The 57,135-nt window shown below is 64.2% G+C and carries 52 protein-coding genes and 1 pseudogene (1 of these 53 only partly in view); 21 read left to right on the plus strand and 32 right to left on the minus strand.

What is annotated here, in order from left to right:
• From SO139_RS22260 to SO139_RS22270, 3 genes and pseudogenes are all read right to left on the minus strand, one after another.
• Positions 1-123 (minus strand): annotated as a pseudogene (locus tag SO139_RS22260) (GNAT family N-acetyltransferase); the annotation flags it as partial.
• A 1-nt stretch (position 124) separates the two neighbouring features.
• On the minus strand, positions 125-2,482 hold the full coding sequence (locus tag SO139_RS22265) for an Orn/Lys/Arg family decarboxylase (protein ID WP_449378309.1): 2,358 nt from the start codon (positions 2,480-2,482) through the stop codon (positions 125-127).
• Positions 2,483-2,547: 65 nt separating this feature from the next.
• Positions 2,548-3,027, minus strand: a complete 480-nt coding sequence (locus SO139_RS22270) for an Lrp/AsnC family transcriptional regulator (protein WP_254096171.1) — start codon at positions 3,025-3,027, stop codon at positions 2,548-2,550.
• A gap of 143 nt (positions 3,028-3,170) precedes the next feature.
• Here SO139_RS22270 and ald point away from each other — a divergent pair, with 143 nt between their 5' ends.
• On the plus strand, positions 3,171-4,286 hold the full coding sequence (ald, locus tag SO139_RS22275) for an alanine dehydrogenase (protein WP_449378310.1): 1,116 nt from the start codon (positions 3,171-3,173) through the stop codon (positions 4,284-4,286).
• 249 nt (positions 4,287-4,535) lie between these two features.
• Positions 4,536-4,838, plus strand: coding sequence for a hypothetical protein (locus SO139_RS22280; RefSeq protein ID WP_449378311.1), 303 nt, complete (start codon positions 4,536-4,538; stop codon positions 4,836-4,838).
• On the opposite strand, the gene SO139_RS22285 is transcribed toward SO139_RS22280, so the two are convergent.
• Complete coding sequence (locus SO139_RS22285; protein ID WP_449378312.1) at positions 4,817-6,727, minus strand: flavin-containing monooxygenase; 1,911 nt, start codon at positions 6,725-6,727, stop codon at positions 4,817-4,819. The genes SO139_RS22280 and SO139_RS22285 overlap by 22 nt on opposite strands.
• A 223-nt stretch (positions 6,728-6,950) precedes the next feature.
• Between SO139_RS22285 and SO139_RS22290 the strand changes: the two genes are divergently transcribed.
• Positions 6,951-7,169 carry a hypothetical protein gene (locus SO139_RS22290; protein ID WP_449378313.1) on the plus strand — a complete coding sequence of 73 codons (219 nt, stop codon included), beginning with the start codon at positions 6,951-6,953 and terminating at the stop codon, positions 7,167-7,169.
• 186 nt (positions 7,170-7,355) lie between these two features.
• Complete coding sequence (locus SO139_RS22295) at positions 7,356-8,414, plus strand: YeiH family protein (RefSeq protein ID WP_449378314.1); 1,059 nt, start codon at positions 7,356-7,358, stop codon at positions 8,412-8,414.
• A 139-nt stretch (positions 8,415-8,553) separates the two neighbouring features.
• Here the strand turns inward: SO139_RS22295 and SO139_RS22300 are convergent, their stop codons facing one another.
• The 5 genes from SO139_RS22300 to SO139_RS22320 form a co-directional block, all read right to left on the minus strand.
• On the minus strand, positions 8,554-9,426 hold the full coding sequence (locus tag SO139_RS22300) for an ABC transporter ATP-binding protein (RefSeq protein WP_449378315.1): 873 nt from the start codon (positions 9,424-9,426) through the stop codon (positions 8,554-8,556).
• Positions 9,423-10,289, minus strand: a complete 867-nt coding sequence (locus SO139_RS22305) for an ABC transporter permease (RefSeq protein WP_449378396.1) — start codon at positions 10,287-10,289, stop codon at positions 9,423-9,425. Before SO139_RS22305 ends, SO139_RS22300 begins: the two co-directional genes overlap by 4 nt.
• Before the next feature lie 38 nt (positions 10,290-10,327).
• The gene (locus tag SO139_RS22310) at positions 10,328-11,749 is read right to left on the minus strand and encodes an ABC transporter substrate-binding protein (RefSeq protein ID WP_449378316.1); all 1,422 of its coding nucleotides are present in this window, start codon (positions 11,747-11,749) and stop codon (positions 10,328-10,330) included.
• A 165-nt stretch (positions 11,750-11,914) separates the two neighbouring features.
• Positions 11,915-12,688, minus strand: coding sequence for a Crp/Fnr family transcriptional regulator (locus tag SO139_RS22315; protein WP_449378317.1), 774 nt, complete (start codon positions 12,686-12,688; stop codon positions 11,915-11,917).
• Between the two features lie 296 nt (positions 12,689-12,984).
• Positions 12,985-13,290, minus strand: a complete 306-nt coding sequence (locus SO139_RS22320; protein ID WP_449378318.1) for a gamma-butyrobetaine hydroxylase-like domain-containing protein — start codon at positions 13,288-13,290, stop codon at positions 12,985-12,987.
• A gap of 219 nt (positions 13,291-13,509) precedes the next feature.
• Here SO139_RS22320 and SO139_RS22325 point away from each other — a divergent pair, with 219 nt between their 5' ends.
• The 4 genes from SO139_RS22325 to SO139_RS22340 all read left to right on the plus strand — a co-directional run bounded on the left by SO139_RS22325 (position 13,510) and on the right by SO139_RS22340 (position 17,378).
• Positions 13,510-14,283 (plus strand): ferredoxin--NADP reductase, encoded by a 774-nt coding sequence (locus tag SO139_RS22325; protein WP_449378319.1) that lies wholly within the window; start codon positions 13,510-13,512, stop codon positions 14,281-14,283.
• A gap of 104 nt (positions 14,284-14,387) precedes the next feature.
• Positions 14,388-16,130 (plus strand): fumarate reductase/succinate dehydrogenase flavoprotein subunit, encoded by a 1,743-nt coding sequence (locus SO139_RS22330; RefSeq protein WP_449378320.1) that lies wholly within the window; start codon positions 14,388-14,390, stop codon positions 16,128-16,130.
• 34 nt (positions 16,131-16,164) lie between these two features.
• Positions 16,165-16,398 (plus strand): 4Fe-4S dicluster domain-containing protein, encoded by a 234-nt coding sequence (locus tag SO139_RS22335; RefSeq protein WP_008141081.1) that lies wholly within the window; start codon positions 16,165-16,167, stop codon positions 16,396-16,398.
• A 2-nt stretch (positions 16,399-16,400) separates the two neighbouring features.
• Positions 16,401-17,378 (plus strand): HEAT repeat domain-containing protein, encoded by a 978-nt coding sequence (locus SO139_RS22340; protein WP_449378321.1) that lies wholly within the window; start codon positions 16,401-16,403, stop codon positions 17,376-17,378.
• 94 nt (positions 17,379-17,472) lie between these two features.
• On the opposite strand, the gene SO139_RS22345 is transcribed toward SO139_RS22340, so the two are convergent.
• The 20 genes from SO139_RS22345 to SO139_RS22440 form a co-directional block, all read right to left on the minus strand.
• Entirely contained in the window at positions 17,473-18,099 is a 627-nt protein-coding gene (locus SO139_RS22345) for an FMN-dependent NADH-azoreductase (RefSeq protein WP_449378322.1), read from the minus strand.
• Between the two features lie 3 nt (positions 18,100-18,102).
• Complete coding sequence (locus tag SO139_RS22350; RefSeq protein ID WP_498540562.1) at positions 18,103-19,671, minus strand: isochorismatase family protein; 1,569 nt, start codon at positions 19,669-19,671, stop codon at positions 18,103-18,105.
• A 73-nt stretch (positions 19,672-19,744) separates the two neighbouring features.
• Entirely contained in the window at positions 19,745-20,593 is an 849-nt protein-coding gene (locus tag SO139_RS22355) for an MBL fold metallo-hydrolase (protein WP_449378324.1), read from the minus strand.
• A 40-nt stretch (positions 20,594-20,633) separates the two neighbouring features.
• On the minus strand, positions 20,634-21,518 hold the full coding sequence (locus SO139_RS22360) for an amidohydrolase family protein (protein ID WP_498540563.1): 885 nt from the start codon (positions 21,516-21,518) through the stop codon (positions 20,634-20,636).
• Complete coding sequence (locus tag SO139_RS22365; protein ID WP_449378326.1) at positions 21,515-22,636, minus strand: vWA domain-containing protein; 1,122 nt, start codon at positions 22,634-22,636, stop codon at positions 21,515-21,517. The genes SO139_RS22360 and SO139_RS22365 overlap by 4 nt, the downstream gene beginning before the upstream one ends.
• Entirely contained in the window at positions 22,633-23,514 is an 882-nt protein-coding gene (locus SO139_RS22370; protein WP_449378327.1) for an AAA family ATPase, read from the minus strand. The genes SO139_RS22365 and SO139_RS22370 overlap by 4 nt, the downstream gene beginning before the upstream one ends.
• An 8-nt stretch (positions 23,515-23,522) precedes the next feature.
• A complete protein-coding gene (locus SO139_RS22375; RefSeq protein ID WP_449378328.1) occupies positions 23,523-24,545 on the minus strand; it encodes a xanthine dehydrogenase family protein molybdopterin-binding subunit in 1,023 nt (340 codons plus the stop codon).
• Entirely contained in the window at positions 24,546-26,135 is a 1,590-nt protein-coding gene (locus SO139_RS22380) for a xanthine dehydrogenase family protein molybdopterin-binding subunit (protein ID WP_449378329.1), read from the minus strand.
• 11 nt (positions 26,136-26,146) lie between these two features.
• On the minus strand, positions 26,147-26,623 hold the full coding sequence (locus tag SO139_RS22385; protein WP_449378330.1) for a (2Fe-2S)-binding protein: 477 nt from the start codon (positions 26,621-26,623) through the stop codon (positions 26,147-26,149).
• Between the two features lie 6 nt (positions 26,624-26,629).
• The gene (locus SO139_RS22390; protein WP_449378331.1) at positions 26,630-27,448 is read right to left on the minus strand and encodes an FAD binding domain-containing protein; all 819 of its coding nucleotides are present in this window, start codon (positions 27,446-27,448) and stop codon (positions 26,630-26,632) included.
• 2 nt (positions 27,449-27,450) lie between these two features.
• The gene (locus tag SO139_RS22395) at positions 27,451-27,894 is read right to left on the minus strand and encodes an SRPBCC family protein (RefSeq protein ID WP_449378332.1); all 444 of its coding nucleotides are present in this window, start codon (positions 27,892-27,894) and stop codon (positions 27,451-27,453) included.
• 5 nt (positions 27,895-27,899) lie between these two features.
• Positions 27,900-28,337: an SRPBCC family protein gene (locus tag SO139_RS22400; RefSeq protein ID WP_449378333.1), complete on the minus strand. Its 438-nt coding sequence runs from the start codon at positions 28,335-28,337 to the stop codon at positions 27,900-27,902.
• A gap of 9 nt (positions 28,338-28,346) precedes the next feature.
• The gene (locus SO139_RS22405) at positions 28,347-31,256 is read right to left on the minus strand and encodes a flotillin family protein (protein WP_449378334.1); all 2,910 of its coding nucleotides are present in this window, start codon (positions 31,254-31,256) and stop codon (positions 28,347-28,349) included.
• Between the two features lie 26 nt (positions 31,257-31,282).
• Entirely contained in the window at positions 31,283-32,116 is an 834-nt protein-coding gene (locus tag SO139_RS22410; RefSeq protein WP_449378335.1) for a phosphoenolpyruvate hydrolase family protein, read from the minus strand.
• A gap of 3 nt (positions 32,117-32,119) precedes the next feature.
• Positions 32,120-34,336, minus strand: coding sequence for an ABC transporter permease (locus SO139_RS22415; protein ID WP_449378336.1), 2,217 nt, complete (start codon positions 34,334-34,336; stop codon positions 32,120-32,122).
• Complete coding sequence (locus tag SO139_RS22420) at positions 34,329-35,111, minus strand: ABC transporter ATP-binding protein (protein WP_449378337.1); 783 nt, start codon at positions 35,109-35,111, stop codon at positions 34,329-34,331. The genes SO139_RS22415 and SO139_RS22420 overlap by 8 nt, the downstream gene beginning before the upstream one ends.
• Positions 35,104-36,207 (minus strand): branched-chain amino acid ABC transporter permease, encoded by a 1,104-nt coding sequence (locus SO139_RS22425; protein ID WP_449378338.1) that lies wholly within the window; start codon positions 36,205-36,207, stop codon positions 35,104-35,106. Before SO139_RS22425 ends, SO139_RS22420 begins: the two co-directional genes overlap by 8 nt.
• Before the next feature lies 1 nt (position 36,208).
• The gene (locus SO139_RS22430; protein ID WP_449378339.1) at positions 36,209-37,219 is read right to left on the minus strand and encodes a branched-chain amino acid ABC transporter permease; all 1,011 of its coding nucleotides are present in this window, start codon (positions 37,217-37,219) and stop codon (positions 36,209-36,211) included.
• A 195-nt stretch (positions 37,220-37,414) separates the two neighbouring features.
• Complete coding sequence (locus tag SO139_RS22435) at positions 37,415-38,242, minus strand: helix-turn-helix domain-containing protein (protein ID WP_449378340.1); 828 nt, start codon at positions 38,240-38,242, stop codon at positions 37,415-37,417.
• Between the two features lie 127 nt (positions 38,243-38,369).
• Positions 38,370-39,620: an ABC transporter substrate-binding protein gene (locus SO139_RS22440; protein ID WP_449378341.1), complete on the minus strand. Its 1,251-nt coding sequence runs from the start codon at positions 39,618-39,620 to the stop codon at positions 38,370-38,372.
• Between the two features lie 340 nt (positions 39,621-39,960).
• Here SO139_RS22440 and SO139_RS22445 point away from each other — a divergent pair, with 340 nt between their 5' ends.
• Positions 39,961-41,130, plus strand: coding sequence for a fumarylacetoacetate hydrolase family protein (locus tag SO139_RS22445; protein ID WP_449378342.1), 1,170 nt, complete (start codon positions 39,961-39,963; stop codon positions 41,128-41,130).
• 120 nt (positions 41,131-41,250) lie between these two features.
• On the opposite strand, the gene SO139_RS22450 is transcribed toward SO139_RS22445, so the two are convergent.
• On the minus strand, positions 41,251-42,390 hold the full coding sequence (locus SO139_RS22450) for an FAD-dependent oxidoreductase (protein WP_449378343.1): 1,140 nt from the start codon (positions 42,388-42,390) through the stop codon (positions 41,251-41,253).
• Between the two features lie 294 nt (positions 42,391-42,684).
• Here SO139_RS22450 and ytfQ point away from each other — a divergent pair, with 294 nt between their 5' ends.
• The 11 genes from ytfQ (at position 42,685) to mmsB (ending at position 55,117) form a co-directional block, all read left to right on the plus strand.
• A complete protein-coding gene (gene ytfQ, locus SO139_RS22455) occupies positions 42,685-43,650 on the plus strand; it encodes a galactofuranose ABC transporter, galactofuranose-binding protein YtfQ (RefSeq protein WP_449378344.1) in 966 nt (321 codons plus the stop codon).
• Between the two features lie 182 nt (positions 43,651-43,832).
• The gene (locus SO139_RS22460) at positions 43,833-45,377 is read left to right on the plus strand and encodes a sugar ABC transporter ATP-binding protein (protein WP_449378345.1); all 1,545 of its coding nucleotides are present in this window, start codon (positions 43,833-43,835) and stop codon (positions 45,375-45,377) included.
• Complete coding sequence (locus SO139_RS22465) at positions 45,374-46,366, plus strand: ABC transporter permease (protein ID WP_498540564.1); 993 nt, start codon at positions 45,374-45,376, stop codon at positions 46,364-46,366. Before SO139_RS22460 ends, SO139_RS22465 begins: the two co-directional genes overlap by 4 nt.
• A complete protein-coding gene (gene yjfF / locus SO139_RS22470) occupies positions 46,363-47,343 on the plus strand; it encodes a galactofuranose ABC transporter, permease protein YjfF (RefSeq protein ID WP_449378347.1) in 981 nt (326 codons plus the stop codon). Before SO139_RS22465 ends, yjfF begins: the two co-directional genes overlap by 4 nt.
• Positions 47,340-48,110 (plus strand): FadR/GntR family transcriptional regulator, encoded by a 771-nt coding sequence (locus SO139_RS22475; protein ID WP_449378348.1) that lies wholly within the window; start codon positions 47,340-47,342, stop codon positions 48,108-48,110. The genes yjfF and SO139_RS22475 overlap by 4 nt, the downstream gene beginning before the upstream one ends.
• A gap of 2 nt (positions 48,111-48,112) precedes the next feature.
• A complete protein-coding gene (locus SO139_RS22480; protein ID WP_449378349.1) occupies positions 48,113-49,039 on the plus strand; it encodes a Gfo/Idh/MocA family protein in 927 nt (308 codons plus the stop codon).
• A gap of 2 nt (positions 49,040-49,041) precedes the next feature.
• The gene (locus SO139_RS22485; RefSeq protein WP_449378350.1) at positions 49,042-50,118 is read left to right on the plus strand and encodes an aldose epimerase family protein; all 1,077 of its coding nucleotides are present in this window, start codon (positions 49,042-49,044) and stop codon (positions 50,116-50,118) included.
• On the plus strand, positions 50,115-50,996 hold the full coding sequence (locus SO139_RS22490) for an SMP-30/gluconolactonase/LRE family protein (RefSeq protein WP_449378351.1): 882 nt from the start codon (positions 50,115-50,117) through the stop codon (positions 50,994-50,996). Before SO139_RS22485 ends, SO139_RS22490 begins: the two co-directional genes overlap by 4 nt.
• A 73-nt stretch (positions 50,997-51,069) precedes the next feature.
• Positions 51,070-52,143 (plus strand): multiple monosaccharide ABC transporter substrate-binding protein, encoded by a 1,074-nt coding sequence (gene chvE / locus SO139_RS22495; RefSeq protein ID WP_449378352.1) that lies wholly within the window; start codon positions 51,070-51,072, stop codon positions 52,141-52,143.
• Positions 52,144-52,352: 209 nt separating this feature from the next.
• Positions 52,353-53,930, plus strand: a complete 1,578-nt coding sequence (gene mmsA / locus SO139_RS22500) for a multiple monosaccharide ABC transporter ATP-binding protein (protein ID WP_449378353.1) — start codon at positions 52,353-52,355, stop codon at positions 53,928-53,930.
• Entirely contained in the window at positions 53,927-55,117 is a 1,191-nt protein-coding gene (gene mmsB, locus SO139_RS22505) for a multiple monosaccharide ABC transporter permease (protein ID WP_498540565.1), read from the plus strand. The genes mmsA and mmsB overlap by 4 nt, the downstream gene beginning before the upstream one ends.
• Before the next feature lie 206 nt (positions 55,118-55,323).
• On the opposite strand, the gene SO139_RS22510 is transcribed toward mmsB, so the two are convergent.
• Together SO139_RS22510 and SO139_RS22515 are read right to left on the minus strand one after the other, a co-directional pair.
• The gene (locus tag SO139_RS22510) at positions 55,324-56,136 is read right to left on the minus strand and encodes a Crp/Fnr family transcriptional regulator (RefSeq protein WP_449378355.1); all 813 of its coding nucleotides are present in this window, start codon (positions 56,134-56,136) and stop codon (positions 55,324-55,326) included.
• A 462-nt stretch (positions 56,137-56,598) separates the two neighbouring features.
• Positions 56,599-56,754, minus strand: coding sequence for a hypothetical protein (locus SO139_RS22515; protein WP_449378356.1), 156 nt, complete (start codon positions 56,752-56,754; stop codon positions 56,599-56,601).
• Between the two features lie 172 nt (positions 56,755-56,926).
• On the opposite strand from SO139_RS22515, the gene SO139_RS22520 reads away from it, so the two are divergent.
• On the plus strand, positions 56,927-57,135 hold the 5' end (the start) of the coding sequence (locus SO139_RS22520) for a cytochrome c oxidase subunit 3 family protein (protein WP_449378357.1). Its footprint extends 367 nt past the window's final position; only the first 209 of its 576 coding nucleotides appear in the window; it begins with the start codon at positions 56,927-56,929; its stop codon lies off the right edge, out of view.

Consider the following 57,135-nt stretch of genomic DNA (forward strand, 5'->3'; position numbering starts at 1 on the left):
CTTCGCCACGCCGTGGCGGACATGATGGCGATAGATCGCCAGCATCGCCTCGACGTCGCTGTCGCGCGAGGGCCGGACCAGGACCGGCTCATCGTCCGCGCACATTGCGCTTGTTTCGTTCATGCTACTCGGCCACCACGTAAGTATAGAGCCCGATCCGGCCGGCGGCGTCGACCTCCTTGTAGACGCCCTGGATCTCGACGTCGAAGCCCGGAAACGTGTTGAAGCAGGTCTCGAACATCTTGAGATAATCGATCATGGGTTTCGCGCGTTCCGTGAGCCGCTCGCCAGGCACGATGGTGGCGATGCCGGGCGGATAGACCACGAAAGGCGTAGTGGCGACCCGGCCAGCGATGGCCTCGATCGGCAGATAGTCGACGTCGTTGCGGATCAGGCAGCGTGCGGCTTCACGCGGCGACAGCGCGATCTCCGGAAGGTGCTCAGGCAGGAATTGACGCGCCTGGAGCGCGCTGACCTCGGCCTTGCGGAAGAACCGGTGCATGTCCGCGCAGAGATCGCGCAGTCGCACGCCGGCATAGCGCGCCTGCCGGCGCTGGTAGAATTCGGGGATGGCGTCCGCCAGCAGCGCATTGTCGTCGTGCAGCTTCTTGAACGCGACCAGCCCCGAGATCAGCGTGCCGGCCTTGCTCGCCTCGACGCCCGGCGTCAGCAGGAAGAGCAGCGAGTTGAGGTCGTTCTTCTCGGCAACGATGCGGTTCTCACGCAAGTACTGGGCGACGACGGGGGCGGGGATTCCATGCTCGGCATAGGTGCCGGTGGCACGGTCGAAGCCCGGCGTCAGCAGCGTCAGCTTGTTCGGATCGGTCATGGCAAAGCCCTCGGTCATGCCGGGGAAACCATGCCAGGCGCTGTCGGCGCCGAGCTGCCAAAGCGCGGGATTGGTTGCAAGCTCGTCGGTCGACAGCGTCTCCCATGCGACGTTGTGCGCCGCACCAGGCCGGCTCACGTCGGCAATGGCGACGCGGTCGGGAACGAACGGCTCGAAGAACCAGCGCCGCTCGGCGTTCTGTTCCTTCTCCTCGAACTCGCGGCGCATGGCGCGGATCTTCTTGCGCAGCTCGATGCCGAGGCGGATCGTGTCGTCCCACAGCACTTCGCCCGAGCGGCCCTTCATCATCTGCGCGCCGACGTCGAGGGAAGCGAACAGCGGATAGAATGGCGAGGTCGATGCGTGCTGCATAAAGCTCTCGTTGAAGCGGCGGTGCTCGACGCGCCGCTTCTGGCCCCGGATATGGCGGTCCCTGATGTGGATCTGCGACGCCTGCGAGAAGCTCGCGAGCTGCTTGTGGGTGGACTGCGTCGCGATGATTCCGGGTGCGTCCGGTGTCAGCTCCGACAAGCCCATGGCGAAGCGTCCGGCATAAAGTGGGTGGAATTTCATGAAGCCGGCCCAGGCCTCGTCGAACAGGATGTAGTCGCAGAGGTGGCCGATGCGCTTCAAAATCATCTCGGCGCTGTGGATGGTGCCGTCATAGGTGCACTGCTCGACGACCGCGACGCGGAACGGACGCTCCTTGCGCCAGGCGTCGCGATCCGTGACCAGCGGATGGTTGCGGATCGCCTCGCGCAGCGCCTTCTCGTCGAGCGCCTCCCAGCGCATCGGTCCGATCAGGCCCCATGCATTGCGAATGGTCGGCACGTAGACCGGTATGCCGCCATTGATCATCAGTGCGCCGTGATGCGCGGCCTTGTGATTGTTGCGGTCGAACAGCACGAGATCGCCGTCGGTGACGAGCGCGCCGAGCGCAACCTTGTTGGAGGTCGAGGTGCCGTTAAGCACGAAATAGGTCTTTTCCGCGCCGAAGATCTGGGCTGCTTCCTTCTGCGCTCTCAGCGCCGGTCCTTCGTGGGTAAGGAGATCGCCGAGATCGAGCACGGAATTGTCGAGGTCGTCGCGGAATACGGACTCGCCGAGATGCTCGACGAAGACGCGGCCGATCGGACTGCGGCTGTAGAACATGCCGCCATTGTGGCCGGGGCAGGTCCAGAGCTGATTGCCTTCCTCGGCGTAGTCGACCAGCGCTCCGAAGAACGGCGTCTTCAGCGTCTCGGCATATTGCTTGAGCCGGCTGATCAGGTTTTTTGCGATGAAGGGCGGCGTCTCCTCGGAAAGGAAAACGTAGCCGTCGATGAAGTCGAGTACCTCGACCGGCAGATCCTCGAACCGCTTCCGACGGATCAGGAGGATGATCGGGAAGTCGAGGCCGCGCCGCCGCATCAGGTTGATCAGGGCAGCGGTCTTACCCTCCAGCCCCTTCTTGCCCCAGTCGACCACCATGCAGCCGATGGCAGCGTCTGTCTGTACCGCGATCTCGGCGTCCTCCAGCTTGCGGGCCCTCACGACCTCGAAGCCGGAGCGCTGGATCTCCTCAATGATCTGGTTGAAACGGATGCCCTCGAGGTCGTCGGCATCGAACACTGGGGCGGCAAACAGGAAGTTGAAGCGCTTGAAATAGTCCATGGTGGGTCCCGAAGATGCGAAGCCAACAGCTCTCGGCACATTCGATGACAGTTCGATGACAGCGCTCAGCGCTTCATCTCGCCGAACACAACCGTCGGCACGGCCCGGTTGACGACTTCGCGCAGTGCGAAGCTCGATTGCACCCGGGCGACGCGAGGCAGGCGCGACAGCTCGGTGCGGTGAATGCGCTCGAAATCCTGGATGTCGCGCGCGAGCACGATCAGGATGTAGTCGTCGGTGCCCGACATCAGGAAGCAGCGCACGACGGAGGGGCATTTCACCACCTCGGCCTCGAAGGCCTTCAGCGCCTCCTCGCTCTGGCTCTCCAGCGCGATCCGTACCAACACCGTCGTGGTGAGGCCGAATTGCCCGAGATCGAGCGCGGCCTGGTAGCCGTGGATATAGCCGTCATCCTCCAGCGCCTTCTGCCGTCGCGCCAGCGCAGTGCTCGAGAGGCCAACCTTGTTGGCGAGCTCGGTGTGACTGGCTCGCGCATTGGTAGTGAGTTCCGCCAGGATGGCGAGATCTTTTCGGTCGAGGGCCAAGGTTTCGTTTCCAGCGTGGAAGGGGCGATCGACGCCGGAAACCGGCGTCCAGATGCCGAAACTAGCTGATATTTGCACGAAACCAAACCGGCACGGCCGCTAACATGAGGTGGAGAATCAAGACGTTAGGTAAGGAGCTCGCTATGCGCGTTGGTGTTCCCAGGGAGATCAAGGTGCAGGAATATCGCGTCGGGCTCACCCCGGGCGCAGTTCGCGAATATGTCGCGGCCGGCCATGAGGTCTGGGTTGAGGCCGGTGCGGGCGAGGGCATAGGTGCGTCCGACGACGTCTATCGCAAGGCGGGCGCCGCGATTGCGGACAGCGCGCGGGAGATCTTCGCCAAGTCCGAGATGATCGTGAAGGTGAAGGAGCCGCAGCAGAGCGAGTGGACACAACTTCGCGAGAACCAGATCCTCTTCACTTATCTTCACCTCGCGCCGGATCCCGCACAGACCAAGGGTCTGCTCGCCTCCGGCTGCACGGCCATTGCCTATGAAACCGTCACTGACGCGGGTGGCCACCTCCCTCTGCTCGCGCCGATGAGCGAAGTCGCCGGGCGTCTCGCGATCGAGGCGGCCGGCGCCGCGCTCAAGCGTTCGGCGGGCGGACGCGGCGTGCTGCTCGGCGGTGTGCCCGGCGTGCAGCCGGCGCGGGTCGTCGTGCTGGGCGGCGGGGTCGTGGGAACTCAGGCGGCACGCATGGCCGCGGGCCTCGGGGCGGAGGTCACCGTCATCGATCGTTCCATCCCGCGCCTGCGTGAGTTGGACGACATGTTCCTCGGGCGCGTGCGCACGCGCTTCTCCACGATCGAGTCCGTCGAGGACGAGGTGTTTTCCACCGATGTCGTGATCGGCGCGGTGCTGGTGCCGGGTGCGAGCGCCCCGAAACTGGTTACGCGTGCGATGCTCAAGTCGATGCGGCCGGGGGCCGTGCTGGTCGACGTTGCGATCGACCAGGGCGGCTGCTTCGAGACCTCGCGTCCGACGACCCATGCCGAGCCGACCTACGAGGTCGACGGCGTCGTGCATTACTGTGTCGCGAACATGCCGGGCGCAGTGCCAGTAACGTCGAGCCAGGCGCTGAACAATGCCACGCTGCCGTTCGGGCTGATGCTCGCGGCCAAGGGCTTTGCCGCCGTGCTCGAGAATCCGCATTTGCGCAACGGCCTCAACGTCTACCGCGGCCGCATCACCAACGAGGCGGTGGCGGAGAGTCTCGGTCTGCCATTCTCGCCGGTCGAGAGCAGCCTGGCGGCGTGAACGGTGCCGTCATATCGGGCTCGATGATCGCGCATTGGACAATGCGCCTTCTAAACAGTCACTCGATGTTAGTAGATCTCACAATGCGCTCGCTTCGTGTCCCGCGCAAATGTTCCTCGCGCGCGAGAAAAAAAACATGCGATCACGGATTAGTTCACGTCGTCTCTAAATTTCCTCGAAATGGTCACCTCGGGGTTAGCTTGCTGGCATTGGTAGGCGGGATCCGAATCCTCGTACGGAACAGCCCGAATGCTTGGCATTCTCATCCTCGTCCTGGTTGCCGCGATCTCGTTTGCGGCGGGGTATGTCACCCGCGATCGCATTTCGCGAAAGCGCCGCGTCAGGTATCTGAAATGGGAACCTTACGTTCGACCGAGCCAACGGCCGGCGCAGCCGCCTGCGTTTCTGGTTCGCGCGCCGAAGACTCAGGCACCGCGCATCAGCGCGGTCGACGGCGCCGGTTCGGCGCCGCCTCCCATCTCGCAAGCCCCCGTCGCGCGGCCGCGAGCCGACGCCGAGCGCCGTCAGGTTCATGCTTTCGTCAGGCGGTAGTCGCCGAGATCGGGGTCGTGCGTCATCCGCCAGTAGTCCACGAACCGCCACGGCATCGCAGAGAACACCCGGCCACTTGTGTTGCGGTAGTAGGTGGTCATGCCCGGGTGGGTCCAGATCATCGCCTCGTGCTCGGCATCGACCTTCCGGATGTAATCGTCGTGCACATCCTGGCGGACGTCGATGGCGGCGACACCGTTCTCCATCATCTCGACGAGACAGGCCGAGATGTAGCGGCTCTGGCATTCCGACTGGAAGATCACGCTGCCGCCATGCGCGGGGCCTGAGTTCGGGCCCAGCATGCAGAAGAAGTTCGGGAAGCCGGGGACGGCGAGGCCGAGAAACGCGGTTGGATTGTCGCCTGCCCAGGCGTCGCGGAGATTCCTGCCGTCGCGGCCGGTGATGTCCAGGCGGGCCGCCATCTCCGTGACCTTGAAGCCGGTCGCGACCACCATGATGTCGGCCGGGCGGCTCTCGCCGTCGGATGTCACGATGCCATCGCGATCGACATGATCGATTGCGTCGGTGACCAGCTCGACATTGCCGCGCGTGAGCGTCTTGAACCAGTCGTTGTCGAGCAGGATGCGCTTGCCGTAAGGCGGGTAGGTCGGCACGCATTTGGCGATCAGGTCAGGGCGGTCCTTCAGCTCGGAGAGGATGAAGTCGGTCAATTCCTGACGATGCCGGTCATTGCCCTTGTTGACCGCGCGCTCCGGATGCGGCCAGACGGGATCCTTGCGCAGGAACGGCAACAGCCCGTCGCCATAGCGCCAGAACATGTTGAAGCGGTACCACTGCACATAGAACGGCAGGTGCGCGAGCAGCCAGCGCGCGCCCGATGTGATTGGATCGGAATAGCCCTTCACCGGGCGTGCCCATTGCGCGGAGCGCTGATAGACGGTGACGGAGGCGACGCGGGGCGCGATCGACGGCACGAGCTGCATCGCGGTCGCGCCGGTGCCGATCACCGCGACATGCTTGCGGTCGATATTGATGTCGTTCGACCACAACGCGGAATGGAGGATCCGGCCCTTGAAATCCTCCTCGCCTTTGAAGGAGGCGCGGGAGGGATCGTTGAGCTGGCCTATTGCGCTGACGAGTGCCGTGGACTCTAACGTTTCTTCGCCGCTGCTCGTTCTCAGCGTCGAGATCCAGCGGCGCTTGCTCTCGTCCCATCGCGACGAGGTCAGTTGCGTGTTCAGCCGCAGATGCTTGCGCAGGCCAAATTCGTCCGCGACCTTCTTGAGGTAATCGAGCAACTCCTCGCGCTGGCAGAAATAGCGCGTCCATTCATTACGCGCGCCGAAGGAGTACGAATAGGAATGGTTGGGCGTATCGACGCCGCAGCCGGGATAGCGGTTGATCCACCAGGTGCCGCCGAGCTCGGCGTTCTTCTCAACGATGGTGTAGGGGATGCCGAGATGGCCGAGCGCCACGCCAAGCGCAATGGCGCAGACGCCGGCGCCGACGATCAACACGTGCTGCTGCGCCAATTGCGCGTCGGACGGACGTCTGCTCCAGCGCGCCTCGCGCGGCACAAACCCCATCTCCTCGCGCATCAGCGGCGCATATTCCGGCGCGACATTCTCGCCGAGGCAGGCACGCATCATCTTCAGAAGCAGCTCCTCGCCGGGATCGGTGATCACTGGCGTTGGATGGCCATCGGCAAAGAGTTGGACCACGGCCGCGCGGATTTCGTCCTGCACGTCCCTCGGCACGCCGGCCTCGGGATCCGGGATGAGACGGATGTCGCGCTTCGGCAAATAGGGAGGGGCGAGCCAGCGCTCGTCGCCGGTCGCGTGAACGAGCACCATCAGGAGGCAGCGAATGTCGCCCTCGGCGATTGCCGAAGCGAGGTCGAGGTGCTGCCCCGGCAGTTCGATGTTCATGAATAGTCCCAAGTCCGGCATAGCGACCAATGCGATCGTCGCACTTTACCGTCGAACCGGGCAGGGGGCTTGGGCCCAGACGCCGCAAAGAAGAAAGCTATCGCCGTAGTCTGCCTTGACGGAAGGAATTTCCCGCACGAGGCCTAAAAAAGCCAATCAGTTCCATTGCCGAAAGAGGCGGAAACGACGATATTTCGTGAGAATTCAGTGGATTGGCCTCGCGATGGAACGCGCAAATTACGAGCCTTTTGGCGAGCGACTGGGCCCGGGAAGGGACGACCGGCCGCAGTCGCGCGCCTCCAAATATCTGCTGTGGGCCGGCACCGGCGTGTTCTGGTCGCTGGTCGGGGCTATCGTGCTCGCCCGCGCGGCCTTCTTCGAGCCGGGCGTTTTTGACGGCTTTAGCCGCGTCGCCTCCCTCGCCAAGGGCCTGATTTTCTAGTCCATCCGAGCAACCGCTCCCTTCTGCCTGCAAGGTGCTCGAACGCCGTCCTTTGGGCCGCAGCTTAACTGCGCGCGCAGGAGAATCGTCTTTAAGGACATTACTTGCTTCCGCTCGCCGGAATCGAAAATGTATTGCCCTCTTGCGCCCTCTCGCGCATAAAATCTTCTCCTTCGGGAGATTTGAGTGGCCCAGAACAAAGCATCCTCTCCAGCCGGCGCAAGACCGGTAACCACTGCCGGCCGCATTGTGGCGCTGATTCCAGGCATTCTCCTTTGCATTGGCATTGCCGGCATCTCGGCTGCTCTTGAAGTCACGGAACGGCACGCCTTCGCACATCCCTATGTGGAGGCGCTGGTGATGGCGATCCTGCTCGGCATGGCCGTACGCAGCTTCTGGAAACCTTCCGAGCGCTGGCAGGCGGGTGTCGCGTTCAGCGCCAAGCAGCTCCTCGAAGTCGCGGTGATGCTGCTCGGGGCCTCCATCAGCTTTGCCGCGATCGCCGCGTCCGGCGTGACGCTGCTCGCTTCGATCGCCGCCGTGGTCGTGGTCGCGCTTTGCGTGTCCTTCGGCCTCAGCCGCATGCTCGGCCTGTCCACGCGGCTGTCGATCCTGATCGCCTGCGGCAATTCCATCTGCGGCAACTCGGCGATTGCCGCCGTGGCACCGATCATCGGGGCCAACAATGACGAGATCGCATCCTCGATCTCCTTCACCGCGATCCTCGGCGTGATGATGGTGCTGGGCCTGCCACTGCTCATCCCGCTCCTGCAACTGACGGCGACGCAATATGGCATCCTCGCAGGTCTGACCGTTTACGCCGTGCCGCAGGTGCTCGCGGCCACCGTGCCGGCGGGGCTGGTCAGCACGCAGATCGGAACGCTCGTGAAGCTGATGCGCGTGTTGATGTTGGGACCCGTCGTCGTCGGCCTCTCGCTCGTTGCCTCGCGCCAGCAGGGCGGAGCCAAGAAGACCAGCGTCGGCTTCTTCCGGCTCGTACCCTGGTTCATCCTCGGCTTCCTCGCGCTCGCCACGCTCCGTTCGCTCGAAATCGTTCCCTCAACCGTAGTCGGTCCGGTGACGAAGATCACCACGTTCCTCACCGTCGTCTCCATGGCCGCGCTCGGCCTTGGCGTCGACGTGCGTGTGCTGGCCAACGTCGGGGGACGCGTGACGGCGGCGGTGACGCTGTCGCTGATGCTGCTGCTCGGGATCAGCATCGCGCTGGTACACTGGTTCAAGTGAGGGACACGAAACTGTCGTAGAATGGGCAAAGGCGAGAAAGCGTCGTGCCCACCAATCGGTACGGCATGTGACCAAGATGGTGGGCACGCTTCGCTTTGCCCGCCCTACGAGACTGCCTTCCCCGCTCGAGCGAGGTGAATCAAATCACGTCCGCCAGCGAATGGCCGTGCAGCTCGATGTTAAGCCCTTGCATGCCCAGATCGTTGATCTCGCCGCCCATCGCTTTCAGGCTCTCCTCGCGGATCAGGGACATCAGGCCGCGGCGCAGTGCCAGGAACTCCGAGGACATCATCATCGATTGCTGGCGCGGCCGCTCCAGCGGGATCGGAATCTCCGCCTTGATCGAGCCGGGCCGCGCAGTCATGCAGTAGACGCGGTCGGAGAGAAAGATCGCCTCGTCGATGTCGTGAGTGACGAACAGCACCGAGATCTTCAGCCTCTGCCACATGTTGGTGAGGATCTGCTGCATGATGACGCGCGTCTGTGCATCGAGCGCGCCGAATGGCTCGTCCAGCAACAGCACCTTCGGCCCCGTCGCGAGCGCGCGCACGATGCCGACGCGCTGCTTCATGCCGCCGGAGAGCTTTTCCGGATAGTGCTTCTCGAAAGCCTCGAGGCCCGCGAGCCCAAGCAACGTGCGCGCCGCGCGCTCACGCTGCGAACGCGGCATGCCGCGCATCTTCAGACCGAACTCGACGTTCTCGCGCACCGTCTTCCAGGGAAACAGCGAATATTGCTGAAACACCATGCCACGCTCGGCGCTCGGCCCGCTCACGCGCTGGCCGTCGACCGTGATGGTGCCGGTGGTGGGCTTGAGAAATCCTGCCACCGCGTTCAGGAAGGTCGACTTGCCGCATCCGGAGGGCCCGACGATCGAGACGAACTCGCCCGGCTCGACATGGATATGCGTATTGGTGACGGCCTCCACCGATCCATCGATGGTCTCGTAGCTCAGCGAAAAATTCTTGACCTCGATATGACCCTGCGGGGCGGCGGTCGCGATCTCGCTCATTTCGCCCTCCATGGCATCACCAGTTGTCCGGCGCCGCGGATCAAAAGGCTCGAGCCGAGGCCGAGCACGCCGATCGCGATCATGCCGAGCGCGATGTCGGCATATTGCACCAGCGAATAGGCTTCCCAGGTGAAATAGCCGATGCCGTATTGCCCCGAGATCATCTCGGCCGCAATTAGCGACACCCATGCGACTCCCATGCCGATTGTTAGACCAGTGAAGATATGCGGGAGCGAGGCCGGAAAGTACACGTCGCGGAAGATCGAGCGCTCGCGCGCGCCCAGGCATTGCGCCGCGCGCACCAGCACGGGATCAACCAGCGACATGCCGTGCAGCGTGTTGACCAGGATCGGGAAGAACGAACCGAGGAAGGTGATGAAGACGATGCTCTGCTCGTTGGTCGGCCACAGCATGATCGCCATCGGCACCCAAGCGATCGCCGGGATCGGCCGCAGTACTTCCGCAACCGGGAACACCACCTCATGGACCAGCTTGAAACGGCCCATGATCAGCCCGAGCGGTACGCCGACGATGGCCGCCAGCGAGAAGCCGAAGAAGATGCGCCGGCAGCTCAAGAGGATGTGCAACAGGAATTTGGGATCGTGGATTGCCTTGGTGAAGCTCGCGTAGACCGCAAGCGGCGAGGGCACGTTGGTGAAGCGCACGAAGAAGACGACGCGGTAGGTCGTGAGCAGATGCCAGACGAGCAGGAAGGCGGCGAGCGAGATCACGCCGATTGCGGTCGCACGCAACCTGTCCTGGTTGAGCCGGTACCAGCGCCCTGCCAGGGCGCCGAATGAGGATGGCGCGGAGGGCGGCGTCGTGACGGATGCGGGCTCGGTGACGGCTGCGGCTGCCGGCATGGCGTCCTCCTGATGGCGCAGGATGGCGGGACAGCTGCTCACGTCTTGCCTCCGGCGACCGCCGATTTCACGGCATCATCGAAGCCGAGCACCTTGCCGTTGATCTTGGCCGCATAGGCTTCCGCGTCCTTCTTCAGGAGAAACGGAGCCACATCGCCGTCACCGACCGCGTAGAAAGCCTGGTCGGCGAACAGCTTGATGCCGCGGGTGGTGTCGAAGACATAGGCGACGTTGATTTTCTTGCCCTTGGCCTTGAAATCGGCATAGGCGCCGAGCGTGCAGGCCGCGCTCGCGAACGGCAGGATGCCGGCCTCATCCACCCAGACCTCGCCGGCCTTGCGCGGATCTAAGATCGGCTTCCTGCAGAAGCTGTCCTCGCCGGAGATCTCGTAGTTCGTGGTGCTTGCGAGTTGCGCGTCATAATCGAGCTTCATCTCGGCATAGGCCTTGCGGATGTAGCTATCGTCGACCCACTTCTTCGGATCGAACTCCTTCATGCGGCCAAGGTTTTGCAGCACCTTGACATCTGTGGTCGCAGCCTCGATCAGCGCCGGCTTGATCGTGGGATCGGTGGTCATGTTGCCGCTCGGCCCCAAGAAGATGTAGACGACTTCCCTGCTGATGCCGGTCCACTCCTGGATCTTCTCGGCCGCAAGCTTGGGATTGTCGCGCAGCCACTGGTTGGCGGCGATGATCGCCTTCATGTAGGCGACGACGACCTCCGGATATTTCTCGGCGAAGTCGGTGCGGACGACGATGCCGTGGAAGGTCGGCAAATTGGTCTCGACGCCATCAAAGATCTTGCGCGCGAAGCCGCGGAACGGCAGCAACTCGGCGAAGGGAACAAAGTCGGCATGGGCGTCGATCTTCTTTTCCTGGAGATTGGTCGAGCCGACCTCCGGGCTTTGACTCACGAGCTGGAAGAAGTCGGGCGCATAGCCGCGGTCCTGCATCGCCTTCAGCACCATGCCGTGCGCGGCGGATCCGAAGGGCACGCTGACGAGCTTGCCCTTGAGATCGGCGAGATCGTAATAGGGCGAATCCTTGTGAACGACGATGCCGTTGCCGGAGCCGGAGAGGCTGTAGGCGGCAACGCCGATCAGCCGGCTCTTGCTTTCAGGATTGCTCTCGAAGGTGAAGCCGTTCACGATCAGTGGATAGTCGCCCATCATGCCGATCTGAAGCTTGTTCGCCATCATCGCGTTGGTGACGGGCGGGCCGGACGTGAAATTCTGCCATTCCAGCTCGAACTTGATGTTGGCGTATTTGCCGTCGGTCGGCAGATATTTTTCGAGGAGATGAAGCTGCCGGATGACGACGCCAGCGGTGACCGTATTGGTCGTGGTGTCCTGCGTGCCAATACCGAGGGTGACTGTCTCCGCCCTCGCGGGCTGCACCAGCAGGAGCGCCAGCGAAGTCACCGACATCGCGATCGAGAGCCTGGGAAGATGGCGGACCATTCTCATCCTCATTCGGTTGGATGTGCTGTGGTTGCCATGATTGGGCGAGGGGGCGGGCAGGGCAAATCCGGATTTAGCGCCGCAGTCGATTAGTTGCCGGGAAAGAGCGGTTGCATACTCCTTGGGCAGTTTTGCAGTTGAAAGCCAATTGCATGTGCATCGGTCTTAATCGGACGTCTGCCCGCGCATGTCCTCCAGGATGTCGGGGCGACAGACCACGATCTGCGAACGCTTCGTCTGAACGATTCCCTTCTCCTGCATGCGCTTCAGGCTGATCGTGACCCATTGCCGGGTCGCGCCGACCATGTGGGCGATGTCGGCATGGGTGAACGCGGCCGCGATCACCCGGCCGTCGGCGTCTTCCACGCCATAGAGCTCGACGAGGTGAAGCAAGAGATGCGCAAGGCGCTGGGTGATCGAGCGCGTTCCCAGCATCTGCGCCAGCGCCGAATAGCATTTGCCCTTGAAGGTCAGGCCTTCGATCAGGCCGATGGCGAGGTTGGGGATTTCAGCGGCCAGCGTTCGCAGCTCTTTTCCAGGAAGGTGCACGACGCTGCAATTGCTGGACGCAACGCCCGACCATTGATGCACGGTGCCTTCGAATACTTCGGGCCCGCCGACGAAATTGCCGACATGCCAGTAGGCGAGGGTGATCTCGCGGCCGAGCGGCGAGGTGTAGAAGACGCGGATGCGACCGCTCTCGATCAGCCAGATGCCATCATGCTTGCCGCCCTGGCTGAACAGCGTCTGGCCGCGGTTGAGCACCTTGCGGCGTCCCTGCTTCAGCACCAGTTCCCGCTCGCGCGGGTTCAGCTTGTCCATCAGCGGCGGCGGTCCGCCGATCCACTGCTGGTTCTCGGTGAGCAGCAGCGAGGAGCTTCCGGCAGGCCGGACCGTTGCGGGAACGGTCCCGCGAACCGCATTGGCCGCCTGCAACATCACCTGCCTCCGGATTGTTCAAACCGTTCTAAAGAGGAGCAATGTCCGTGCCAGACGGGAGAGGAAGGGGCGTTCCCACAAAATCTCGAAAACAACCCCATGCAAAGTAGCGCGGCAGCCTGGGGAGACGGTTCCGGGGCGTGCGCTTCGCGTGCGAACGGAGCTTGGGTGGGCGATCCAGTATTCTTGAGGCAGCAAAGGGTACGGATGGGCCGCGGCGTACTGGATTCCCTGCTTTCGCGGGGAATGACAGCGGAATATGTGGTCAGCGTTCACCCATCCTCGACGGAGCGTGATTAACGCTCGGCCAAATTCAGCAAATACGGCTTGGGGTAAATCCCGCGGTTGTGGCCGTCCGAGAACGAGATGTTCAGCCCGTAACCGAGGTCGCCGATCTCGGTGATGGCGATCCCCGGAAAGGCCTGGGGGAAGCGGCCGTCGAAGCGGGCGCGTGTGCAATGGGCGCATTTGCAGGAGAGGCGCAGCAGTTCGGCGGCGAGCGTGACCTCGCCGTCGCGCGTGGTGCGCACGACGAGCGTCGCACGATCGGCGCTTATTGCGTAGTCGGTCACTGTTGGCGCGGCCAGTGCAGTCATGGTCATGGCAAGTCTCCAGTCTGCTTCTAGCCAGCAAAGAATGCGTCGCGATAGCAACTAATTGCCGAGCGGACGTGACAGTCCCGAGGACAGCGTGGCTGCCTCCTCCTCGGTCATTGTCCGCGAAATGTGAAACTAATCGACCGGGAATGGCAGTTCGCCGTTGCGGGAATAGCTCCTCTCCGAAACTTTCCGCAGCATCGGGCAAGCAAGGAGAGACGAACGATGAGCGCTTTTCAGAAGGAGACGGTCCTCTCGGTCAGGCACTGGACCGAATCCCTGTTCAGCTTCACCGCGACACGCGATCCCGGCTTCCGCTTCCAGAACGGCCAGTTCGCCATGATTGGGCTCGAGGTCGACGGTCGGCCGCTGATGCGCGCCTACAGTATGGCAAGCGCCAATCACGAGGAGACGCTCGAGTTCTTCTCGATCAAGGTGCCCGACGGTCCGCTCACGTCGCGGCTCCAGAGGATCAGGGAAGGCGACATCATCCTGGTCGGTCGCAAGCCCACGGGTACCCTGATCACCGGCAATCTCATTCCGGGAAGGCGGCTGCTCCTGCTGTCCACCGGCACCGGGCTTGCGCCCTTCGCAAGCCTGATCAAGGACCCCGAAGTCTACGAGAATTACGAGACCATCGTGCTCGCCCATGGCTGCCGCCAGGTTTCCGAACTCGCCTATGGCGAGCACCTGGTCGACAGCCTGCAGGCCCGCGAATTCTTCGGTCCCCTGATCAGGGACAAGCTGATCTATTACCCGACTGTCACGCGCGAGCCGTTCCGCAATCGCGGTCGCCTCACCGACCTGATTGCGTCGAACCAACTCTTTGAGGATATCGGCCAGTCTGGTCTCGATCGCGACACGGATCGCATCATGCTGTGCGGCAGCCCGGCGATGCTGGAAGAGCTCCACGTGATGTTCAGGGATCGCGGCTTTGCCGAAGGCAGTCACAACCAGCCCGGCCACTTCGTGATCGAGAAGGCGTTCGTGGAGCGGTGAGGGGCAAATCTCTCCCCGACGACAACTAATTGCTATCGCCGGGACCCCCATCTGAACAATCTGATGTAAAGGCGCCGGACCTGCCGGCGAACCAGGAGCAAGCGATGGCACTAGATCAGATCGTCGACGGACTTTCGGAGGTTTCCTGCGATGTGCTGGTCATCGGCGGCGGCACGGCCGGCCCGATGGCGGCGCTGAAGGCGAAGCTCAAGAATCCGAAGGCCAATGTCGTCCTGCTCGAAAAGGCCAACGTGAAGCGCTCCGGCGCAATCTCGATGGGCATGGACGGGCTGAACAACGCCGTCATCCCCGGCCATGCGACGCCGGAGCAGTACACCAAGGAGATCACCATTGCGAACGACGGCATCGTCGATCAGAAGGCGGTCTATAAATACGCGCAGAGCTGTTACAAAATCATCGAGGAGCTCGACAGTTTCGGCATCCGGTTCCTGAAGAATGAGAACGGCGACTACGCCGTCAAGAAGGTGCACCACATCGGCACCTACGTGCTGCCGATGCCAAATGGCGAGACCGTGAAGAAGGCGCTGTACCGCCAGCTCCGCCGTGCCCGTATCCTGATTTCCAATCGCTACATGGCGACGCGATTGCTGAAGTCCGCCGACGGCCGCGTTGCCGGTGCGATAAGCGTCAACACGCGCACCGCCGAAATGCTCGTGATCAAGGCCAAGGCGGTGATCCTGTGCATGGGCGCCGCCGGTCGGCTCGGCCTTCCGACATCAGGCTACTTGTTCGGCACCTACGAGAACGCCGCTAATTCCGGCGACGGCTACGCCATGGCCTATCACGCTGGCGCGGCGCTCGCGAACCTCGAATGCTTCCAGATCAATCCGCTGATCAAGGACTATAACGGACCGGCCTGCGCCTATGTCGCCGGCCCGTTCGGCGCCTACACAGCCAACAATGAGGGCTCCCGTTTCATCGAATGCGATTACTGGTCCGGCCAGATGATGCTGGAGTTCTACAACGAGCTGCTGTCCGGCAAAGGTCCGGTATTCCTCCAACTCAAGCATCTCCATCCCGACACCATCTCGGAGATCGAATCCACGCTGCACAAGGTGGAGCGGCCGACGCGCGGCCTGTTCCAGCAGGGACGCGGCGTCGACTATCGTAGCGAGTCCATCGAGATGCACATCTCCGAGATCGGCTTCTGCTCCGGCCACAGTGCCTCTGGCGTGTTCGTCGACGACAATGCTCGCACCACCGTGCCGGGGCTTTATGCCGCCGGCGACATGGCGAGCGTGCCGCACAACTACATGCTGGGCGCATTCACCAACGGTTCGGTCGCCGGCATCGACGCGATGGAGTTCGCCGACAGCCACGACTTTGCGGAGTTCGATGCGAGCGAGGTGGCGAAGGAGCGCGAGCGGGTGATGGCGCCGACCACGCGCGAGGACGGCATTCCGCCGAACCAGATCGAGTACAAGACGCGGCGTCTCGTGAACGACTATCTCCAGCCGCCCAAGGTCACCCGCAAATACGAGCTCGGCATGCGCCGCCTCGCCGAGGTACGCGAGGACATGCAGGAGCGCATGATCGCCCGCAACGCGCATGAATTGCTCCGCGCGCTGGAGGTGCAGTCGATCATGGATTGCGCGGATATGGCGGCCCACGCCTCGCTCTACCGCGAGGAGAGCCGCTGGGGCCTGTACCACTGGCGCACGGACTTCCCGGAGAAGGACAACGAGAACTGGTTCTGCCACACGCTACTGTCTAAGCAGAACGGCAAGATGACCAGCGAGAAGCGTGCCGTCGAGCCCTATGTCGTGCCGATCGCCGACGAGGAGAAGGACCTCTACGACAAGCAGCGCATCCGGGCGAGCGCCTGAGCCGCCGAACAGCAACGCAACAGGAGATTTGACGATGCCTCTCGCTTCCTATCAGACCTCGGTCCCGGTGGTGGTCGACGACGCCAAATGCATTGCGGACAAGGGCTGCACGGTGTGCGTCGACGTCTGCCCGCTCGACGTGCTGCGTATCAGCGACATGACCGGCAAGGCCTACATGGCCTATGACGAGTGCTGGTACTGCATGCCCTGCGAGGCGGATTGCCCGACCGGCGCCGTTACCGTCAATATTCCCTATCTCCTGAGGTGAGCATGTCGAGCCCGTTCGAATCCTACGACGACCTCGACGACGCCGACGAGCGGCTTCAGGCCGCGGACCCCGCGGAACGCCGCGTCGCCATCATCGCGCTCGGTCATTCCGGGGATCCCGCCGCGGTCGGCCATCTCGCCAACATGGTGTCCGATCCCGATGCCGGCGTACGCCAGCAGGTCGCGATGGCGCTCGGCGAATTCGACGGGCCGGAGGCGGCGAGTGCACTCGTCAAGCTACTGGTCGACCCTGAAAGAATCGTCGCGTCGGCCGCGGCCGACAGCATGGCCGAGTTCAAGGACCCGGCCTGCGCCGACATCATCCTGCCGCTGGTGAGGCATTCCCACGCCTTCGTCCGCATGGGCGCGCTGCGTGCGCTGAAGGAGTTGCGTCGCAAGGACACGCTGAAGCCCGCGCTGGAAGCGCTCCAGGATGCTGATGCTGCCGTGCGCGTGCAGGCGATCGGCGTCATCGGCTTCCTGAAGCTCGAAGAATCGATTCCGGCACTGACCGCGCTGATCCACGATCCCGATGCCCATGTACGACGCGCCGCGGTAAGTGCGCTGGCGTTTTCGCAGATGAAACCGGCGGCCGAGACGATCATTCGCGCGCTGAAGGACGCCGACTGGATGGTCCGCGAGATGGCTGCCGACACCCTGGGTCTCAACGTCAACGGTTCACTCGCCGCCGATCAGCTCATCGCCGCGCTTGCCGACGATTTCTGGCAGGTGCGGCTGAGAGCGATCCGCAGCCTCGGCAAGATGAAGATCGAGCGCGCCGTGCGTCCGATCGGCAATTGCGTCAACCACGAGCAGGCGAATCTGCGCAAGGAAGCAGCGGCCGCACTCGGCGAGATCGCCGATCCCGAAGGGGAGGCGTACCTCGCCGTGATCGCCAACGATCCCGATCCCGACGTACGCAAGAACGCGCGCTGGGCGCTCCAGCAGATCGCGGCGAAGAAGGCGAGAGCCGGCTCGTAAGCATGGGCGTCTTCGATTCACCTCTCCCTACGGGAGAGGTGAACCTCAGTGTCCGGTTTAGTCAATTCTCGCGGCGCTGCAGCTAGAAATGACGTCAAAACCGCTTCGCCAGGTCGGCGAGGCGGCGATGGGCGCCATCGCGGGCGGCGCGGATCGGCTCGGCGGGGCCGGCCGTCGGGCCGATCGGCACGAAGCGCACGTCGTTCACGCCGATGAAGCGCAAGGCCTCGCGCAAATAGGGCGTTGCCATGTCGAGGCGGCCGCGGTTCATCCCGGTCGCATAATCGCTGCCACTCGCCAGGATGACCAGAGTCGGGCGGTCCTTGAGCAGAGGAAAATAGCCCTGCAACGGATCGAAGCGGAACGTCAGCCCCGGCTGGATGATGACGTCGAACCATTGCTTCAGCTTGTAGGGGATGCCGAAATTCCACATCGGCGTCGAGATCAGTACGCGGTCGGCGAGCGAGAAGCGTAACGCCATCCGCTCGGCTTCGGCAAAGCTGTCCCGCTGTGCATCGTTAAAGGCCTGTGCCTTCATGCGCGCATACTTCGCCTCGACGATGGGGCCGACGAACTCCGGCATGCGCTCGCGCCAGAGATCCATTACGTCGACGTCCCAGTCCGGGTGCGCCTGACGAAACCCGTCAAGGAAGACGCGCGCCCCCGCGCTCGACTCGGAGTCGGCGCGCGGCGAGCAGGACAGATGCAGGAGCTTTGCCACTGCTCATCCCAGCGCTCTGATAACGGTCTCGGCCTTGGTGACGACTGCCACGTTCTGCATGGCGAAGTTGACTGAAGCATTGTGCCAGTCGGCGTTCATGGTCGAGCAGCAGTCCTCCGGCACGATCATGAAATAGCCCTTGTCGGCACCGGTTCGCGCGGTGTGCTCGACGGACATGTTGGTCCAGGCGCCGGTGTTGATGATCATGTCACGCCCTGTCGCCTTGAGGATGGTCTCGAGCTTGGTGCCCTCCCAAGCACTCATGCGCATCTTCTCGACCACGAAATCACCGGGCCGCGGCTCGAGGCCGGAGACGGGCGCCGCGCCCCAGCTCCCGCGCACCATCGCTTTGCTGTCGACCAGCCCCTCGAACAATGGCGCGTTCAGCGTGACGCCGGGCGCACCCGGCTCGACCACGAACCAGATATGGATGATGGCAACGCCGCGCCCGCGTGCTGCTTCCGCCAGCCGGCGCACGTTTTCGATCACGTTCTGCTGACGCGCGTGCACGGGGGCGCCGGACTCGGCAAAGGCGCCACCATCCATGACGACGTCGTTCTGAAGATCCTGGATGATCATGGCGCAGCGCTGCGGATCGAGCAGCAGCTCGCCGCTGGTGAGGATCGGTGCTGCTGCCGAAGAGCTGGCACCCGCGCCGCCAGGCTTGCCGCTCATATAAGGCTCGTGCCGCGGCCCCGTTCGGGTCGGGATCGCGTAGACCGAATGAGTTGCGGTGAGATAGAGCGTGCGGAAATCCGGGCCGCCCCAGGCGAGATTGGCCACGAGCTCGGGCACCCGCACCTTGCCGAGCAACTCGCCGCGCGGCGAATAGACCCAGACGCCGCCGGGCGCGGTGACCCAGACATTGCCGTGCTGGTCGCACTTCATGCCATCGGGCAGGCCCGGCTCGAGCTCCGACTTGATGCCGCCTGCGAACACGCGCGCGTTCGACAGGGGGCCGTCTGCGTTGACATCGAACACGCGGATCAGGGCCTGCACGGTGTCATTGACGTAGAGCAGCTTCTCGTCAGGTGAGAAGCAGAGTCCATTCGGCTGATCGAACAGATTGCGCTCGACCACGAGCTGCGGCTCGCCGCCCGGCATGACACGATAGACGCCCTGGAAGCCGAGCTGCCGCGGCCGCTCGACGCCATAGACGGGCATACGTCCATACCAGGGGTCGCTGAAATAGATCGCTCCGGAGGAGTGCACGCAGACGTCGTTGGGGCTGTTGAGCTCCTGGCCCTGAAAATGGGAGGCCAGGACCTCGCGCCGTCCGTCGGCTCGTTCGCGGATCAGCGACGAGGTCGCGTGCTCGCAAACGATCAGGTTCAGCTCGGCATCATAGGTCATGCCGTTGCATTTGTTGGCGGGGCGCTTGACCTCGACGACACCGCGCCGCGCATCCCAGCGCCGGCGCACGTCGCCCGGCATGTCCGAAAACAGCAGGAAGTGATCGGCCGGATGCCAGATCGGTCCTTCCGTGAAATCGAAGCCGGTGCCGACTTGTGCCACCGGCGCGTAGGGGTCGATCAGGTTCTCGAATTCACTTCGCAAGGTGACGTGGGTCATCGGTCAATCCTCAAAGCATGATCCGGAAAAGTGCGAAGCGGTTTTCCGAAAAGATCATGCGCTACTAAGACCATCAGGCGGGGAACCAGTTACGCTGCGGCACCGACTGCACGATCGGTCCGGGCACTTGGTCATGCAGCCGTCCCACGACATTGCCGCCCTCGATCTTGGCGGGGCGGTCGTGCACTGGCAGCAGGTAGCGCGAATTGCTGAGCAGCTTCTTGATGGCCGCCTTCTCGGCGCGCTTGGTCGTGCCGTGATTGCCGGTCGTGCGGGGCTCCCAGTCGTGGATTTCGTGGAAAGGCGTGACGATCTGGTCGTTGAAATCGTAGATCACGTCGCCGCAGATGGTCGCGATGCCGTCGGCTGTGTGGACGATGATGTTCATCGAGCCTTCCGTGTGCGCGTTCGCAGCGTCGCAATAGACGCCGGGCATCAGCTCGATGGGACCGGTAATCTCGAGGTCGAGGAAGCGCAGCGCGCTCTTGGTGTGCAGACGGTCGATCAGATGCTTGATGTCGGGCGCGGGATATTGCGGGTGCATCAGGCCGGAGACCGAATATTCGAGCTCACGGCGGTTGACGACGACCGTCGTGTTCATAGGGAACAAATCGTCCTTGCCGGCGTGATCGATGTGCAGATGGGTGTGGCAGACGAAGCGGACGTCGCCCATGCGCACGCCATGTCGGGCAAGCTGATTCTCGATCATGTGCTCGTGGTACTGCAAGCCACGCATTCCCAGCGTTTCCATGATCTGGTTGGAGCGGTAGCCGGTGTCGACGACGACCGGGTAGGGGCCGCCGAGGATCAGGAAGCCGAGGGTGAGGACGCGGCGGGTGCGGCCGCAGTCGCGGCCCAGAACCAGAAAGCTCGATTCCAGCTCGATATCGCCATAGTCCAGGATCTTGATCTCCAGCGGCATTCTTTCCCCTCCCTGTCTCTGTTCGTGTGTTGCCCCTGCGCTACAGCCGATAGACGCGCATGGCGGTCATTCCAAAGATTGCCTCGCGTTGCGCGGTGCTCAGCGGTGCCGCGGCAGTGCGGAAGGCGTCGATCAACTCGCTATAGCTGGTCCACAATTTCTCGATCGGGAAATTCGATCCGAACAGGCAACGCTCGGCGCCGAAAGCCGCAACCGTGTCGGACAGCACCGCCGCGATGTGCGCGGGATCATTGCGATGGATGAAGGTGCCGAGCCCCGATAGCTTCGTCACCACGTTCGGACACGCGGCGAGGCGAGCCATTCCAGCGCGCCAGGCTGCGCGGCCCGCCGGCGAAAGATCCTCCAGCATGCCGGCGTGCTGAAGGATGAAAGTCACCTTCGGGCAAACCTCGACGAGGTTGGCTGCATCCGGCATTTGCGGCGTGAACACCTGAAGATCGAAGCTCCAGTCATAGTCAGCGAGGTATCCGATGTTGCGGCGGATCGTGGGGTCGAGACAGAGATCAGGCCGGACCGCAAAGCGGTAAAGCGGGTTATCATGCCAGTGCAGCTGCATGCGCACGCCGCGCACCAGCGGATAGCGCTTCAGGCGGTCAAGCTGCGGGCGGACGTCGTCGGCGGCGAAGTTGGCATAGGCGACGATGGCATGCGGCCAGCCGTGCTCATCGGCGGTCTGCTGCAGCCAGGCAGTCTCGTCCTCAAAACGATCATTGGCCCAGTTGGTCTGAACGTAGACCGAGTGGGTGACGCCGGTGCCTTTGAGATCCTCGAGATATTCGTGAATCGGATAGTCGCGCCGGATCGGTTCGTACGGCCCGAAGATGCGGGGCTGCATGGGGCCGATCAGCCAGGGCAGATCGGCCTGGCGCCAGATGTGATGATGGCCGTCGACGATATCGGTCACGCGACTCTCCTTCGTCCCAGCGCCAGCACGTGCGCGACGATCGACGCGCTCGATCCGCCGTCCACGAGATCATCGACGAAGGGCTCGATGGCGACCAGTGCTTCGGTCCGCGGGCGAAAGCCGGGGCTTGTCGCGAGGGGCGTCAGCCAGCTCACCCGCCAGGCACGCCGCGACAATCTTGCGACCGCGTCGCGCAAGCTATCGGGTTTGCCACGCTCCAGGCCGTCAGAAACGACGACCACCACCGCACCACGCGCATAGCCGCCGAAGCGCGGCACGGCAAGGAAGGCTTGCAGCGCGTCGCCGATGCGGGTGCCGCCGTCCCAATCGCTCACGAGATGCGCGGCGGCATTGAGCGCCTGCTCACGGCGCTTGACGCGTAGCGCACGGGTAACGCGGGTGAGGCGCGTGCCGAAGGTAAAAACCTCGATAGTGGGCGCGGCCTGCACCAGCGCGTGCGCGAGCTTCATGTTCTCCTCGGTACGGGCCTTCATCGAGCCGGAGACGTCGATCAGCAGCAAGAATTTTCGCGGTCGCTGCCGTCGCTTGAGGTGTCCGAGCCGCAAAATCTCGCCATCGCTGCGGACGGTGTCGCGCAAGGTTCGGCGCAAATCGGCGAAGGGACCGTGGCGCGCGCGCATGCGGCGATGGCCGCGCCGCTTGGGCAGGCGCCGCGGAGCCTCGCGCGCCAGGCGGCGCAGTGCATCGCTGCTTGATGTGACGGCGAACCGTCGTTCGACCAGAGCCTCGGCGCGCGTGGCTGTCAGCCCGGATTCGCTGGCTTCATCAGACAGCAGCGGGTCCTCGTCGCCGCGGCCTTCCTCTTGCAGCCGGACGGTCTCGTCGTCCTCACCCTCGTCGGTCCGCTCGATCACTTCGCTGCCGCGGAAGTGCAAATCGAACAGCCGGTCGAAGGTGGCGCGGCGTTCAGGCGGCGGGGCCAGCGTTGCGAGGGCAGCCTGCCGGATGTCGCCGAGGCTGCGCGGGCCGAGCAGCTCGATCGCGGCGAGGAAGGACGTGGTCTGTTCCGGCGCGACGGCGAAACCGTTGGCGCGCAGAAGCGCCACGAAGGAGATGAAGACGCGCACCGCGCGCGGCAACTGCAGTTCGGTGCTCATGCGGAAGCCTCCGCAAGCAAGGCGTCAAGTCGTGGCGAGATGAAGTGCAGGTCTTCCTCGTCCTTGAGCGCAACGCCGATCGCGCGCTTGAATGCATCCGGCCAGCGCGCGCCGCCCTTTTGAAGGAGGGTTGCGGCCTCGGCCCAGTCGACGGCCTCGGCGATCCCTGGCGCCTTGCTCAGCGGCTCGCGCCGGAGCTTGCCGACAGCGGCAACCACCGCGCGGGCCGTTGCCTCGGCGACGCTGGAGGCCCGCATCATCACGATGCGCGCCTCGCGCTCGGCGGTGGGATAGTCGATCCAGTGGTAGACGCAGCGTCGGCGCAAGGCTTCATGCAGGTCGCGTGTGCGGTTCGAGGTCAGCACCACGACGGGCCGCTCGGCCGCGCGCACCGTGCCGCGCTCGGGAATGGAGATTTGGAAGTCGGACAGGAATTCGAGCAGGAACGCCTCGAACTCCTGGTCGGCACGATCGATTTCGTCGATCAGCAGCACGGTGGAATCCGGCGCGCGCAGCGCGGCGAGCATCGGACGCTCGATCAAAAACGTCTCGCCATAGATGTCGATGCTCTCGTCGCCGGCCTGGCGGATCGCCAGCATCTGGCGCGGATAGTTCCACTCGTAGAGCGCGGCGGACGCGTCGATGCCCTCGTAGCATTGCAGGCGGATCAGCCGACGGCCGAGCACGGCGGCGATCGCCTTCGCCGCCTCGGTCTTGCCGACACCCGGCGCGCCTTCGAGCAGCAGCGGCTTGCCGAGCGCGAGGCCCAGATAGGCCGCGGTCGCGAGCCCCTCGTCGGCGAGGTAATAGGCCGCGCGCAATGCCTTCTCCAGCGCCTCCGGGCCATCGATGCCGACGATGTTGCTGCGAACGGCCATTGCAAACCTCAGCGCCGCGCCTGCGGCCGCGCGCCGCCCTGGGCCTTGATCGCGCGCAGCACTTTTTCAGGCGTGATCGGCAGATCGTCGATGCGCACGCCGACAGCGTTGAAGATCGCGTTGGCAACGGCGGGCAGCACCGGATTGGCGCACATCTCGCCGGGACCTTTGGCGCCGAACGGGCCATCGGGAGCAGGGCGCTCCAGCACGGCGATGTCGTGCGGGCAGATGTCACCAGGCCCGGGCATCGGGTACTCAACGAAGTCGCGCGGGCCGTGCACGGGATCAGGATAATAAGGTTCCGGCGTCTCGTAGAGCGCGTGGCTGACACCCATCCAGGCGCCGCCGACGAGCTGCTGCTCGACGAGGCGCGGGTTGAGCGCGCGGCCGAGCTCATAGGCCGAATCCATGCGCACCATGGCGACCTCGCCAGTTTCATCATCAACTTCGACCTCGGCGACGAGGCAGGCATGCGCATAGCAGGTCGCCGGCGACATCTCGCCGGTCTCCGGGTCGACGTCGGACAGCGGCACCAGGAAGATGCCGCGACCCGAGATGGTCTTGCCCTGCTTGAACTGCGCTGCGATCGCGACGTCCTTGGTCGAGATCGAACGGTGCGGCGCGCCCTTGACGTGGATATTGCCGCGCCCGTCGGTCTCGAGGTCGGCGGCGTTGACCTCGAGCTCCTCGGCGGCGGCCTCCATCATCACACCGCGGGCTTCGCGAGCCGCAGCCATCACGGCATTGCCGACGCGATGCGTGCCGCGCGAAGCGAACGAGCCCATGCAATGCGGGCCGGTGTCGGAGTCCGCCGTGTCGACATAGACGTCCTCGACGGGCACGCCGAGCGTCTCCGCGCAGATCTGGCGGGTCACGGATTTCATGCCCTGGCCGAGATCGATCGAGGACAGCGCTACCGTGAACTTGCCGCTGGGATTGGAATGCACCAGCGCCTGGCTGGGATCACCGCCGAGATTCATGCCGATGGGATAGTTGATCGACGCCATGCCGCGTCCGCGATGCCGGGTCATCTAGCGCCTCCTGGTGCCGAAGACGGAGGAGAAGCGGGTTGCGCCGTGCGAGGGGGCTGTCGGCCGCGGTGATGGCGGCGGTGCAGGTGGCGGCGGCTCACGCGGCGGCTCGCGGGTGACGGTGGGAGGCAGTCGGTCATAGGTCGTTCGCTGCTGCGCCGTCGCGGCGGGTCGCGCGCGAGATTCTGTTGGCGTCGGCGGAATGACGGCACGACTGCCGCCGCCGTCCTTGCGCGAGGACGCTCGCCTGAACTCTTCGCGGATCGGCCATTTGGCCTTTTCGGCTGCCACCTGCACGCACTCGATCAGCGCCGTGTTCTTCGCCTCGCGCCGATGCGCCTTCATGTCGCCGTCGCGATAGGCGTTGAGGATACGGAACTCCATCGGGTCCATGCCGACGAGATGCGCCAGCTTGTCCATCTGGCATTCGATGGCAAAATCCATCGCGGTGACGCCGAAGCCGCGCATCGCGGTCGCCGGCGTGCGGTTGGTGAAGACGCAATAGACGTCGCCATAGACGTTCGGGATGGTGTAGGGCCCGGGCAAATGCGCGGCGCACTTGACGGCTGCGTAGCTCGACAGTCGCGTATAGGCGCCGCTGTCGAAATAGGCGCGGATCTTGCGGGCGACGATGCGGCCATCGCGCATCACGCCATCCTTGATGTAGATGCGCTCGGCGCCCCGCGGCGGGCCATATTGCATCTCCTCCTCGCGCCCGAACACGTAGCGCACGGGGCGCCCTGTCAGCATCGCCCCGAGGATGGCGAGTGGTTCGGTCAGCGTATCCACCTTGCCGCCAAAGCCGCCGCCGACGGTGCCGCCGATGAAGTGGAAGGTGTTGGAGGGCACGTCCAGGATCTTGGCGCAGGTATCGACCGAGAAGAACAGCGCCTGGGTCGAGGTGTAGACGACGTAGCGGCCATTGGTGTCGGGCGCCGCGATCGCGCCGTTGGTCTCGGTCGGCGCATGCTCGATCGGCGACATCTGATAGCGCTGCTCCAGCACGTGATCGGCCGTCGCGAGCGCCGCGTCCGCATCGCCGAAGCGGAGCTTCTGATGATCGTAGACATCGTGATAAGTGAAGGTGTTCTTGGGATAGGTCTCATTGACCACGGGCGCGCCGGGCTTCAGCGCGTCCTCGACATCGAACACGGTCGGCAGCGGCTCGTAGTCGATCCGCACCTTGGCGATGGCCTCAAAGGCCTCGCGCTCACTGTCGGCAACGATGGCGACAATCGGCTCGCCCTTATAGCGAACCTTGTCGACGGCCAATGACGGCTCGTCGTCCTTGCCAAAATTGATGAGGCTCAACAGGGTGTTGAGATTGCGCGGTACGTCGGCGCCGCGGATGATCCGGCGCACGCCAGTCGAGCGCTCGGCTTCAGTCGTGTCGATGCGGCGCAGCCGCGCATGGGGGTGGGTCGAGCGGACGACTTTCAGATGCAGCATGCCTTGCAGCTTGTGATCGCCAAAGTAGGTCGAGGTGCCCGTGACGTGGCCGAGCATGTCCTGGCGCTGCGTGCCCTTGCCGATCTCCTTGAGATTGTCGTCGCGCTCGTCGGCGAAGATATCCTTGCGCAATTCCAGCATGGCAGATGTCCTCAGGCGCTGGCCCGGCCGCCCGAGGCGGCGAAAATGGCGTTGATGATCGGTTCGTAGCCGGTGCAGCGGCAGATGTTGCCGGAGATCGCTTCCACGATCTCGGCGCGGCTCGGCTGTGGATTACGGTCGAGCAGGGCCTTCGCAGCCATCAGCATGCCCGGCGTGCAGTAGCCGCATTGGGCCGCGAAATTGTCGGCGAAGGCGCGCTGGAGAGGATGTAGGCTCGGGCCTTGCTTCAAGCTGTCGAGCGTTTCAACGGAACGGCCGGCCACGGTCTCCGCCAGCGTCAGGCAGGAGAGATAAAGCTCGCCATCCACAAGCACGCTGCACGTGCCGCAGCCGCCCTGGCCGCAGCCGAATTTCGGCGTCATGTCGCCAATCAGCTCGCGCAGTGCCACCAGCAGATTGGTGCCGCCATCGACGAAGATGGCGACGTCGCGGCCGTTGTGACGAAATTGCAGGGGAGTCTTCGACATGACGGTCTATTCCTGACCCGAGAGAAGGCGACGCAAATGCACACCGACGATCTCGCGGCGATACCAGGCGCTGCCGAGTGCATTGTCGGATGGTGATGTCCCTTCGCCCGCGGCGGATGCTGCGGCGGCGATGGTAGCGGCGTCGAGCGAACGGCCCTCCAGCGCGCGCTCGGCGGCGCGCGCGCGGATCTGCGTCGGCGCCATCGATCCCAGCGCGATGCGCGCGCCGGCGATGCGGCCGCCGCTGATGGGCAGATGCGCCGCGAGGGTGATGACGGAGCCGCCCTTGGGCTTGATGCGGGCGATCTTGCGATAGCGGAAGGCCTCCGCACTTGCCGGTCGTGTACAGGAAACCGACAACACCAGCGTGCCGGCCTGACGCTCGCGCGATTGCAGGAATTCCTCGATCGGGATATCGCGCGCGCCAAAACCGCCTTGCATGGCGACGGTGGCATCGAGCGCAAGCAGGGCGACCGCGAAGTCGCCATATGGATTGGGTGCGAACAGATTGCCGCCGACCGTTCCCATGTTGCGCACTGCAGGCCCGCCGATCGAACGGGCAGGGGCGTGCAGGAAACCGAGATCGCGCTCGGCCAGAATCTTCGCAAAGGTCACGCCGGCGCCGAGCGTGACGCGCGGACCAGATGCGTCGATCCGGGACAGCGCCTGATCGTTGGCGCGCACGACGGTCGAGATCGAGATATCGCCCTCATTCAGTGCGCGCATCACGAGCGTGCCGCCGCCAAGGTAGCGCGCGCTACGGTCCGACGACAGGGCTGCGGCCGCTTCGCTGGAATTCGTAAAAGTCTTCACCGTCACAGACATGGCTACGTGGCCTCCTTCAGATGCCGGCGGATGGCCTCGAAGCCGGCCTGGTAAATGTCTTCCGCGACCTTATGGGTGATGCGGGCCGCGTCCTCGGGTTTCGTCGTGAAGCGCGATTCCCAGTGCCAGAAGGTGCGGTCGCCGTCGGTGACCGGCAGCAGGCGGACATGGGCCACGTAGTTGAACATGGGAATGGGTGTATCGAGAAGGCAGTAACTGAAGGTCTGTTCGAGATCGGAGAGCGCCAGCAACTGCTCGCGCAGCTCCGAGCCGTCCTTCAGCTTGAACCGCCTGATGCAGCCGATCTTGTCGGAGGGGTGTGCACGCTCGATCGAGGTGGTCGCGACCGCCGGATGCCAGCGGTCATGGCCGTTGAAATCGCGCAGCACGGCCCATGCAGCGTCGCTCGGCGCGTCCAGGATCGTGCTTTTGACGATATGCGGCACGGCCGTCACCCTCCGAACACCCGCTTGAGCGCGTCGAAGCCGCCCTGGAATACGCCGCCGCCGATATTGTTGACGAGCTCGGTCTCCCGCTCCGGCGCGCAGTCGAATTCGGCGGTCCACTCCATAAAGGTCTGGTCGCCGTCGGTGACCGGAGTGAGGCGCAGCGTCGCGACATAGTTCTCGACGCCCATGGGAGATTCCAGGATCGAATAGGTGCAGAACATGTCGTAGTCGGAGAGGCCGAGCAGCTTCTCGCGGATGCGGTCGCCGTTGCGCAGGCGAAAATCCCTGACGCAGCCAATTTTGTCGGAGGGGTCGCCGCCCTCGATGCGGCTCTCGGCGATTGCCGGGTGCCAGTTCGGCATGCCATTGAAGTCGCGCACCCGCGCCCAGACGCGGTCGTTACGCGCATTGACGACGGTTGAGACGTAGACGCGGGCCATGATGCGACCTCAACTCTTCTTCCGTGGGCCACGCTCGGCCGGCGGCCCACCTTCGGTGGAGGGCGCGGGCGCGGCGGCCGGCTTGTCGCCTCCACCTCCGCCGCTCTTGCGTGTGGAATCCTTGATGCCCTGCATGTCGCGGGCCTCGCGGATCAGACCCGGCATTTTGGCGAGGCTGCCGCCTTCGACGCCGATGTCGGAGAGGATGGAGTCGATCAAGGGCGCCTGGACGCGGTAGCGCAACGCCGAATCGATCACCTCGTCGGTGGCACTGCGGCCGCCATTGCCACCGCCATGGCCGCTACCGTTGAGGCCGTCGACCTGGAGGATACGGATGCCCTCGATCTTTTCCATCGGCTTGACGCTCTCGCGCACGATGCCTTCGATGCGATCGAGCAGCTTTCTGCGGAACAGCGAGTAGCGCGCTTGATCGGTCAGCACGTTCTCGGCCTCGTTCAGCATCCGCTGCGCTTCAGCCTCGACCGCGGCGCGAACACGCTCGGCCTCGGCGGCAATGCGCGTCTCCTCGGCCTGCTTCTCGGCGAGCAGCACCTCGACCGTCTTGCGCCGCTTGGCGATCTCGCTCTCCCGCGCCGTGACGACGCGTTCGGCCGCTTCCGTTGCCCGCATGCGGGCTTCCTCGGCCGCGGCGCGCGCAGCCGACTCCTCCAGCGACTTCTGATGGATGGCGATGGCCTTTTCCATCAGGACCGTCTCGACCTCCTTCTCGCGGTTCACTTCCAGCTTCCGCAGCTCGCGCTCGCGGCCGATGCGGGCTTCGTCCAGACCCCGGTCGGAGGCAATGCGGGCACGCTCGACTTCTTCGCGTGAGGCAATCTCGGCTTCCTGCAAGGATTGGACGCGCGCGACCTCGAGCTGCTCGATCGCGCGGCGGCGCTCGATACGGGCGGCTTCCAGCGCCTGCTCGCGCGAGACGTCCGTGGTTTCGACCTCCTTGCGCGCGACGATCTCGGCCTGCCTGACCTGGCGGTCGGCGTCGATGCGCTCGGACTTCTTGGTCGATAGCGCGATGACGCGATCCTCATCCGCGATCTCGATCGCCTTCTTCTGCTCGATGTTGAGCACTTCGCGCTTCTTGGAGGAGTTGATCCGCTCGGCTTCGAGCGCGAGGTCGACGCCAATGCGCTGGCGCTCGATGGCGTCGCGCCGCTTCAGCTCGGCCGCCTCCAATACGCCGGTTCGCTCGATTTCGAGCGCGCGGGTCTCACGCTCGGCCTGGATGCGCTCGGCGGCAACCGCTTTCTCCTGCGCGATGCGCGCGGCCTCGATCGCCTCGCGGGAGGCAATGTCGGCTTCCTCGACAGCGCGGTTGCGGGCAATCTCGAGTGAGCGGACCCTCTCTTCCTGGGCAATGCGGGCGGCTTCGGTGGCTTCGCGTGCAGTGACACCGGCGATATCCAGGGTCTGGTTGCGGTCGATCTCCAGCTGCCGCGTATTCTGCTCGGCGGCGATCCGCTCCGCAGCAAGTGTGCGCTCGCGTGCGATCCGCGCGGCCTCGACTGCCCGCTGCGCCTCGATCTCGGCCTCCTGGATGGTGCGCACCTGCTGGATCTCCAGCGCGCGGGTGCGTTCGTCGGACGAGATACGCTCGACATTGACAATCATGGTCTGGGCGATGCGGGCCTTTTCAGTAGCCTCGCGTGCAGCGATCTCGGCCTCATCGACGGCGCGGGTACGCTCGATCTCACGGCGCCTCGTCTCTTCCTCGTTGGCAATGCGGGCGTCGGTCACCACGCGATCCTGCTGGATGCGGGCTTTCTCGATAGCTTCACGCGCGGCGATCTCGGCTTCCTCGACGGTACGCATCCGTTCGATCTCGCGCTGGCGCACCTCGCGTTCGGAGGCGATGCGCGTCGTATCGATCGAGCGCTGGTTGGCGATCCGGGTCTTTTCGACCTCCTCGCGGGCGAGCAGCTCCTTCTCTTCGATGGTCCGGGTCCGCTCGATCTCCTTCTGGCGGGTCTCGCGCTCGGAGGCGATGCGGGCCTCGGCAATCGCCTGATCGTTGGCGATGCGGGCCTTCTCAATGGCTTCGCGCGCGGAAATCTGCGCCTGCTCCGCCTCGGTCTCGCGTAGTGCGCGCTCCCGGGCGACCTCGGTGCGCTGAAGCGCGCGGCGCATCTCGATGTCGCGTTCCTGCTCGAGGCGCGCGGTCTCGCTTTCGCGCTCGATCTCGAGGGCCTGCCGCTCGGCTTCCAGATTGCGCGAGCGAATCTTGATCATCGAGTCCTGCTCGATGTCGTTGCGCAGCTTGCGCTTGGCCTCGATGTCCTCCATCAGCCGCGTCAAGCCCTCGGCGTCGAAGCGGTTCGAGGGGTTGAAGAATTCGAGGTCAGTCTGGTCGAGATCGGTGATCGCGACCGATTCGAGTTCGAGACCGTTCTGGGCGAGGGCTTCGGCGGCGTTGGTCTTGACGCGCGCGACGTAGTCGCCGCGCCGCTCATGCATCTCCTCCATGGTCATCTCGGAAGCAACCGAGCGGATGGCGGAGATGAACTTGCCGGCCAGCAGGGCGTGGAGCTGCTCCGGCTCCATGGTGCGGCGGCCGAGCGTGGCGGCCGCGATCGAGACCGCTTCGCGGGTCGGCTGCACGCGGACGTAGAAGTCGGCCTCGATGTCGACGCGCATGCGGTCACGAGTGATCACGGCGTCCTGCCTGGAACGTATGATGCCCATTGGCAGCACGTTCATGTTGACCGGCGTGTAGTCGTGGATGAAAGGCAGCACGAAAGCGCCGCCATTGATGACCACGCGTTCGCCGAGGAAGCCGGTCCTCACGAACGACACCTCCTTGGACGAGCGGTGGTACAGCCAGTTCACGATGTAGACGCCAACCACGATGACGACGATCGCGACGATCAGCCAGAGGATCAATTCACCGACCAAAATCCCCGACATCTTTCCCTCCCTCGAACGTGTCGGCGTCAGCGCGCGCCGATCGCCTTGAATCTGCGAACCTGGTCCGTCAGCGCCCGCTCCACGGGCAGGCGCTCCATCGAGGACGCGCCGTAGAAGCCGTGGCAGCGACGGGTGTTCTTCATGATGAAATCGGCATCCGCGGGATCCGCGATCGGACCGCCATGGGCGAGCACCAGAATGTCCGGGTTGATACTGAGCGCGGCTGAGGCCCAGGTGTCGATATGCGCCGGGCAATCGGCAAGCTTTGGCGCGGTCTGCGCCCCGATCGTGCCGCCGGTCGTGAGACCGAGGTGACAGACGATGATATCGGCGCCCGCGATCGCCATCGCGGCGGCTTCCTTCTCGCTGAAGACGTAAGGCGTCGTCAGCATGTCCTTCTCGCGCGCTTTCGCGATCATGTCGATCTCCAGCGCGTAGGACATGCCGGTCTCCTCCAGATTGGCGCGAAAAATCCCGTCGATCAGCCCGACCGTCGGAAAGTTTTGCACGCCGGCAAAGCCGAGTGCCTTGAGCTGGTCCAGGAAGGCGTCCATGTCGCGGAACGGATCAGTGCCGTTGACGCCGGCGAGCACCGGTGTGTTGCTGACGACGGGCAGCACTTCGCTGGCCATTTCCAAGACGATGGCGTTGGCATCGCCGTAAGCCATGAGGCCGGCGAGCGAGCCGCGCCCGGCCATGCGATAGCGGCCGGAATTATAGATGACGATGAGATCGACACCGCCGGCCTCTTCGCACTTGGCGGAGAGGCCCGTGCCGGCGCCGCCGCCGACGATCGGCTCGCCGCGCTTTGCCATCTCGCGAAATCGCTTCAGCAGTGCCGCCCGTTCAAACCTGGCCATCGGTCACCTCACCATTCTCCGGCGCGCCCCGGTGCGTCCGAACAGGGTTTTGAACGCACTGACAATCGTGGAGGCGAACTCGGGATCGTTGATGTTGTTCTTGACGCGGATGAGCTGACGATTGCTCGTCTGTCGCACCGTGCGTTCGAGCGCACGGAACAGCGCGGCATCGGCCTCGGGGTCCCAGAACGGCCGTCCCTGCGCATCGAGCGCGGAGACGCCTCCCTCGGGAATGAAGAACCGCACCGGCCCGTCCATCTGGTTGAGCCGCTCGCCGATCCATCGCCCCATGCGCTCGTTCTCCTCGACCGTGGTCCGCATCAACGTGACTTGCGGATTGTGGACGTGGAATTTGCGGCCGCGATAGCGCTCGGGGATGGTGTCGGGCGCGCCGAAATTGACCATGTCGAGCGCGCCCGCAGAGCCGACATAGGGTACGCGGCTGCGGATGATCGCGCCGAACCGGTCCTCGGTGGCCGGAAACACGCCGCCCATCAGGAGGTCGCAGACCTCCGTCGTCGTGAGATCGATAACGCCCGCAAGCTGGCCGGACTCGACCAGCTTCTCCATCGAGCGTCCGCCGACGCCGGTGGCGTGGAAGACGAGGCATTCGAAATCATCGCGCAGATCGGCTGCGATCTTCTGCACCGCCGGAGTAGTCACGCCGAACATGGTGATGCCGATAGCGGGCAGGCTTGCGCTTGCGGCGCGCTCGTTCGCCTCGCCCTGCTCGAGACGCGCCTTGACCATGCCGCCGAGCGCGTTGGCGCCGTTGGCGAGCACCGCGCGGGAGATCGAGTTGAGGCCCTGCACGTCGGTGACTGAGTACATCATCGTGATGTCGGCCGGCCCGACATAGGGGCCGACGTCGCCGGATGCGACCGAGGAGATGATCAGCTTCGGGACGCCGACGGGAAGGGCGCGCATGCCGGGTGCAACGAGCGAGGCCGCGCCCGAGCCACCGGCCGAGATGACGCCGGCGACGTTGCCCTGGCGGCGGAGCCAGCTTGCGAAGGCGTCGGCCATCGCGGTGACGGCAAGGCCGCGGTCGGGTCCGAACACGGCCGATCCGCCACGGCCGTGGTTCAAGGCGATCTCTTGGGCGGAGACGTCGCAGCTCGTGTGCCTGCCGCTGGTGGAGACGTCGACGAGGCGCGTGCGCAGGCCGCTTTCCGCGATGATATCGCGGATGAAGCGCAGCTCAGTAGCTTTGGTGTCGAGCGTGCCGACGACGAGTACGACGGGCGGGCCGGAGGTTTGCGCCGCAACCGGTTCACGCTTGCGCCGCGCCGTTTCGTCGAGGCGCGCGACTTGCGTCGAGAGCGTGCGCGCCGCGGCCTCGATGCGGGCGATCGGAACTGGCTGCGACCAGCGCGTCGGCGGCGTCGGATTGGAGATGTAGATACGGATCGGACCACTCGGACGCGTAGGCTGCGGTGCAGCTTTTGCCTCAGAACCGGCCGCGGGAACATCGATGTCCGCCTCGAGCCCGGCATGAAGCCCAACACCAAGCAGGCGCTGCTGCAAGTCGCGGTCGGCGGCAAGGCGAACGGAATCGATGATGCGATTGATCCGGCCGTTCACCATGATCGCCACGTTGCGCGAGATCGCGGTGGCAACGCCGATGTTCTGCTCAATCACAAGCACCGACATGTCGCCGTCCTCGCCGAGCCGCAGCAGCATCTCCTCGACCTGGGCGACGATGACGGGCGCAAGACCCTCGGTCGGCTCGTCCATGATCAGGAGCTGCGGATTGGTGAGGAGGGCGCGCGAGATCGCGAGCATCTGCTGCTCACCGCCGGAAAGCTGGCCGCCGCCGTGGCCCTTGCGCTCGGCGAGTCGCGGAAACGTGTCGTAGATGCGTTCGACGGTCCAGGCACCACTGCGGATGCCGCCGGCAAGCCGCAAATGCTCGTCGACGCTGAGCGACCGCCAGAGGCGGCGTCCCTGCGGCACATAGCCGACGCCGAGGCGCGCGATATGCGCCGGCGGCCGCCGCGTGATGTCTTCGCCCCGAATACGGATCGAGCCGCCGCTCACCCGCACCAGCCCCATGATCGCCTTGCACAGCGTGGTCTTGCCCATGCCGTTGCGCCCCACAACGGAAAACACGCCGGCATCGAGCGCGAGGTCGACGCCCTGCAGGGCGTGCGAATGGCCGTAATAGACGTCGAGGCCCTTCACCTCGAGCGCCGGCGCGGAACGGCGGACCTCATTCATGGCCGCCTCCCAGATAGAGCTCCTGGACCTCGGGGTCGGACTGGATCTCCTGCGGCAGGCCCTCCTTGAAGATGCGCCCGTTGTGCATCATCGTGACGCTCTCGACGACGCGCAGCGCCACGTCCATGTCGTGCTCGATGATGATGTAGCCGATATGGGCGGGCAACGAGGTCAGGATCTCGATCAGCTCCAGCCGCTCGGTCGGCGACAGGCCCGCGGCCGGCTCGTCGAACAGCACGAAGCGCGGGGCGCCGGCGAGCGCGAGCGCTATCTCGAGCTGACGTTGCTGGCCGTGTGCGAGCTCGGCGACGCGTTGATCCCTGACGTTCGTCAGATGCACCGCCTGCACGAGATTGTCAGCGGCATGCATCAGCGCGTCATTTTGGCCCGGGCGCAGGAACGAGAAGCGCCCGCGCGAGACGCCGCGGCAGGCGAGGTAGACGTTGTCCTGCACCGTGAGGCCGGGGAACAGCGCGGAGATCTGGTAGGTCCGCCGTAGGCCGCGGCGGATGCGCTCATACGGTGGGAAGCGCGTGATGTCTTCGCCGAAGAAACGGATGGTGCCGGAGGAGGGCGGGAAATCGCCGGTGATGCAGTTGAACAGCGTGGTCTTGCCGGCGCCGTTGGAGCCGAGCACGGCGCGCCGCTCGCCGGGCCGCACGGTGATGGTGACGTCGGTCAGCGCAGCGAGCGCACCGAACAGCCGCGTCACGCCGCGCAGCTCGAGCGCTGCTCCGGCGCCGACGGTCGAGAGGCGATGGGCGACGCTATCCATGACCGGATCCTCGACTGGATCCTTGGCTACTCCGCCCACCCGGGCGCGTCGGGGTGGTGCGCTGGCGCCAGCGCTGCCACAGGCCGATGACGCCATCCGACGACCAGAAGACGATGGCGAGGAATCCGAGCCCGATCAGCAGCCGGAAACGGTTGCCGTCGAGCCCGATCTTGACCAGGAAGTCGAGCGCGAAGGTACGCAGCAGCACGAAGATCAGCGCGCCGATGTAAGGGCCGATGGGCCGCGTTATGCCGCCGACGATCGCAATGATGAGAATGTCGATGCAGGCGCCGACGCTGACCGAGCCGGGCGAGATCTGTCGGTAGTTCCAGACCTGCAACACACCGGCCAGCGCGGCGACGAAGGATGCGAAGGCGTAGGCCGCGACGCGATGGGCATTGACGTTGAAGCCGAGCGTCGCCATGCGGCGCGGATTGTCGCGCACGCCCTGCAAGGCAAGGCCGAACGGCGCCCGCGAGATGTATTCGACCGCGAAATAGCACAGCGCGGCAACGCCGAGCACGATGTAGTAGAAGGGAATATCGGCGCGCCAGTTGATGCCCCAGAAGCGCGGCGTGCCGACGTTGTTGATGCCGGTGTGGCCGTTGAAGATCGCCCAGTTCTGGTTGGTGAAGTAGTAGAAGGCGGCACCGATCGCCAGCGTGATCATGATGGTGTAGATGCCCTCGGTCCGCACCGCGAGCGCGCCGCCGAGCGTGCCGAAGGCGGTGGCGAGCGCGAGCGCCATCGGCACCGCAAGCCACCACGGCCAGCCCAGGCTGATATTGGCGTTGTCGCTGGTGCCGAACACGGCGACCATGTAGGCGGCAAAGCCCGCGACGGTGAGCTGCATCAGGCTGACCATGCCGCCATAGCCGGCGAGGAACATCAGGCTCAGCGCGATGGTGCCGAGGATCAGCGTCGTCGCAAAGATCTCGATCAGGAAGAAGCCGTTGGCGATCAGCGGCATGATCAAAAGGATGACCGCGACGATCCAGGCGGCGGGATTGTCGATCTCCGGCCAGCCACGCAATGCGGGCCGGTGCGCGCCGGAGGCGGTGCGAACGGAAACGCGTGCGTCGTGGGTGACCGACATGTCAGCGCCTCGCAAGCAGGCCTTGCGGCCGGAGCGCCAGCACCAGCACCATGATCAGGAAGGTCACGACGATCGCATAGGTCGGGATGTAGACCGAGCCGAGCTGCTCGGCGAGGCCGATGATCAACGCGCCGAGCGCCGCGCCGGGGATCGAACCCATGCCGCCAACGATCACGACGACGAGGGAGGCGAGCAGGAAGCGGATGTCCTCGCCGGGCGAGAGCGATTGAAACGTGCCACCGACGACGCCGGCGATGCCGGCAAGCCCGGCGCCCAGCGCAAACACGAGCACGAACACGACCTGGATGCGCACGCCGGTCGCGGCGAGGATGTCTCGGTCATCGACCCCGGCGCGGATGATCATGCCGATCCTGGTGCGGTTGAGCGCCAGCCACATCGCGATGCCGATCACCACGGAAGCGGCAAAGATGACGAGCCGGACCAGGGGATAGCGCAGATAGACCGGCTCGCCCGAGGATTTGAGCGCTGTGATCAGCGGCAGCTCGACAGGGCCGATCAGCCAGTTCGGGGTCTGGATTTGGTAGAAGTCGCCGCCGGCGGCCCACAGCATCAGGTCGGCAAACACGATCGAGAGCCCGATCGTCACCATGGTCTGGCGCAGATCCTGGCCCTCCATGCGGCGGAAGACGATGACCTGGAGCAGGATGCCGACCAGCGCTGTCAGGATGAAGGCGACGATGAAACTCAGGATCCACGAGCCGGTCGAGGCGCTGATGGCGTAGCCGACATAGCCACCGAACAGATAGAGCGAGCCGTGCGCGAGGTTGACGTTGCGCATCAGGCCGAAGATCAGCGTGAAGCCGCTTGCAACCAGAAAGTAGAGGCCGCCGAGCGTGATGCCGTTGAAGACGGCATTGAGGAACACCCGCTTGCGGCCGATCGCCTCTTCCAGCCCCGGCGGCCAGACTGCGAAGATCAGCCAGAGCGCGAGCGCTATCGCGATGATGACGATCAGTGCCCATGCAGGATGGCGTTCGACAAAGCGGGTCATGGCAGCCGCTCCACCGCGGGCGCGCCGCGCCGACGATCATTCCGATGCAGGTCAGACAGCCCTGAGCAGGCTGCGTACCACGCCATGGACGTGCATCTCCCTGGGCTCGCGATCCTCTGGCGGGATCGCGTTCCGCGCATCCTAGCGAGGACACAAGGAGGGCGTTTGATCGAGAGTATCTTTTCGCGCGCGGCGCTACGCGCGCAAAACCTTGGCGGCGCGGCGATAATCGGTCGGGGCCATGCCGACATTGGCAGCGAAGAAGCGGGTGAATCCGCTCTGCGAGGAGAAGCCGAGATCAAAGCCGATATCGGCGATCGGCGCTTCGCTCGCGACCAGTGCCTCCAGCGCCTGCTCCATGATCAGCGTGTTGAGGTAGAGATGCGGGGTGACGCCGGTCTGGGTCCGGAACAGCCGGTAGAAATGCGGGCGCGACAGGCCGGATTCACGCGCGATGGTGTCGAGCTCCATCTCGGCGCCCGGACTTTCCGACATCAGCTTGATGCATTTGCGCACGCGGAAGTCGGTGACGGCGCCGGCCGCCCGGGCATCGCGGGCGATCTCGGCCTGCTGCCAGCTTTCGTCGTAGCAGATATCGATCAGCCGCCTGAGCTCTGAGTCGAGGCTCGAGAGCGAGGGGGCGCCGCACACCAGCGCGGCGGTCCGTCTGATGTGCTTGTCGAGCGCCGGCGTGCGCTTGAATTGGGTGCGGCCAAAACGCAGCCGGTCGGCGCCGGGCGCATCGGGCGCGAACCACTCGGCGTTGACGTAGAGCACGAAGAAGATCGCGCCGGCGTCGAGATCGGAGGGCAGGAAATTGTGCGGTTCCCAGGGATTGACGGCGACAACGGAGGTTTCATTGAGTTGGAAACGCCCATCGCAAACGTCGATGCACGCAGGCATGCCGCCGACATGGAAGATCAGATGACCCTCGCGATGCGCGTGGATGTTGAAAGGGCGGTTCAACTGGTAGACCGTCGCCCGACCAAACCGGCCATGGAAGACGGCGAGCGCCCGGCTCATGCCATCCCCTCCCGATGTTCTGTTGTTTTGCCGTTAGCGTTCAACAACCGGGGAGAGATTGCAAGGGCGGTGAGATCCGCGCCTCGCAAATCGCTCCCCGGTCGCCGCGGTTGCGAACGTGATTGCGTCAGTACTTCTTACATTCCGGTACTGTACGGCTCGGCAGCCCGATCTTGGCAAACACCGCCGGATCGTAGCCGAGGGTCTGGTTCACGTTCGGAATCACCTTCACGACCTTCGAGAACAGCGCGCCCTTGCCGTCATCGACGACCTCAGTCACGAAGTTGGTGCCGATCGCCTGGCGGTTGGAGTCGAGCTTGATCTTGCCGTTCGGCGCGTCGATCTCGAGCTTGGCCAGCGCAGCCTTGTACTTCGACTGATTATCGCTGAGATCACCGTTGACCTGGCGCAGTGCGAGGATCAGCGCCATGGTCGAGCCGTAATAGTTGGTCGCGAGCAGCGACGGGCTCGGGAAGCGCTTGTTCGGCGGGAAGGCGTCCTGATAGTCCTTCACGAACTTCTGCCAGCCCGGATCCTCCCAGGTGTCGGCCTGGCCGCTCGCTGCCAGCGTGCCGATCAGCGCGTTCTTTGCGTTGCCCTTGGAGGACAGGATGGTCTGGTCGATCATGATCGAGCCGCCCATCAGGTGCGCCTTGCCGCCGGCCTGCTGGTACTGGTTGAGGAAGTTGACGGCGTCGGCGCCGCCCAAGCCAAGATAGATCGCATCGACATCGTCGGGGAGCGCGGCGATGACCGAGGCAAAGTCCTTGGTGCCGAGCGGCACCCATTGCCGATTGGTGACCTGTCCGCCCATGCCGCAGAATTCGAGCACGAGGCCGAACACCTGCGTGTAGATGAAGGAATAGTCTTCGCCGACCGTCGCGATCTTGCGATAGCCCTTGTTCTCATAGGCGTATTTGCCGAGGCCAACCTGCCACTGCGCGCCGTCCATGTTGTAGCGGAAGAAGTTTGGCGCGGGATCGACAAAGGTAGTTTCCTGGGCGCCGGAGGCCGCGTTGATGAAGGTCAGCTCGGGATGGGTTTTCGCGAAATTCTTCACCGCGATGCCTTCGTCGCCGGACAGCGGCGAGAGCAGGATCTGCACCTTGTCCTGCTCGATCAGCTTGCGCACGGCACGCACGGCGGAATCAGGCGTTGCATCGGTCGAGGCGATGATGAATTCGAGTTCCTTGTCGCCGACCTTCTTGCCGAGCACGTTGAGCGCCGTCTGATGGCCGCGGATGCCGTCCTCGCCGAGCACGGTGTAGGTGCCTTCGAGGGTTGCGGTGACCCCGACCTTGATCTTCTCCTGAGCCATGGCTGCGCCCGAAAGCAACAGGCTGCTCAGCGCGATAAGTCCCACACTGCCTTTCAACATTGCTCTCCTCCCTTTAGTCGTCATTTTTGTCGTCATTATTTGACGGTAGCTGGTCGGCACGACGCTCACGGTTCTTGAATGAAGGCTAACCGAACTCGGATGCAGCGCACGCGTCGGAGCCATGCGTGGCTTAACGGGCAGTCTCATTTTGAATGTTGCGTCGCAAATGGTTCCGCGGTGCAATAGGCGAAGGAATGCGGCGTGGTTGAATCGCATGCTGCCCAGTGGCGGAGCGCCCGCAAATGGTGTTTTTGGTGCTGGGGAGCGGCGCTCCTGCCGTGTCGCGCGGGTGACAACGAACGAGAAAAGGACCGATGCAATGAACTCGGAAACGGCCAGAATGACACTGACGGCGAAGGATGTTTTGCCGGAGGACGGGACGCGCGGCACGCTGGTCGGCCGCGTCTGGCTGCCGCAGGTTAATGGTCCTGCCGTGGTCGCGGTACGTAGCGACGGCGTGTTCGACATCACAGCGCGGTTTCCGACCATCAGCGCGTTGTGTGAGGAGGCCGATCCGTCAAAGGCTGTGCGCGAGACCAGGGGCGAGCGGATCGGCGATCTCGAGGCGATCGCGGCCAACACGCCGCCCGACCAGCGCGATCGGCAAAAGCCCTGGTTGCTCGCGCCGGTTGACCTTCAAACCCTGAAAGCCGCCGGCGTGACCTTTGCCGTCTCCATGCTGGAGCGCGTGATCGAGGAGCGGGCGAAGGGCAACCCGGCGTCGGCCGAAGCGATCCGGAAAGAAGTGACCCGGCTGATTGGCGACGATCTGTCTAAGCTCAAGCCCGGCTCGGACGGGGCGATGCGGCTGAAGCAGGTGCTGATCGAGCAGAACGCCTGGAGCCAGTATCTCGAGGTCGGCATCGGCCCCGATGCGGAGGTTTTCACCAAGGCGCCGGTGCTGTCGTCCGTCGGCGCCGGCATGGATGCCGGGCTGCATCCGAAATCGACCTGGAACAATCCGGAGCCGGAGCTGGTGCTGTTCGTGTCGAGCCGCGGCAAGATCGTCGGCGGTGCGCTCGGCAATGACGTGAACCTGCGCGACTTCGAAGGGCGCTCGGCGCTGCTGTTGTCGAAGGCCAAGGACAACAATGCCTCCTGCGCCATCGGCCCGCTGCTGCGGCTGTTCGACGACACCTTCTCCCTCGATGACGCACGCAAGCTGGACATCAGCCTCAGCGTGATGGGGCAGGACGGATTTGTGCTCAACGGCCATTCCTCGATCAGCAAGATCAGCCGCGATCCCACTGATCTCGTCGCGCAGACGATCGGCACCGTCCATCAATATCCTGATGGCTTCGTGCTGTTCCTCGGCACGATGTTCGCGCCGGTCGAGGATCGCGATGCGCCGGGGCAGGGGTTCACCCACAAGCACGACGACATCGTCACGATCGCAGCCCCCGCGCTCGGCAAGCTCACCAACCGCATGCGCACAAGCGACGAGTGCGAGCCCTGGAGCTTCGGCATCGGCGCGCTGATGAAGAACCTGGCGCAACGCAAGCTGATCTAAGCCAATGACGACTTCGGATCGGAGCACCGACTCGTTCGGCTCCAGGCCAGGTGTGGTTCACCACCGACACCTGGCGTTCCGACGGGCATGAGGAACAGCTGGTGAGGGCCATCCGTCCATTCAGGCGAAAGCCGAGTACCGCGACAGCCGAAAGAAGGGTTCGACATCGTACGTTGGATCGATGGCGAGGCGGGCAAGTTTTTCGCCGATAGCAGGCGCAAACTTCGCGCCGTGACCCGAACAGGGCGAGGCGACGATCAGCCGGGAATTCGGCCATCGATCGATGATGAACTCCTGGCCGTTGTCCGGTCGGTGGTCGGCTGGCAGAGTGTTGGTGTAGAGGCAGATGTCGCGATCGACGATCGGACCGGAAGCGCCCGGGACGAGCTCGGCTAGCGCTTTTCCGACCGGCAACAATTCAGCATCGGTCGCCGGCCGGTCCCAGTCGTCGGCGTCCACCTTCGGTCCATGATTATGGGGTGCCGCTTTCACGCCACGCAGTTCGAAATCCGGGAAACCATACACGACATCGTTGGGGCCGCGTTCAAGGATGAACAGTGGAAAGCGGGCGGGTGACACGGTCTCGGGTCGGATGGCCTTAAACCAACCCACGGCCTGCCGCGTCACTTCGAGAATCGGAGCGATCTTGGGCAGGGCGCGGCCGAGCCATGGGCCAAGAGTGAGGATGACCTGCCGGGCGAAAACCTCCCGGGTCTTGGTGCGCACCATGACGCCGTCCGGACGACAGTCGATCTGCGCAGCTTCCGGAAAAATCCGCGCGTCGGCGCGCGTTCGCATGATCCTGAGGGCGACTTCGGCCTTTAGAATGGCCCCACCGTCCTGCACGACCACATCCCAGTCGGCAGGTAGAGCAAATGCGGGGAATTCCCGGTTTGCCGTAGCGGCCGACCAAGTGGGATCCGCATGGCCCTTCGCTATCGCCGCAGCGCGCGAGGCCGCGACCATCGCCGATCCGGGCCGGCCGGCCTCCAGAACCGGAGACGGTATGAGAATTGTTTTGCCGGTGTCGGCCTCCAGCCGCTTCCAGCCCGCAAGGGCTGCGTCGCTCAGATCGGTATAGTTGTCATTCTCGAAGTTGAAACGTCGGAACACCCGACATGAACCGTGAGAGGAGCCGCGATTATCGCCGGGGCCAATCGGGTCGAAGCCCAGCGCATCAACGCCGGCGTTCAGCAATGCGTCGAGCGCCGCGCTGCCCATGAGGCCGAGCCCGATTACGGCGACATCGCACGTCCGCATTGCTCCACCTTCCGACCGGTGCGCACAGCGCTAACAGAGTTCAAACTATACTGAGCCCTTCGATAGGCGACTCCACATTTTCGCGTTCGTCTTTTTGTCGTGTTTGGGGGGAAAATCGCGCGTAGCGAGCGCGCGTGAAAAAATTTTGAGGATCAGTCATATAGTCAAATAATATGACTATACGGCACCAGACTTCCGTGAAATAGTGCCTCCCGCCGCCCCGAGGGGCGGTCTAGCAGGTGCCATAATACCAATTGGCATCCGAGATAAACATTTTTTTGGGAGACACGCCTGATGACCCTCAAAGCCCTCTTTGCGGCCAGCGCCACCGCCGCACTGCTGCTTTCGCTGCCGGCCAATGCCGGCCAGCTCACCATCGGTTTTTCGCAGATCGGATCGGAATCCGGATGGCGCGCCGCTGAGACCTCGGTCTCCAAGCAGGAAGCGGCCAAGCGGCAGGTCAACCTGAAGATCGCCGACGCCCAGCAAAAGCAGGAGAACCAGATCAAGGCGATCCGGTCCTTCATCGCGCAGAACGTCGATGCGATCTTTCTCGCGCCGGTCGTTTCGACTGGATGGGACGCGGTGCTGAAGGAGGCCAAGGAAGCCAAGATCCCGGTCGTGCTGCTCGACCGCGACATCGATCCGTCGGGCAAGGACCTCTATCTGACCGCGGTCACCTCGGACAGCGTGCACGAAGGTGCCGTCGCCGGCGAGTGGCTTGCCAAGACGGTCGGCGAGAAGGCCTGCAACGTCGTCGAATTGCAGGGCACCGTCGGCGCCAGCGTCGCCACCAACCGCAAGAAGGGCTTTGACTCCGTCGTCGCCAAGCATCCGAACCTGAAGGTGGTACGCAGCCAGACCGGCGACTTCACCCGCGCCAAGGGCAAGGAAGTGATGGAGAGCTTCATCAAGGCCGAAGGCGGCGGCAAGTCGATTTGCGCCGTCTATGCGCATAATGACGACATGATGGTCGGCGCGATCCAGGCCATGAAGGAAGCCGGTCTCAAGCCCGGCAAGGACGTCCTGACCGTCTCGATCGACGCGGTTCCCGACATCTTCAAGGCGATGGCCGCAGGCGAGGCCAATGCCACTGTGGAGCTGACGCCGAACATGGCTGGGCCCGCGCTCGACGTCATCGCCGCCTTCAAGGACAAGGGCACCGCTCCGCCGAAGTGGATCCAGACCGAATCGAAGCTCTACACCGCCTCCGACGATCCGCAGAAAGTCTACGACAGCAAGAAGGGCCTCGGTTACTGAGCCCTATCGTGCGCCACTGTGGCGGGCGAGCATGATCCGGAAAAGTGTGTAGCGGTTTTCCGACCAGATCATGCTCAAACTAGACGCTCCGGTGGCGCACCCCCGTTCGAAACTGCTAAGCGTGGTGAATTGGCTGGACGTCCGCAATCCCACAAGCGGACGCCGGCGGGAGTGACGTCGCAATGGAGACCGGCCCGGATTCTGCCCCTTGTCTGCTCGAGGTGCGTGGGATCAGCAAGAGTTTTGGTGCTGTGCGCGCGTTGCAGGACGTCGATTTCACGCTCCGCGCAGGCGAGATCCATGCCCTGCTCGGCGAGAACGGCGCCGGCAAGTCTACGCTGATCAAAGTGATCACCGGCGTATTCCCGCGCGATGCGGGTATCGTTCGGCTCGGCGGCGTCGAGGTTGCGCCGCGATCGTCGAAGGCGGCGCTCGAGGCAGGTATTGCCACCGTCTATCAGGAAGTAAACTTGTTGCCCAATCTGTCGGTGGCGCAGAATCTGTTTCTCGATCGGCAGCCGATGCGCTTCGGCATCGTCCGCGAAGGCGAAATGCGCCGGCGAGCAAAGGCGTTGCTTGCCGAATTCGGCCTCGACATCGATGTGGCGGCGCCTCTCGGCAGCTACTCCGTCGCGATCCAGCACGTCACTGCGATCGCCCGCGCCGTCGATTTGTCAGCGCGCGTTCTCATTCTCGACGAGCCGACTGCGAGTCTCGATCGTCATGAGGTCGACATTCTCTTCAAGATCATGCGCCAGCTTGCCGGCCGCGGCATCGGCATCGTCTTCGTCAGCCACTTCCTCGACCAGGTCTACGAGATCTCCGACCGCATAACCGTCCTGCGCAATGGCCGCCTGGTCGGCGAGCGCGAGACCGCATCACTGCCACGGCTCGACCTGATCCGCATGATGCTCGGCCGCGAGCTTGCCGAGACCACCAGCGTACGCGCGGCTGCGAGGGAGCATCAGGCGCGCGAGATCTGCGCGAGCTTCGAGAACTACGGGAAGGCTGGTCACGTCGCGCCATTCAATCTGGAGCTGCGCCATGGCGAGGTCGTGGGTCTCGCCGGCCTCCTGGGCTCGGGGAGGACCGAGACGGCGCGGCTGGTGTTCGGCGCTGAGCGTTCCGATCAGGGCCAGGCGAAAGTGGAAGGTGCCCCCGTCCGGCTGCAAACTCCGCGCGACGGCGTCCGCCACGGTTTTGGCTATTGCCCGGAGGAGCGCAAGACCGAAGGCATCGTCGCCGAGCTCACGGTGCGCGAGAACATCGTGCTCGCGCTCCAGGCCAAGCGCGGCCTCTATTTGCCGCTGTCGCGCCGCGAGCAGGATGAGATCGCCGCGCGCTTCGTAAAACTGCTGGACATTCGTCCGCCAGATCCCGAGCGTCCGGTCGGCCTGTTGTCAGGCGGTAATCAGCAAAAGGTGCTGCTGGCGCGCTGGCTCGCGACCTCGCCGCGGCTCCTTGTGCTGGACGAGCCGACCCGCGGCATCGATGTCGGCGCGCATGCCGAGATCATCCGCCTGATCCGCGAGCTCTGCGACGACGGGCTGGCGCTGCTCGTGATCTCCTCCGAGCTCGACGAGATCGTCACCTATTCGGATCGCGTCGTCGTGCTGCGCGATCGCGCCCATGTCGAGGAGCTGCAGGGCGAGGCGATCGACGTCTCCAATATCTTGGCGGCGATCGCCGCCGATGGCAGTGCCGTGGCGCAGGAGGGCAGGCCATGACCGCTCTTCTGCCGCGCCGGGGCCTTGCCCAGATCTTTGCGCTGATCGTCATCCTGGCGGTCGACCGCGCAGTCTCGCCGCAATTCTTCGATCTGCGCTTGCAGGACGGGCGGCTGTTCGGCAGCCTGATCGACGTGCTCAACCGCGGCACGCCGGTGGCGCTGCTCTCGCTCGGCATGGTGCTGGTGATCGCGACACGCGGCATCGATCTTTCGGTTGGCGCGGTCATGGCGATCTCCGGCGCGATCGCAGCGAGCCTCGCCGACAGTCATGGCTTGCCGGTAGTGCTCGCGGCTGCGCTCGGTGCGGGACTCGTCTGCGGCCTCTGGAATGGCTTCCTCGTCAGCATCCTCGGCATGCAGCCAATCGTCGCGACGCTGATCCTGATGGTTGCCGGCCGCGGCATCGCCCAGCTTATCACCGAGGGCCGCATCGTGACCTTCACCTCGCCCGATCTGGTCTGGCTCGGCAACGGCGCCATCCTCGGCGTTCCCGTGCCGGTCGTGATTGCCCTGGGGATGCTGATCCTCACCGGCGCCGTGGTGCGCGGCTCCGCACTCGGGCTCCTGATCGAGGCGACCGGCGGCAATGCGCGCGCGAGCGAGCTTGCCGGTGTCGGCACCCGCGCCATGATTTTGGCCGTCTATGTCTGGTGCGGCGTGTGCGCGGCGCTCGCCGGCGTGATCGCCGCAGCCGACATCATGGGGGCTGATGCCAACAATGCCGGTCTTTGGCTCGAGCTCGATGCAATCCTGGCCGTCGTGATCGGCGGAACCTCGCTGTTCGGCGGCCGCTTCAGCCTCTTGCTCGCCGTGCTCGGCGCGCTCATCATCCAGACGATGAACACGGGCATTCTCTTGTCGGGCTATCCCCCGGAATTCAACCTCCTGGTCAAGGCCGTGGTCGTGCTGGCGGTGCTGCTGTTGCAATCGCCGAAGCTGACCGGTATGGCCGGCATCATGGCGCGTATCCGAGGGACGAAAGCATGAAAGGCCTGTCGCCCGTCCTCATCACGGCCATCGTGCTCGTCGCGGGCTTTGTGCTTTGCGCGCTGCAATTTCCCAACATTGCCTCGACCCGCGTGGTCTGCAATCTCCTGACCGACAACGCCTTCCTCGGTATCGTTGCGACCGGCATGACCTTCGTGATCATCTCGGGCGGCATCGACCTGTCGGTCGGCTCGGTGATCGGCTTTACCACCGTGTTCGTCGCGCTTGCAATCGAGCGCTGGGGCATGCCGCCGCTGGTCGCCTTCGTGGCGATCCTGGCGCTGTCCGCGGCCTTCGGCGCGGCGATGGGCGCCGTCATCCATCTGTTCGACCTCCCGCCGTTCATCGTCACGCTGGCCGGTATGTTCCTCGCGCGTGGCGCGAGCTTCCTGCTCTCGACGGAATCGGTGCCGATCACCGCGCCGATCTATTCGACGGTCTCGGACTTTGCGCTGCGACTACCAGGGGGCGGCCGATTGACGGCGGTTGCGATCATCATGCTGGTCATCGTGATCGGCGGAGCGTTGCTGCTGCAGCTCACCCGCTTCGGCGCCAATGTCTATGCGCTTGGCGGCAGCCGGATCACGGCGAGCCTGATGGGTGTTGCCGTCGGCAAAATGACTGTTTGCATCTACATGCTTTCGAGCCTGCTTGCAGGCATCGCCGGCATCGTCTTCTCCTTCTACACCGGCGCCGGCTATTCGCTCTCGGCCGTCGGCGTCGAACTCGATACCATCGCGGCGGTGGTGATCGGCGGCGCGCTGCTCACGGGCGGGCAGGGCTCGGTGGTCGGAACGTTCCTCGGTGTCCTCATTCAGGGTCTGATCCAGACCTACATCAATTTCGACGGGACGCTGTCGAGCTGGTGGACCAAGATCGCGACCGGGGTTTTGCTGTTCGCCTTCATCGCCTTGCAGCAGGTCATGATCGCGATCGCGCGCCGGCCAGCCGTGAGATCCGCGGGAGCCACGTCATGACCTCGCGCATCGTCGTCATCCCGACGCGGCGGGCCCATTCCAACCACGCGGAAGTGTCCCGCTCGATCGGAATCGACATCATCGCGGGTCGCTATGCCGAAGGCACGCGGCTGCCTGGTGATGCCGAGCTGACCTCGATGTTCGGCGTCTCACGGCCGGTGTTGCGCGAGAGCGTGAAGACCCTCGTGGCAAAAGGTCTGCTCACCACCAAGGCGCGGGTTGGCACAGTCGTGCGCGAGCGCGGCGCCTGGAACATGTTCGATGCCGACGTGCTGGCCTGGCATCTCGACGCCGGCATCGACAAGCGCTTCCTCAACGACCTCGCCGAGATCCGTCTTGCGGTCGAGCCACGCGCGGCGATGCTCGCGGCCGCGCGGCGCTCGGAGGAGGACCTCGCCGAGCTCAAGCGCAGCATGGACCGCATGCGGCGGGAGGCCTCGGATTCCGCCGCCTTCGCCGACGCGGACCTCGCCTTGCACGTTGCCGTGGCGCGGGCATCGGGCAATCTGTTCATGCGCTCGATCGGCCATGTCATCGAAGCCGCCTTGCGCGCGTCCTTCCTGCTCAGCGCGCCGGTCGAGGTCGAGGATCGCGACACGGTGCTGCTCTGGCACCAGAAGATTGTTGATTCGATCGCGGCGGGCGACGTCGAGGCCGCCTCGGCCGCCATGGTCTTCGTCATCCACAATGGCATGAGCCGCCATGAAGGCACGGTGATCGAGACGGCGCCGGCCGAGGTGGCGCCCTCGGCTCAATCTGGAGAATAAGCGTGACGGAACTTCGCATCGCCATCGTTGGCTTCGGCAAGATCGCGCGCGACCAGCACGTCGCCGCGATCGCGGCAACGCCGGGCGCAACCCTTGCCGCCATCGCAAGCCGCAATGCTTCGCTGCCGGACCTGCCGCATTTCGCCAGCATCGAGGAGCTGCTCGCAAAGGGGCCGCCGATCGATGCGGTATCGCTGTGCACGCCGCCGCAAGTGCGGCGTGTGCAGGCCGTCGCGGCGCTTGCCGCCGGCAAGCATGTGATGCTGGAGAAGCCGCCGGGCCTCAGCCTCGGTGAGCTCGACCCGCTGGTCGCGATGGCGATGGGCGCGAAACGGACGCTGTTTGCGACCTGGCATTCGCGCTTTGCCCCCGCCGTCGAGCCGGCGCGGCAATGGCTCGCCGCGCGCAGCATCAAGTCCGTGCACATAAGCTGGAAGGAAGACGTCCGCGTCTGGCATCCGGGGCAGGGTTGGATCTGGGAGCCGGGCGGGCTCGGCGTGTTCGATCCCGGTATCAATGCGCTGTCGATCCTGACCCGCATCCTGCCGCGTCAGGTGTTCGTGACGGCGGCGGAGTTGTCCTTCCCCGCCAATCGCGAGGCGCCGATTGCGGCGAATCTGACACTCTCCGACGCAGGCGGTCTGCCGATCACGGCCGAATTCGACTTCCGACAGACCGGCCCGCAGAGCTGGGACATCGTGGCCGAGACCGATCAGGGCCGGATGATGCTTTCGGGCGGCGGCGCCCGCATGGCCGTCGATGGCAAAGTGCTTGCGGAAGAGCCGGAAGCCGAATATCGCGGGCTCTACCGGCGTTTCGTCGAGCTTGCGGCGACGGGCGAGAGCGATGTCGACCTGACGCCGTTCCGTCTCGTCGCCGACGCCTTCATGCTTGGCAAGCGCAACGTCGTCGAACTGTTCGTGGAATGATCATGGCAGGCAGCAGCATCACAAGGGGCGTCTTCGGAACTCTGCCGGATGGCCGCGCCGTCGAGCGCGTGATGCTGCGCGGGCAGGGCGGTTTCGAAGCACGCATCATCACCCATGGTGCGGTGATCCAGGCGCTGATCGCCCCCGATGCCAAGGGCGCGACCGACGACGTCGTGCTCGGCCATGACGATTTTGCGGGCTATCTCGCCGAGCGGAAGTTCTTCGGCGCGACCGTCGGGCGCTATGCCAACCGTATCGCGGACGCGCGCTTCGTGCTCGATGGCGAGACGGTGCAGCTCGCCGCCAACAACGGCCCGAACGCGCTGCATGGCGGTCTGGACGGCTTTGATCGCAAGCTCTGGCAGATCGCCGATCTCGCTGACGGCGCGGAGCCCGTGGTCACGCTCACTCATACAAGCGAGCACGGCGAAGAGGGCTACCCGGGCCGGCTCGACGTTCGTCTCACCTATCGGGTGACCGGTCCTGCCGAACTGTCGGTCGGCATGGAGGCGCGGAGCGACCGCCCGACGATCGTCAATCTCACCAACCACAGCTTCTTCAATCTGGAAGGAGCGACGTCGGGAACGCCGATCCTCGATCACAAGCTCATGGTCGCCGCCGATCATTTCCTGGCGATCGATCCAACTGCGATCCCGCTGGCCGGGCCGCCGCACGCAGTTGCCGGAACGCCGTTCGACTTCCGTGAGGCCACTGCGATTGGTGCGCGGATCCGGCAGAATGACCAGCAGTTGCGCAACGGCAGGGGCTATGACCACACGTTCTGCCTTCCGCGTGACGGCAGCTTGCGTCTCGCCGCGCGCGTGGAGGCGCCGCGCTCGGGGCGCATCATGGAGCTGTTCACGGATCAGCCGGGCTTGCAGGTTTATTCCGGCAACTACCTCGACGGCTCGGTGGCGGGCAAGGGCGGCCGGCTGTACCGACAGTCCGACGCGCTGTGCCTCGAACCGCACATCTGGCCCGATTCGCCGAACCGACCGGATTTCCCGAGCCCGCGTCTTGCGCCCGGCAGCGTTTACAAGCACCACACCGTGTATCGTTTTGGGGTGAGCTCACCATGACCGAGCAGGTGCCGACCTCTGTTCTCTGCGCCGAGCATTGCCATCTCGGCGAGGGCCCGACCTATGACGTCACCACCGATACCGCCTGGTGGTTCGACATCCGCGAAGGCCGCCTTTATGAGGCCGCTCTCGCTGGTCGCAATATTCGCGTCCATGCACTCGGCCGGATGGCAAGCGCGCTCGGCCGCATCGATGCGGAGCGGCAGCTCATCGTGGCCGAGGATGGCCTCTACATCCGCAAGCTCGCTGATGGCGCGATGACGCTCTATCGCCCGCTGGAGGCCGACAACCCGGGCACGCGGTCGAACGACGCACGCGTGCATCAATCCGGCACGTTCTGGATCGGCACCATGGGCCGCAAGGCGGAAGCGGGCGCCGGCGCGATCTACGCGCTCCATCGCGGCAAGATCTCGACGTTGTTTCCCGGCATCAGCATTCCGAACTCGATCTGCTTCTCACCGAACGGCACGATCGGATACTTCGCCGACACCGCGCGTCACGTGCTCTATCGCGTTCCGCTCAATCCGGCGACGGGGTTGCCGCGCGGCGAGCCGGAGGTGCTGCTGCGTCACACCGGCGTCGGCGGTCTCGATGGCTCGGTGGTCGATGCCGACGGGTTGATCTGGAATGCGCGCTGGGGCGGGGCCTGCGTCGACGTCTATAGTCCCGAAGGCGAGCGCTTGCGCTCGCTGGTGGTGCCGGCGCGGCAGTCGAGTTGTCCCGCCTTCATCGGGCCGGATCTGTCTCGCCTTCTTGTCACCTCGGCGTGGCAGGATATGGATGCGGCGGCACGCGCCGCCGATCCTCAGGCTGGTTGCACCTTCATCCTCGAGGCTGCCGCGCGCGGTCGCGCGGAGCCCGACGTCAAGCTCGAATAGGAGATCCAAAGCCCCACAACACACCGAGTTCTGACTACAACGACGAACGTTCTTACACCCAAGGGAGTGAACCATGCTGAAACTGAAGACGACCGTACTTGCGCTCGCATTTGCGAGCGCCGCCGCGATGGCCTCATCGGCCCCGGCATTGGCCCAGGACAAGCCGACCGTCGGCATCGCCATGCCGACAAAGTCGTCGGCCCGCTGGATCGATGACGGCAACAACATGGTCAAGGTGCTGAAAGAGCGCGGCTACAACACCGATCTGCAATATGCCGAGGACGACATTCCGAACCAGCTCTCGCAGGTCGAGAACATGGTGACGAAGGGCGCCAAGGCGCTGGTGATCGCGGCGATCGACGGCACCACGCTGTCGGACGTGCTCAAGCAGGCCAAGGCCAAGGGCATCACCGTTATCGCTTATGACCGCCTGATCCGCGGCACGCCGAACGTCGACTACTACGCGACCTTCGACAACTTCCAGGTCGGCGTGCTCCAGGCGGAATCGATCGTGCAGGGACTCGGTCTGAAGGATGGCAAGGGTCCGTTCAACATCGAGTTGTTCGGCGGCTCGCCCGACGACAACAACGCCTACTTCTTCTACAACGGCGCGATGTCGGTGCTGCAGCCTTACATCGACAGCAAGAAGCTCGTCGTCGTGTCCGGCCAGATGGGCATGGACAAGGTCGCGACCTTGCGCTGGGACGGCGCCACCGCGCAGGCCCGCATGGACAACCTGCTCAGTGCCTACTACGGCAACAAGAAGGTCAATGCCGTGTTGTCGCCGTATGACGGCCTCTCGATCGGCATCATCTCGTCACTGAAGGGCGTGGGCTACGGCAGTGCCGACCAGCCGATGCCGATCATCAGCGGCCAGGATGCCGAAGTGCCCTCGATCAAGGCGATGCTGCGCGGCGACCAGTATTCGACCATCTTCAAGGACACCCGCGACCTCGCCAAGGTGACCGCTGATATGGTCGACGCAGCGCTGGCCGGCAAGCAGGTCACGGTGAACGACACCAAGACCTACGAGAACGGCGCCAAGACCGTGCCCTCCTACCTGCTCAAGCCCGTCGTGGTCTACAAGGACAATTGGGAGAAAGTTCTGGTTGACAGCGGCTACTACAAGAAGTCGCAATTCCAGTAAGGTGCTGCCTACTCCCTCTCCCCGCTTGCGGGGAGAGGGTTGGGGTGAGGGGGAGTCTCCACGAGGGTGGGATAGATGGTGTCGTGGAGACTCCCCCTCACCCGAAATCCGCGCTAAGCGCGCATTTCGATCTCTCCCCGCGTCCGCCATTGCTGAAGCTTTGGCGGATAGGCACGGGGAGAAGTGAACTAAAGACGGGACACGAAGCCATGACGGCAATGTTGGAAATGCGCGGCGTCAGCAAGAGCTTTGCGGGCGTGCAGGCGCTGCGTGACGTCAATTTCTCGGTCGAGCCCGGGCAGATTCATGCCCTGGTCGGCGAGAACGGCGCCGGAAAATCCACACTGATGAAGGTGTTGAGTGGGGTCTATCCCCACGGCAGCTACGAGGGAACCATCGTCTTCGAGGGCGAGGAACGCCGCTTCCGCGACATCAATGATTCCGAGGCGCTCGGCATCATCATTATCCACCAGGAGCTGGCGCTGATCCCATTGATGTCGATTGCGGAGAATATCTTTCTTTCGCATCCGCCGTCACAACTTGGCGTCATCGACCGCGACGAGGTCTACCGCCGGACCCGGGAACTCCTGGCCCAGGTCGGCCTGAAGGAGTCGCCGGACACGCTGATCACCGATCTCGGCGTCGGCAAACAGCAGCTCGTCGAGATCGCCAAGGCGCTCTCTAAGCGCGTGCGGATGCTGATCCTGGACGAGCCGACCGCCAGCTTGAACGAGGCCGACAGCGCTGCGCTGCTCGAGCGCCTGATGCAATTTCGCGAGCAGGGCATCGGCTCGGTCCTGATCTCCCACAAGCTGAACGAAGTCGCCAAGGTTGCCGACCACATCACGGTGCTGCGCGACGGACGCACGGTGGATGGCATCGACTGCCGGACCGAGCAGGTCCAGGAGGACCGCATCATCCGCAGCATGGTCAACCGCGATCTCGCCCACCGCTTCCCCGAGCGCAGCGCCAAGATCGGGGAGCCCGTCCTCAAGGTTGAGAACTGGTCGGTTTATCACCCGATCCATCCTGAGCGACAGGTCATCAAGAACGTCAATTTCGGTGTGCGGCGCGGCGAGGTCGTCGGGATCGCCGGGCTGATGGGGGCAGGGCGCACCGAATTCGCCATGAGCCTGTTCGGCCGCTCCTGGGGCACCAACATCACCGGCCGCATTCGCCTCGAGGGCAACGAGATCGTTCTGCCGAGCGTGGCGGCGGCGATCGATGCCGGCCTTGCCTATGTCACCGAGGACCGCAAGCAGCTCGGGTTGATCCTGGCCGACGACGTCCGCAAGAATATTACGCTGGCCAGCCTCGACCAAGTTGCCCCCGGCAAGGTGATCGACGACATTGCCGAGCTGAAGGTGGCAAGCGACTACCGTAACCGGATGCGTATCCGCTGCTCCGACGTCTACCAGGAGACCGGCCAGCTCTCGGGTGGCAACCAGCAAAAGGTCGTGCTGTCGAAATGGCTGATGACCGACCCCAAGGTTTTGATCCTGGACGAGCCGACGAGGGGTATCGACGTCGGTGCGAAATATGAGATTTACTGTATCATCAACGAGCTGGCGGAGGCCGGCCGGGGCGTCGTGGTGATCTCCTCGGAGATGCCGGAGCTGCTCGGCATCTGCGACCGCATCTGCGTCATGAACGACGGCGCTTTCGTCGGTGAGTTTGCGGGCCATGAGGCGACGCAGGAGAAGATCATGCGCGCCATCATGCGCAATGAGAGAAGCAATGGAAACGGCGTGCCTGAGGCCGCGGAGATGGGAGGAATGCAGCCATGACCGACAAGACGGTTTCGCTGCCTGAGGAGCGCCGGCACGCGGGCTTCATCAAGAATAATTTGCGCAACTACGGCATGCTGATGTCGCTGGTCGCGATCATGCTGTTCTTCCAGATCATGACCGGCGGCACGTTGCTACAGCCGCTCAATCTCACCAATCTGGTGCTGCAGAACAGCTACATCGTCATCATGGCGCTGGGCATGTTGCTCGTGATCGTGACCGGACATATCGATCTGTCGGTCGGCTCGGTTGCAGGGTTCGTCGGCGCCGTGGCCGCGCTGCTGATGGTGAGCTACAAGGTCGACTACACCGTTGCCTTCATCGCTTGCCTGCTGTTGGGCGCGGCGATCGGTGCCGCGCAGGGCTATTGGGTCGCCTATTTCGGTATCCCGTCCTTCATCGTGACGCTGGCCGGCATGCTCGTTTTCAAGGGCCTGGCGCTTGCGGTGTTGCAGGGCCAGTCGCTCGGGCCGTTTCCGTCGACGTTCCAGAAGTTGTCCTCGGGCTTCATTCCGGAAATGCTGCCTGAGGCCGGCACGCTGCACCCGACCTCGATGCTGATCGGCGCGGTGCTGGCCCTCGGACTGGTCTATGCCAGCGCCAAGAGCCGTTCGCGCGAGCAGTCGCACGGCATCGAGGTCGAGCCTTACGCGTTCTTACTGGGCAAGAGCGTCGTGCTGGCCTGCGCGGTGCTCTATTTCACCTACCTGATCGCGACCTATCGCGGACTGCCGAACGTGCTGGTGATCATGAGCGCCTTGATCGCGCTCTATGGCTTCGTCACCCGGCGCACCGTGATCGGACGGCAGATCTATGCGGTTGGTGGCAATGCCAAGGCGGCCAAGCTTTCGGGCATCAAGACCGAGCGGCTGACCTTCTTCACCTTCGTCAACATGGGCGTGCTGGCCGCACTCGCCGGCCTCGTCTTCGCCGCGCGGCTCAACACCGCAACGCCGAAAGCGGGCCTTGGCTTTGAGCTCGACGTCATCGCCGCCTGCTTCATCGGCGGCGCTTCGGCCTATGGTGGCGTGGGCCGCGTCGGCGGTGCCGTGGTCGGCGCCATGATCATGGGCGTGATGAACAACGGCATGTCCATCCTCGGCATCGGCATCGATTACCAGCAGGTCATCAAGGGCCTGGTGCTGCTCGGTGCGGTCTGCATCGACGTGTACAATCAGCGGCGGTAGCCAATTCGACGGTGCCGCAGGGTGGGAAAGGCGCGCAAGCGCCGTGCCCACCGTCTTCTCTTTACGTCGCGCAGAAGTGGTGGGCACGCTTCGCTTTTGCCCACCCTGCATCTTCGTCTATTCTGCGCAATGTCGTGGACACGCCAACGGGCACGCGTTCGCGCGACCTGATTGCTATGTTGGGCTGATCCGATAGAGAACGTGCTTTATTTTCTCTCTCGCGAAGCGGCTCTGGGTTCAGCACCCACTTCGTCGAAGGCGATACTGGAGCATTCCCGGAATGGCGCAAAGGCAGCTTGCGGCGCCGACAATTCCTGGCAATACATCCGATCGATCTTCTGCTGCATGAGCGCATAGCAGTCGCATGCCGCCCTCTCCAGCCGCGCCCGGTGGATCTCCACGAAGCCGCGTCGGTCGGACGGGATGGCGCCCGCAGCGCGGAGCTTGCTCATCGTCAGAGTGACGGTCGTCCGCCGCACCCCGAGCAATTGCGCAAGCGCCTCCTGCGTCACGGGAAGAAGATCATCGGGAACGCGGTCGTGCAGTTGCAGTAGCCACCGCGCCATGCGGCCGTCCACTCGGTGCAGCGCGTTGCAGGCGGCTACGTGCTGGAGCTGCAACAGCAGCGCGCGGGCGTGGACCTGCACGACATGTCTGATGGCTGCGCTGCGCGCGCAGGCAGCCCGGAACTTCGCGGCTGATATCAGCGAGGCCGTGCCCGCCAGGCGTGCAGTCGCCGTGACGGATGAATGTGAGGGACCGAGTACGGAGAACGAGGCCAAAGCACCTTCCCGTCCCATCAACGTGGTTGCGACCGTTTGCCCGTCGGGCATATCGAGCATGAAGGCGATCGCGCCGCTGTGGGGAAAATAAACCGGGTCGAGTTCATCGCCCGTCCGCACCAGAACGGCATCGGCTTCGAAGGAGACTTTCTGGAAGTGGGGCGTAAGCAAGCCCAAATCCTCGGGCGGCAACGCCGCCAGAAGCCGATTCCCAATGCCGGTGCGGTGAACGGTCACGATGCCTCTTGGTGAACGAGCAACCCAGGAACGACGCTGGCTAGCATCCACGAAAGTGAGGTCGAGTCAACGCAGCGCGCGCCGGCATGGGTGGTTTCGCGTGAGCGGCAGCCCCGAAGCGGACCACACGGAGTGGTCGAGGCAAAGGCAATCAAAAACGCAGTATACAAGGTTTCGATTCCATAAAATCCGATTATTCGAAATTGAAATGCCGAACGCTATTCATCCAAACAGAGCCATTGCTCGAGATCAAGCACGGGTAATTGCGGGGCTGTGCGGTTTTCGCCGAGCAAACGCCAGCTTGAGCACTTTGCCCGCTCGCCACTTTTCAGCCTGGCGACTGCCGACGCGGTGATCGACCGGTGTTGGTTTGGCGACTGCCCTGGCCGGCATATCAGGCCGATTTCGCTCTCCAATGTCCGTCATGCCACCGCGTCCAAAGCTGGATGAGGAACCGACGTTCTACTGCGTCAGGAACAGCACCACCGCGATCGCGACCGATAGACAGACCGCAGATGCGGTCGCCGCCGTCGACAGCACGCCCATCCGCCGGAGCGCCGCCGCGAACAGGATAATGATAGGGGTTGCGGTCATCAGACCAAGTTGCGCCTCGCTCATGTTGGCCTTCGCGAAAATGATGAAACCTCGACGGTCACTCTACCGACCGCCGCCATCACGGAGGTTGCGACGGCGCAAACAGCGCGAAGGCTGACTGCGGTTTGTCCGCCGACAAATTACGACGCGCCGATGCGCGATATTGCTTGCCGGCGTCGCGCTTTGCGGAGATCAGATGTCGGCAGCGGACTACGAGCAGCAGGGAAGTGGCTGGGGAATCCTCGAGGATCTGCCCGGTGATCCCATGATCTGGGTGTTGATCTTCAGCGAGCTCGCTGCCTTCGGGCTGTTCCTGGGCGCCTTCGCAATCGCCCGGCTCGTGCAGCCGGCGCTGTTCGCCTCCGGGCAGGCGGCGCTCGATTCGGGGCTTGCCGGCATGAACAC

The sequence above is a fragment of the Bradyrhizobium sp. UFLA05-89 genome, assembly GCF_059803475.1.

Bases quoted from the DNA above. Each gene is read 5' to 3' on its own strand.
- SO139_RS22265 (WP_449378309.1), bottom strand. From the start codon at position 2,482: ATGGACTATTTCAAGCGCTTCAACTTCCTGTTTGCCGCCCCAGTGTTC.
- ald (WP_449378310.1), top strand. From the start codon at position 3,171: ATGCGCGTTGGTGTTCCCAGGGAGATCAAGGTGCAGGAATATCGCGTC.
- SO139_RS22280 (WP_449378311.1), top strand. From the start codon at position 4,536: ATGCTTGGCATTCTCATCCTCGTCCTGGTTGCCGCGATCTCGTTTGCG.
- SO139_RS22285 (WP_449378312.1), bottom strand. From the start codon at position 6,727: ATGAACATCGAACTGCCGGGGCAGCACCTCGACCTCGCTTCGGCAATC.
- SO139_RS22290 (WP_449378313.1), top strand. From the start codon at position 6,951: ATGGAACGCGCAAATTACGAGCCTTTTGGCGAGCGACTGGGCCCGGGA.
- SO139_RS22300 (WP_449378315.1), bottom strand. From the start codon at position 9,426: ATGAGCGAGATCGCGACCGCCGCCCCGCAGGGTCATATCGAGGTCAAG.
- SO139_RS22305 (WP_449378396.1), bottom strand. From the start codon at position 10,289: ATGCCGGCAGCCGCAGCCGTCACCGAGCCCGCATCCGTCACGACGCCG.
- SO139_RS22310 (WP_449378316.1), bottom strand. From the start codon at position 11,749: ATGGTCCGCCATCTTCCCAGGCTCTCGATCGCGATGTCGGTGACTTCG.
- SO139_RS22315 (WP_449378317.1), bottom strand. From the start codon at position 12,688: ATGTTGCAGGCGGCCAATGCGGTTCGCGGGACCGTTCCCGCAACGGTC.
- SO139_RS22320 (WP_449378318.1), bottom strand. From the start codon at position 13,290: ATGACCATGACTGCACTGGCCGCGCCAACAGTGACCGACTACGCAATA.
- SO139_RS22325 (WP_449378319.1), top strand. From the start codon at position 13,510: ATGAGCGCTTTTCAGAAGGAGACGGTCCTCTCGGTCAGGCACTGGACC.
- SO139_RS22330 (WP_449378320.1), top strand. From the start codon at position 14,388: ATGGCACTAGATCAGATCGTCGACGGACTTTCGGAGGTTTCCTGCGAT.
- SO139_RS22335 (WP_008141081.1), top strand. From the start codon at position 16,165: ATGCCTCTCGCTTCCTATCAGACCTCGGTCCCGGTGGTGGTCGACGAC.
- SO139_RS22340 (WP_449378321.1), top strand. From the start codon at position 16,401: ATGTCGAGCCCGTTCGAATCCTACGACGACCTCGACGACGCCGACGAG.
- SO139_RS22350 (WP_498540562.1), bottom strand. From the start codon at position 19,671: ATGACCCACGTCACCTTGCGAAGTGAATTCGAGAACCTGATCGACCCC.
- SO139_RS22355 (WP_449378324.1), bottom strand. From the start codon at position 20,593: ATGCCGCTGGAGATCAAGATCCTGGACTATGGCGATATCGAGCTGGAA.
- SO139_RS22365 (WP_449378326.1), bottom strand. From the start codon at position 22,636: ATGAGCACCGAACTGCAGTTGCCGCGCGCGGTGCGCGTCTTCATCTCC.
- SO139_RS22370 (WP_449378327.1), bottom strand. From the start codon at position 23,514: ATGGCCGTTCGCAGCAACATCGTCGGCATCGATGGCCCGGAGGCGCTG.
- SO139_RS22375 (WP_449378328.1), bottom strand. From the start codon at position 24,545: ATGACCCGGCATCGCGGACGCGGCATGGCGTCGATCAACTATCCCATC.
- SO139_RS22380 (WP_449378329.1), bottom strand. From the start codon at position 26,135: ATGCTGGAATTGCGCAAGGATATCTTCGCCGACGAGCGCGACGACAAT.
- SO139_RS22385 (WP_449378330.1), bottom strand. From the start codon at position 26,623: ATGTCGAAGACTCCCCTGCAATTTCGTCACAACGGCCGCGACGTCGCC.
- SO139_RS22390 (WP_449378331.1), bottom strand. From the start codon at position 27,448: ATGTCTGTGACGGTGAAGACTTTTACGAATTCCAGCGAAGCGGCCGCA.
- SO139_RS22400 (WP_449378333.1), bottom strand. From the start codon at position 28,337: ATGGCCCGCGTCTACGTCTCAACCGTCGTCAATGCGCGTAACGACCGC.
- SO139_RS22405 (WP_449378334.1), bottom strand. From the start codon at position 31,256: ATGTCGGGGATTTTGGTCGGTGAATTGATCCTCTGGCTGATCGTCGCG.
- SO139_RS22410 (WP_449378335.1), bottom strand. From the start codon at position 32,116: ATGGCCAGGTTTGAACGGGCGGCACTGCTGAAGCGATTTCGCGAGATG.
- SO139_RS22415 (WP_449378336.1), bottom strand. From the start codon at position 34,336: ATGAATGAGGTCCGCCGTTCCGCGCCGGCGCTCGAGGTGAAGGGCCTC.
- SO139_RS22420 (WP_449378337.1), bottom strand. From the start codon at position 35,111: ATGGATAGCGTCGCCCATCGCCTCTCGACCGTCGGCGCCGGAGCAGCG.
- SO139_RS22425 (WP_449378338.1), bottom strand. From the start codon at position 36,207: ATGTCGGTCACCCACGACGCACGCGTTTCCGTTCGCACCGCCTCCGGC.
- SO139_RS22430 (WP_449378339.1), bottom strand. From the start codon at position 37,219: ATGACCCGCTTTGTCGAACGCCATCCTGCATGGGCACTGATCGTCATC.
- SO139_RS22435 (WP_449378340.1), bottom strand. From the start codon at position 38,242: ATGAGCCGGGCGCTCGCCGTCTTCCATGGCCGGTTTGGTCGGGCGACG.
- SO139_RS22440 (WP_449378341.1), bottom strand. From the start codon at position 39,620: ATGTTGAAAGGCAGTGTGGGACTTATCGCGCTGAGCAGCCTGTTGCTT.
- SO139_RS22445 (WP_449378342.1), top strand. From the start codon at position 39,961: ATGACACTGACGGCGAAGGATGTTTTGCCGGAGGACGGGACGCGCGGC.
- SO139_RS22450 (WP_449378343.1), bottom strand. From the start codon at position 42,390: ATGCGGACGTGCGATGTCGCCGTAATCGGGCTCGGCCTCATGGGCAGC.
- ytfQ (WP_449378344.1), top strand. From the start codon at position 42,685: ATGACCCTCAAAGCCCTCTTTGCGGCCAGCGCCACCGCCGCACTGCTG.
- SO139_RS22460 (WP_449378345.1), top strand. From the start codon at position 43,833: ATGGAGACCGGCCCGGATTCTGCCCCTTGTCTGCTCGAGGTGCGTGGG.
- SO139_RS22465 (WP_498540564.1), top strand. From the start codon at position 45,374: ATGACCGCTCTTCTGCCGCGCCGGGGCCTTGCCCAGATCTTTGCGCTG.
- yjfF (WP_449378347.1), top strand. From the start codon at position 46,363: ATGAAAGGCCTGTCGCCCGTCCTCATCACGGCCATCGTGCTCGTCGCG.
- SO139_RS22475 (WP_449378348.1), top strand. From the start codon at position 47,340: ATGACCTCGCGCATCGTCGTCATCCCGACGCGGCGGGCCCATTCCAAC.
- SO139_RS22485 (WP_449378350.1), top strand. From the start codon at position 49,042: ATGGCAGGCAGCAGCATCACAAGGGGCGTCTTCGGAACTCTGCCGGAT.
- SO139_RS22490 (WP_449378351.1), top strand. From the start codon at position 50,115: ATGACCGAGCAGGTGCCGACCTCTGTTCTCTGCGCCGAGCATTGCCAT.
- chvE (WP_449378352.1), top strand. From the start codon at position 51,070: ATGCTGAAACTGAAGACGACCGTACTTGCGCTCGCATTTGCGAGCGCC.
- mmsA (WP_449378353.1), top strand. From the start codon at position 52,353: ATGACGGCAATGTTGGAAATGCGCGGCGTCAGCAAGAGCTTTGCGGGC.
- mmsB (WP_498540565.1), top strand. From the start codon at position 53,927: ATGACCGACAAGACGGTTTCGCTGCCTGAGGAGCGCCGGCACGCGGGC.
- SO139_RS22515 (WP_449378356.1), bottom strand. From the start codon at position 56,754: ATGAGCGAGGCGCAACTTGGTCTGATGACCGCAACCCCTATCATTATC.